Genomic DNA, 42,860 nt, shown 5'->3' on the forward strand with positions numbered 1-42,860 from the left:
CTTGTGTAACCCGTGGTGGTGGTAAAGTATTGGAATTCTTCGACAACCCGAACCATGACATGCTTTTCGTCGGTTAAGTTTAAGGATTAGGCGGTGCAACCGAATATTTTTTCAAGACAGCCGCCATCTTTCCGCTCGTTCATTATTGCGGTCATTACATGCTTGGTGGTGCTGTTCTTTGATTGGCGCATGCCTTATGTAATTCAGCCAGCAAGGGATGTCTTGTACGCTGCATATAATCCAATTTATGCACTTGCAAGTTATCCGGTACTGTCGAGAGAATGGCTGAATCAACAAACTAAATCTGAAACACAACTGCGCCGTGAAAACACTGCAATGCAGGCTGAGCTATTACAGGCTCAGGTCCGCTTGCAGAAGCTGTCTGAATTATCTGCTGAAAATACCCGCTTACGTGGTTTACTCGATACACCATTAATTATTGATGGTCGTATGGAAATTGCGGAAGTGATTGGGACAGATGCCGATCCGCTTCGTCACATTATCATTATCAACCGTGGTGCAATGGATCATCTTAAAGTTGGTCAAACGGTTCTGGATGATAAAGGGATTATGGGGCAAATTATCAATGTATATCCTCATAGTTCACGTGTGATGCTGCTTTCTGACAAAGAGCATTCTCTATCTGTTCGTTTAGAGCGTACAGGTATGCGTGCAATTGTCTCGGGTACTGGTGATTTAGGCCGTTTAAAAATGGAATATGTGCCAACGAGTGCAAATATTCAGGTCGGCGATAAAGTATTAAGTTCAGGCTTAGGTGAGCATTTTCCAGCAGGTTATGCCGTGGGTACGGTGGCTAAAATCCGTCGCCATAATTCAGGTGAGTTTGCTGAAATTGATGTTACACCAGCAGCACAATTAGCAACTGGTCATCATGTTGTTGTACTTTTCTCTGACTCATTAGCGAAGGAGCAACCATATGCCGATCGCTAAGTTGAAACGTGAGAAGCGTAAAGATCCATTATGGGGAATTATTCTCTCTATAATCGTGGGGTCTGTCCTCATGATCTATCCACTATCTTACGACATCTCGGGCTGGCGACCATTGTTCATGCTTATGATCATGTTGTTTTGGGTTGTTTGCCAGCCAACATGGTGTGGGGTGTGGTTCGCATTTGGAATGGGGATTTTTACAGATCTATTGCTTGATGCACCTTTAGGATTAAATGCACTGAGTTTTGTTATTGTCACGTTTATTACCCGATTTTTAATACGCGAACGCCGTATTTTGACTTTTGGTAATTTATGGACAATTGCTACATTGGTGATTATTGCTCACTTAGCGTTTATGTGGGTGACTCAAACGATGGGGGGCATTCATTTTTCGATTGCTCGACATTGGCAACCATTGATGACAAGTATCTTAACCTGGCCTGTTGTCTATTATTGTTTAGCAAAATGGCGCATTTAGTTTTAGCTTCTAGTTCTCCGCGTCGGAGAGAGTTGTTGCAACAACTGGGCTTAAATTTTGAAATCTATAGCCCTGATATTGATGAATCTGTTCATGAAGGTGAGCTGGTTCACCAATATGTAGAGCGGTTAGCGAGAGAAAAAGCCCAAGCTGTATTAAACATTTTTCCAGATTCAGTGATTATTGCAGCAGATACGAGTCTTGGGCTGGATGGTCAGATTATTGGTAAACCTGACTCAAAGCAGCATGCCTTTGACATCTGGAAACAATTATCTGGTCGTTGGCATGATGTATTTTCCGGAATTTGTATTGCAACACAGCAACAAATCTTAAGTCAGGTGGTGCAGACCCAAGTTGAGTTTGCATCTTTAACTACGCAAGATATGGAAGATTACTGGGCCACAGGAGAACCTGTAGGGAAGGCCGGTGCATATGCAATTCAAGGAATTGCTTCACAATATATTCCCAAAATTCAAGGAAGTTATAGTAATGTGGTAGGGCTTCCTTTGTACGAATTTTCACAGTTATTCAAAAGAGTGAAGACATAAGGGGTTGTTGATAATTCTTGATTGAATTGCATTGTCGATGAACAATGGACAAAGCTACATTAACAGTCCCTCTGACTCTTTAATAAAAATTTTATAATGCTTTGAGTTTATGTATGTCAGAAGAACTACTTATTAATGTCACACCTATGGAGTGTCGGGTGGCATTAATCGAAAATGGAACTGTTAATGAGCTGTATGTTGAACGTACAGTTAAACGTGGACTTGTCGGCAATATCTACAAAGGTAAAGTTGTACGTGTGCTTCCGGGTATGCAAGCGGCCTTTGTTGATATCGGTTTATCCAGAACGGCCTTTTTGCATATTAATGATATGGTTTGGCCACGTTCACAGCCAACTCCAAATGTGTTTGAACTACTTCATCCAGGGCAGATTCTTACCGTTCAGGTGATGAAGGATATGCTCGGTACTAAAGGCGCTCGCCTGAGCACAGATCTTTCAATTCCTTCTCGCTATTTAGTTCTTATGCCATATGGTAACCATATTGGTGTTTCTCAGCGCATTGAGTCTGAAGAAGAGCGTGATCGGCTACGTAATATTATTGAGAGCATTCAGGCGGAGCATAATTTACCCGGTAGCGTAATTGTTCGTACTGCTGCTGAAGGGGTAGATGAAGCCGAAATTGCACAAGATATGTGCTACCTCAGTAAGTTATGGGAATATATTCAGCGTAAGCAAGTTGATGTGGCAGTACCTTCCTTAATTTTTGAGGAACTACCGCTACCGCAACGAATTATCCGTGATCTGGCAAGTGAAGAAACCGCAAAGATTTATGTCGATTCGAGAGAGATTCATGGAAAACTGCGTGAGTTTGTAGATGAGTTTGTTCCGAATATGCAAAGTCGCCTGATTCATTACCCGGGTGAGCGTCCATTATTTGATCTTTACAACGTTGAAGAAGATATCCAAAAAGCACTGCAAACACGTGTTGCTTTAAAGTCTGGCGGTTATTTAATGATTGACCAGACTGAGGCGATGACCACAATAGATGTCAATACAGGCTCTTATGTTGGTGGCCGTAGCCTTGAAGACACTGTCTTTAAGACCAATATGGAAGCGACTCAGGTGATTGCGCGTCAGCTTAGACTACGAAATCTAGGCGGCATTATCATTATTGATTTTATTGACATGCAAGAAGCGATTCATCGTGAAGAAGTGATGCGTCAATTTGAAAAAATGCTTGAACGTGATCATGCCAAGACCAAAATCACACAGGTTTCTGAACTTGGTCTGGTAGAAATGACACGTAAACGTACACGTGAATCATTAGAACACTTGTTATGTGAATCGTGTCCAACGTGTCAGGGGCGTGGTTTTGTCAAAACTGCAGAGACAGTGTGTTACGAAATATTTCGAGAGATATTACGCTACACCCGTGCATTTGAGTCTACGAGTGGCTTTACTGTCGTTGCTCATCCATCCGTGATTGACCGATTATTAACAGCAGAAGCACCTGCAGTGGCGGATTTAGAGCATTTTATCAACAGAGTTATTAAATTTCAGGTCGAAAATTTATATACGCAAGAGCAATACGATATCATTTTAAGTTAAAGTTGTAACAAGATATCGCTTAATCCTTGTTACAACTGAAATTTTACTTTCATTCATGAATTTTAAATACTACTTACATACAGTAGCCCTAGACGTTCTCCCTATTAAACGTCTTAGCAAACAATAAGAGGTATAACCCATGAATGTAAGTGAAAACTTAATTAGCAACGGTCTTAAACATGTTTTAGAAAGCACGCCAGTCAATAGCTGCTATATGTTGAATGACCAAGGTAAAGAAGTACCAATCACAACTGCAATGATTCGTTCAGTATGTCATCAGTTACTTAACCAGTGCCGCGCAATTAAAAAATAAGGGGCCATTTTAAAGCCCCTTAATTTTTCCTAACTCGCTGAATGATGTTTCAGCTGTTTCTCTTCAATAATTTCTTCAAACCGTTGAATCTCATCTTCAAGATGCGTTAAAAGGTTTTGCATTTTAGGTAAAGCATTTCGACATGCTGTTAAACCTACTTCAAGCTTATCCAGATAGCTTGTCATTGTAATATTGAGCGCTTGCCCGTCCATGACAATAGAAGCAGGGTAGAGTGCATCTAATTTCGCACCATTCCAATAAAGCGGCTCACGTGGGCCAGGTACATTGGAAATCACTAAATTGAATGCCTGACGCTTAGGAAGCATCCCAGACATAATGTTAAGTCCAGCTGGACCATAAACAACAGCGCTATAGTTTAAAATCTCATTCGCGGTCATGCGGCTAAAGCGTTGCTTTGAATTTTGCATACTACGACGAATAATCTCGAGCCGCTCTAGAGGCTGGTCTTTATGGGTTCCTAAATTTGCCAAAATCATGGTAATACGATTGCTTACGTCAGAGTCATCTGTGCGTAGGGAAGCAGGCACCATGGCAATAAGAGGCTTTTTAGGCAGGCTGTTGTGACTAATCAGATATTCACGTAATGCCCCAGAACACACAGCAAGTACGACGTCATTGATTGTTACACCAAGTACTTTAGAAATTTTTCTAAGACGGCTTAATTCAAAAGATTGGGCTGCAAAGCGACGTGAAGCACTTACACGTTGATTTAAAATCGAAACCGGAGCCTGAAAGGTGGAGACGTAATCAGGATTTTTACCCATTTCTTTAAAAATGGTTTGCGATAATTCCTGCATAACTTTAGGAGTCACCTCAAGCTGTGATTTTATACCCCCTAAAATACTTTTGATCTTACTTGTGCTTGGTTTTGGTACTTTTAAGCGTTTTGTTCTTTTACTTTCCACACACCAAAGTGGAACAACATGTTTTTCTTGTGGTGTTTTTGACAGCGACTTCTCAATTAAGCGCATGCCTGCAACACCATCAACCATGGCATGATGAATCTTAAAGTACATCGCGAAACGATTGCCTTCAATCCCTTCAATAATGTCACACGTCCAAAGTGGTTTTGCACGATCAATTAAAGAGCTGTGCTGTTGGGAAATATAAACCAGTAATTCACGAATCCGGCCAGGATGAGGCAAGGCAATATGGCGAAAATGGTGGTCGATATCGAACTCTTCATCTTCATCCCAAAATAGACCATTTAAACGGTTATTGAAGGGTGGAACAGGAATACTTTTAGATTGGCGTATTTCTTCTACTAAATCGTGAACGAAAGTTTCAGGGGCATTTTCAGGTATTTCAAATAAAAACAATCCGCCAACATGCATCGGTTGTTGTCTTTTTTCTAGTGATAGAAAAATAAAATCAATAGGGTGTAATGGACGCATAACTCGTTGTGCCTCATGCTTTTTTCTAAGAAGCCCTTAACTGAGCTCTTATTAGAATTATAGAACCGTAAATTTAGTATATAGCGTTTATTACAGATTAAATATGACTTTGTGTACGAGATATAACTGTAAAAAAAACCACTGATTCATCAGTGGTTTTTTTATACCGAACTATTTTTTCAAGTTACCTGCATGTAAGCCACATTCTTTTTGTGTTGCTTCTTCCCACCACCAACGGCCTTCACGTTCATGTTGATTTGGAAGTACTGGACGTGTACATGGCTCACAACCAATCGAAACAAAACCACGCTCGTGTAGAGGGTTATATGGAATTTCCATCATGCGGATATAACTCCACACATCGGCGCTAGACCAGTTGGCAAGCGGATTATATTTAATGAGTTGCTTACCCGGACCAGAGAAGCCTGCATCAGCTTGTACCACTGGAATTTCAGTACGTGTACCAGGGCTTTGATCTTTACGCTGACCTGTAATCCAGCCATCTAAGGTCGCTAGTTTCTTACGTAAAGGTTGAACTTTTCGAATGCCACAGCATTCTTGATGTCCATCTTTAAAGAAACTAAATAAGCCTTTTTCATTCACCATGCTTTGCACAGCTTCCGCATCAGGGAAACAAATCTCGATATTAATATTGTAGTGCTTACGAACAGTTTCAATAAATTGATAAGTTTCAGGGTGTAGACGGCCTGTATCAAGACTAAAAACACGGAAAGGTTTACCTAAACGTGAAGCGATATCAATTAAGACTACATCTTCTGCTCCAGAGAACGAAATTGCGATCTCACCTTGTTGGCTTAATGCAAGTTCTAGAATCTCGCGCGGACTTTTAGCTGCATATTCAGCCGCGAGAGCATCAACGATATCAATAGTCGGAATAACGGTCATGGGTGTTCCTGGCAAAAGGCTTGGGCGCATTGAGTTATGAAAAATATTCTAAAGGATAGTGAATAAATTGCTTAGCACTTTAATTTCGATCCTTATGAATAAAATTGATTTGATCAATAACAACGCAAAACTGAAAATCTTAATGGTATGATACAGCAATTTTTAACCAACGTTGGAAGCATTCATGGAAATCGTATGCCTAGATCTTGAGGGAGTTTTAGTTCCTGAAATCTGGATCAATTTCGCAAAAAAAACAGGGATTAAAGAACTAGAAGCAACAACTCGTGATATTCCGGATTATGATGTTTTAATGACTCAGCGTCTGAATATCCTAAAACAACACGGTTTAGGCTTAAAAGACATCCAAGAAGTTATTGCCGAGATGGGGCCTTTACCAGGTGCAAAAGAGTTTGTTGAATGGGTGAGCAATCATTTCCAGCTGGTCATTCTGTCGGATACTTTCTATGAGTTTGCCCATCCTTTAATGAAACAATTAGGCTGGCCAACAATTTTCTGTCATAAATTAGAGACAGATGAAAATGGTATGATTACCGCTTATAAACTTCGCCAGCCTGACCAAAAACGTGAGTCGGTTAAAGCACTACATGGTTTGAATTTCCGTGTGATTGCAGCAGGTGATTCATATAACGATACAACGATGCTTGGTGAAGCCGACCATGGTTTCTTGTTTGATGCGCCTGCAAATGTTATTGCAGAGTTTCCGCAGTTTCCTGCAATCAATGGTTATGATGCATTAAAAGAAGCAATCCGATCAGTTTCACAGCGCAATATTCCTGCTTAAGCAAGGACAAATAGACAATAAAAAAGGCGCTTATAGCGCCTTTTTTATTTAGATTAGTTTTTAAAACTTAGAATTTATAACCAAGTTTTAAACCGTAAGCGATAGCATTGTTATCAGAGAAGTCTGCAACATATTCATCGCTACCTGCTTGCGCGCCTGTTTGAGCTTTGGCATCACCCAACCAGAAGTATTTTACGCCACCAGCGATGAAAGTTTGTGGAGTAGGGCTATATTGAACACCTAAACCTACGTTCCAGTAACCTTCTGTTGGTCCTAATGTTGTTACAGGATTACCTGCACCAGAGTCCCAACCTACAGAAACATTACCAGCCCATTTATCATTAAGCTTACGGCCTACACCAGCGTTCACAGACCATTGGTCATCAGAATATTCAACTAGGTTGAAGCCATTTGGACGCCCAACAAGACCACCTACAGCTTCTGAAACTTTGCCAAATTTATATGGTTGAATTGAGAAATCTTTCCAATTCACCCAGCGTACATTGGCAAACGCAACTGTATCCGCCATGATACCTGTCTGAAAATCAAGGTTAACAGACTGTGGTGTTGTGATTGTAGTTTTACCAGATGAATTAATTGCTTGAAGTTTAGATGCTGGAACGTCTAAACCAGCCAATACTGAAGTAAGACCAGGGAAATTTAATATAGATAAATTTTCATCAATATTTACTTTGTGATCAATTTCAGAACGATAAGTTACAGATGCTCTAAGTGCGATTTCAGGAATCTGATAAGCAGCACCTGCTAACCAACCAGCACCTGTAGTTTCTTTAATACTTGCATCATAACCATTATAAAGACTATAAGCTTGACCTCGTAAACTTACATTACCTTTAACTGTTTGTAATACAGGACCTGCGTAGAAATTGAAGTTTTTAGTTGGTTGATAACCAAATACAAAAGATAAGTTTTGTGTATCAACTTTAACTTTAGTTCCACCAGTACCTAAATAATTATTTGCTGCGTTAATAGCAGCTTGGGTTTTTTGTAGTGCTGTCAGTCCTGCACCTACAGTTGTATTTCCTCCGGCAGCAACTTGTTGTAATGCACCTAAAATCTCTGTTTGAGTTGGTTTTGTAGGGTCACCGCCAGTAACCTTCGTCACCTCTATAAGAGCTGGTGTAAATGCTGATCCAGATGCTTGAACTAACTTCTGAATTGAGCTGGTTGCTAAGTCACCTAATGCCTTTTGACTTAAAATAGTATCACTGCCTGGATTCGAAACGAATACGTTATTACCTGAATATTCTGCATCTGCTCCAAATGGTTGATCGTAGAGTAGACCGAAAGAAAATTGGTCATTAATTTGTAATTTTAATGCAGCACTTGGGAAGTAGTAGTCATTCGCCATATCGCCAATATCACGACGTGTGGCACTAGATCCAGCTTCTTTACCAGCTACATCAGGATCTAGAACAGAAATACCTGCTTCAAAGTAATTACCAGGTTGGAAGAACGCAGACATTGACTGTCCAGAGCGATCTAAAGCTGCTGCAAAAACCCCAGTTGCAGGCAGCGTTGCTAAAATCATTGCAGTGCTCAGATGTTTTAATTTCATTTTTAATCTTTCCTTGAACTTCAAGACATTTTTTTAAAAGTAACAGAGTTAAACCGTTTAAACTGTGTTGCCTTCAGTGCTTTGAATTACAAGTTTCAAAGCATTGATAACTCCATGTAACAAAAATAGCATAATTACACTAAGAGTAAATCTGTTCTATGAACTGCAGAGTACTCACTTTTTATACAAAAAATGGCAATAATGAATGAAATATGAAGGAATATTTTTGTTGTTTAATTAATTTAAATAATTGATATTTATATTTTTTATCTATTATTAAAGTTGCTTGTTTTTATGACATTTTTGTCATAAATCCAAGAAAAATGGTCAAAGATTTTTTTGTAAAAATATGAATTGATTGATTATGAAATGAGTATTAGTCATCATTTTTAATGGATAAGTCTAGTTTCTCTACACATGTATATTATTGATTCAGTTTTATATTGTTATTTATTAGATAAAAATTGAGAGTATTTTCTTTACTATTTGGTCAAATTTTTTGAGGAATTAATTGCTGGATTTAAGCTTGCTTTATTTAAGGGATAACCGAAATAGAAAAGAATTCGGTTATCGCGCCTTTTAGATTTAAAACATAGTATTAGAGGGGATATAACTTTTCATCAAATTCTTCAAGTTTAGGAAATTTTAAGGGTTCAAGTTGGTCAAGGTGAGCGAGATAAGTGACATAGTCCTCAAGAATAGTTTCACGTGCTTCTTGGCTAATGTAAGGTACATGGTAGGCAATGAATGGGGGAAGAACTTCAAAGCCAGTATAAGCCAAAGTACCGCGTTGAATCGGTGATAGATAATGTTCAATTGGTCCGTGAATAGAATTTTCCCCAAACATATGTGTTCTACCACCGAGTGTTAAACAGAGCATTGCTTTTTTACCTGCCATGCCACCATGGTTGTAAAACCGCTTACCCCCATAAAAAAGTCCAGAGACAAATACACGATCAATCCAGCCTTTTAAAATTGCTGGAACAGAAGTCCAATAAAGCGGAAAGTTCAAGATTACTAGATCGGCACGTTTTACTTTGTCAATTTCTACTTGAATATCAGGAGCCAAAAGTTGTTGTTTTGTGGCATTTCGCTGTTCTAATGCATAGTTAAAATAATCAGGTTGATTGAGTTCTAAAAAATCTTCCTTAGAGGCAACAGGATTAAACTGCATTGCATATAAATCGGAAATTTCTACTTGATGGCCCAATTTTTTTAAGGTTTGCTGTGCTGTCGTTTTTAGGGAAGTTGTAAAAGACAGAGGTTCTGGATGAGCATGAACAATCAGGATATTCATAGTGTCTTTACTCTTAAAGAAAAGATTAGTTTTTAGTGGAATGTCGGAGAGTTAAGTCAGTTTGTCTTAAGTGACTATGCCTGAATTTAAAAGCATGGCATAGTTCAAGAACTGACAGTTTTTACCATTTAACGCCACAATTACGCTTTCTAATGGGCCGCTCATGACTCCAGAATTACCCGGAACTTATATTAATTTATTAGCTGACATCGTTAAGCGCAGAGGTATCTCTTGTGAGCAGTTTTTAGAGGGTAGTGGAGTAACACCGGAACAATTAAAAAAACCGTATTGGTATGTTGAGTTTAATACCTTAAATAACTTACTTGAGCATGCGATTCAACTCACTCATGAGCCAGCATTAGCGGGTTATCTGGCGTTGGAAATGAAAGCTTCTTGTTATGGTTCTGTCGGTATGGCAGCCATGGTGTCTGCAAATCTTGGAGAGGCTTTAAAAATACTTGAACAATTTATTGGTTCGCGTTGTGATGCCTTTAAACCCGAGTTAAAGCAAGAGCAAGACGATGTTTACTGGTCTATTCATCAACCATTAAAAAGTTTTCAATTAAGTTCAGATGCGACTATTTTTTTGTTGTTAGGTTTTATTCACATCGCAAAACATCTAACAGGGTTATCTGCTTTAGGTACAGTGCAATTGAATATGCCCGAACCACTAGGTTTTTCAAAAATAAAAGATAAATTAGGGGTAAGTTGTTTATTTGAGCAAAAACATAATATTTGGATTTTTCCAAAAGAATATTTAATGCAGCCTATACTCACGGCTGACCCTATGCTGGCACCTTTGCTGAAAGCCCAGTGTAAAAAAGATATTGATAAATTGAAGTTACGAAGTGGATGGAAAGCAGAAATTAGCCAAGTAATAAAAAAATTATTGATCAATAGTCAGGGGGAAATATTAAAAGTTAAGCAAGTTGCCCAAATGATGAATATGTCAGAACGTAGCCTACAGCGGTATTTGGCAATAGAGAATACAAGTTTCTCAGCATTAGTTGATTTAACTCGAAAGCAATATGCACAAGATCTTTTGCAAAATAGTTCAATGTCAATTGAAGCTGTGGCTTTAAGATTAGGCTATGCCGATACACCCCATTTCACCCGCGCTTTTAAACGCTGGATGGGTGTAACACCGAAGTATTATCAAACTCAATTAAAACTAAAAAATTTAGAGATACGTGAATAATCAAGAAGACCACAAATTTGAAAGTGGTCTTCTAACCCTATTTTAATTCGTTAACTCTTATTTTGATGAAAGTGTATGAATTACTTCAAAATAGCTCGGTGGGGTGGGCACATGCCCACGTTCTCTTAATATTTTGTGCATACGCGGTAATTTAAAATATGGAACAGACGCCATTAAATGATGTTCCATATGGTAATTGACGTGAATAGGAGCTACAAAGCTTCTCGCAATCCAACCTGCACGTGTGGTACGAGTGTTAGTTAAAGCAGTATTGCTGGTTTGCATACCTGCATGTTCTGCCATTGAACGAATTCTTAAAAATAATGGAAATGGTGTCAAATAAGCCAAAGGCCATAACCAATAAAAACGTTGTTGACCACAAGCTTTTAAAACACCATAAAGTACTAGGTTGGTTGCAATAGCGCCTGTACTGTTTTTTGCAATACTCTTTGCATAGTCAACGAAATTTTTATCACTGCGGTCTAACCAGATTTGATCATTGGCTACAGTCCATTTCATGACATCAAGGTCCATCAACACACGGCCTAAGCTAAACTTTAATCCTGTTATACCAGTTAAGTCGCGTAAGAATTTACGAGTAAGAGATTGTTTACTGACAGGAAAGCCTGCAACTAAAGAAAGATCTGGGTCATCTGGTGTAGATGTTTTGGCGTGATGACGAACATGGTGTACACGATATTTTTGTAGGTCGTTCCAGATTGGGCGGGCACATAGCCACTCCCCAACGAAATCATTTATTTTCTTATTTTTGAATAAACTTTTATGGGATGCATCGTGCATTAAAATTGCGAGGCATAACTGACGGCCAGCTAAAACAGCTAGAGCAAGCATACATGCTAATAATTTCCCCCAACTCGGTAAGTAATCCCACATCATAATTAAGCTGGCAAATGTTCCTCCAATAACAGCCCATGTGCTAGTAACGGCCCAAGCGCCATATGCATCTGAAGGTTCTGTAAGCTCTTGTATTTCTTCTCTGCTAAATAGATCGGTAACACTCACCTGTGCATTCATTTTTATTCTCCCAAATTAGAGTTTGGTATCCATATTTTATATTACAAATATAGTCATAAAAATTTAAAAAGTGAAATATTTGTTTGTAAAAAAATAAATCAGATGGCTATAAATTTAATTCCTGTTCATATATTTTTTTCCAAAGTTTTTGGCCAATTGCATCTAGTTGCTGTACATCTTGAGCAAATTGATTACGAGCAGATTCATTTACAAATGGCTCTGGTAATAATGGGTCATTCATGAGTAAGGCAATTGTTTCCCTTCCTAAAAGAAGTGCCTTGACTGCTGCATCGTTTAAAGGGGAGTGAGCATAATTTTCAAGCCAGTGCGTAATATCTCGGCTATACATTTCATAATTTTTTTCGAGTTGTTTGGTATCCCATAAAGAAAAAATTTGCTTAAGCGTTGTTGAGTCGAAATGCTGAATAATACAAATTTTTGCTTCTTTCTCTAGCCCTGCTAAAACAAGCTCATCACAGGTTTTTTCAAAGCTATAAGCTAAATTGTCTGGGCGGATGTAAATACCAGTTTCCAGCTCTTTAAAACCAAATTGACGAAGTGCACGTTCCCGTTTTTTTAGTGCTGTTCGGTCTATGCGGCCTAAGGTTCCTGTAAACACGGCAAGATAATGCTGCTGCCATTCTTTAGTTTGTTTAATTCCATTTTTACGATTGAGAATAACTTTCGCCCAATCTTTTGCAGATGGAGAAAGTTGATAGATTCCGCGTTCTACGCTCTGGATCATACCTTCATTTAACAAGCGTGTTGTCGCAACTCGAATACCATTTTCACTTAAGTTAAAAAGTTTAGCTGCAACCAAAATTTGTTTGATACTGAGCTGAGGATAAGCGGAAGAAAGAAAGAGGTCGATAATAAGATGACGTGCGTTAATTTTGGTATTTTTCATTCAGTCTGAATTTTTGATATGAGTTGTATTTAATTGGAATAATAACATGTTTTTTTAAGGACTTTTTAAGATGATTTTCTAAACTCATCTATTGTAAAAAACTTATCTATAACAAAAGAAAATTTGGCCATTTTTAACCAAGTTTTATCTTTTTACGATAGTTAACCTAAGTTTGTCATTATGATGTGATACATTATCGCACTTTAAATAAACTGCCTTTCACTAGAGGCAATAACCACAAATGCTAGAAATGATCTGATATTGAACACATGTTGAGCTAAATAAAAGGCTAACTGTGGCAATAAAATAAATTTTAGGTCGTTCTAGTGATTAACTAACTTTCTTTGAGCAAGTTATGGAAAATTTTGAAGTTATAAAAGCACTGTTTCTAGGCTTTGTTGAAGGCTTAACTGAATTTTTACCTATTTCGAGTACTGGTCATTTAATTTTATTTGGTCATATTATCGATTTCCATTCAGATGGTGGTCGTGTCTTTGAAGTAGTGATCCAGTTAGGTGCTATTCTGGCAGTGTGTTGGTTATATCGTCAGAAAATCATTAACTTAATCAAAGGTTTTTTTAGTGGTGATGTCGAGTCACGCCATTTTGCCATTAGTGTCTTAATTGCTTTTTTCCCGGCAGTGATTATTGGCGTTTTAGCTGTAGATTTTATTAAAAGTGTTTTATTTAGCCCAATTGTAGTTGCGATTGCTCTGATTGTCGGCGCGCTTATTATTTTCTGGGTTGAATCTAAACAATTTGAACATAAAACAGATGATGCGACCAAGATCACGTTTAAACAGGCGCTTTTAGTAGGTCTGGCTCAATGTGTTGCGATGATTCCTGGAACCTCTCGTTCAGGTGCGACAATTGTAGGCGGGATGTTTGCAGGCTTGTCTCGTAAAGCTGCAACAGAGTTTTCTTTTTTCCTTGCAATGCCAACCATGCTAGGTGCAGCGACATTTGACCTAATTAAAAATGCTGATGTGTTGACTTCAGACAATATGGTTAATATTGGAGTGGGTTTTGTTGCGGCATTTATTGCTGCTTTATTGGTTGTAAAAGCACTCGTACTCTTCGTTGAGCGTCATACATTACGTGTATTTGCGTGGTATCGAATTGTATTAGGTGTAATTATCCTAATTGCTGCTATGTTCTTTAACTTATCTGCTTAATAGTCAGATTAAGGATAAAAACCTAGAGAAATCTAGGTTTTTTTATGCCTAAAAATAGCTTTAACTTGCTTATTTATACAAAGTACTACCAAGAAATACTTTTTCCTTTTAGTTTGATTGATATAGTAAATCTTAAATAGCCCGTAAAAAATAAAGCAATGCAACAGAATGACTTGACGAAAAGTTTGGTAGAGGCTTTTTTGTATTTGGCTCCTCAAGAGGGGTTATATCCCACTCATATTTCAAATATCACCCTGATGAGGGTAGATCATTCCACACAGCCGGTTGCTGTATTGCAAGAGCCTTCCATTGTTTTAGTCATTCAGGGTGTAAAACGAGCTTATATCGGAAAAGATATTTTTAAGTTTCAACAAGGCCAGTGTTTATTTATCTCAATTGCTATTCCTTTTGATTGCGATACGTTGGTTGAGCGTGAACCAATGCTTGCAATTGCGATTAAATTTGAACCTCAAATGATGGCTGAGCTGGCGACTAAAATGGATAAAGAGCAGCGACCACTTATAGAAGATTTTGATAACAAAGAGATAAAACTGAGCTGTGGTTTAAATATTATTGAAATGAACTCGGTTATATCTGATGTTGCTTTACGCTTGTTGAACTTACTTCGTTCCAAGCAAGATACTGCAATCTTAGGAGAGCAGGTGAAACGCGAACTTATTTATCGGGTTTTACAAGCTGGCGGTAGTGATTTTATCCAGAACCTTTCGGCTATTATGAGCCGAAGTGGAGTGATTTATACGATTTGTGAAATTATTCGAAGAGATTATTATCGTAACTTAACGGTTCAGGAGTTGGCTAAACAAGCAGGAATGAGCGTTTCGCTTTTTCATCAAGCTTTTAAGAAAGTTACCAACTATTCTCCATTACAGTACATCAAAATTACTCGGTTACATAAGGCACGTGATCTAATCCTAAATAACCAAATGGGCGTTGCAGAAGCTGCCTATGAGGTAGGATATGTGAGTGCCTCACAGTTTAGTCGAGAGTTTAAGCGGCTGTTTGGAGTTCCACCTAAATTATCAACAAACTAAAGTAAATCAACACGTCTTAAATATAAACCAAACATGGAGCATATCAATGAATCTTCCGACAACCATGAAAATTGTTGAAATTACGGTTCCTGGCGGACCTGAGGTTTTAAAACTTCAAGATTCAAATGTTCCGGTACCTCAAGCTGATGAGGTTTTAATTGAGGTTAAAGCCGCTGGAATTAACCGCCCTGACGTCTTACAGCGTATGGGGTTATATCCAATGCCTAAAGGGGTTACTCAAATCCCTGGACTTGAAGTCGCCGGAATAGTGGTTGCTGTGGGTGAGCAAGTGCAACAGTTTAAAGTCGGGGAAAAGGTTTGTGCTTTAACCAATGGTGGCGGGTATGCAGAATACTGTGCGGTAACTGCAACTCAAGTATTGCCAATACCTGAGAATTTATCATTTACTCAAGCTGCTGCGATTCCAGAAACATTCTTTACGGTTTGGGCAAATCTTTTTGATATTGGCCGTTTAAAGAAAGATGAAACTGCCCTGATTCATGGCGGTGCAAGTGGGATTGGAACCACTGCTTTAGCGATTTGCCATGCTTTAGGGATTAAAACTTTTGCTACGGTTGGTAGTGAAGATAAAGTTGAAGCACTCTCTGACTTAACCACAGCAATTAATTATAAAACCCAAGATTTTGAGCAGGAAATTTTGAACCATACTCAAGAACAAGGTGTTGATGTTATTTTGGACATTGTGGGTGGCTCTTATTTTCAGAAAAACTTAAATCTATTAAAACGTGATGGCCGACTTGTCATTATTGGCTTTATGGGAGGTCGAATTGCAAAAGAATTTGATTTACAAAAACTGATTTTAAAACGCGCAACGATTACAGGCTCAACGATGCGAGCGCGTAATAGCCAAGAAAAAGCACAGATTGCTCAATCTTTACATGAACATGTGTGGCCGTTATTGGAGCAAGGCAAGTGTTTACCACAAATCTATAAAACCTATGCTTTTTCAGATGTACAAAGTGCTCATGCATGTATGGAGCAGGGCGACCATATTGGAAAGATCGTTTTAGAGATGAATGCTTAATCTGATCTGTGACAGTTTAGGTAAATGACATGTTTGCCTAAACTGAAATTTTATAATTATTAATTGTGCCTATTTCTATATAAAAATTGCCAAATTCTATTGGCTTGTTGCACCTGTTTCTTGATCTGAATATACATTTACTAAGAAATAATAACTGTCTTAAAGCTGTTATTTCGCTCTTCAATTCTAAAGGATGGTAACCATGAATACCCCAGCATCAAATGATAAAAATCCAACTCCAGATTTAGCTGAAGATAATGCGTTCTTCCCATCACCATATTCACTGAGTCAATATACTTCTCCTAAAACAGATTACGATGGCACAACCTATCCAACGCCGTATGCGGGCAATAAAAAGGTTTTAATGATTGCAACTGATGAACGCTATATCCAGATGCAAAACGGTAAGTTCTTTTCTACCGGAAACCATCCAGTAGAAATGCTTTTGCCAATGTTCCATTTAGATAATGCCGGATTTGAAATTGATGTTGCGACACTTTCAGGTAATCCAGCCAAACTTGAAATGTGGGCAATGCCAAAGCAAGAACAAGTGGTATTAGATACTTTCCAGAAATATGCAGATAAATTAAAAAATCCGTTAAAACTTGCCGATATTTTAGAAAATGTAGTCGGTGAAAACTCTCCATATGCGGCTGTATTTATTCCGGGTGGGCATGGGGTATTAGCTAAGATTCCGCATAGCCTTGAAGTGAAGAAAGTTCTTAAATGGGCAGTTGAACAAGACAAATTTATTATTACGTTATGTCATGGTCCAGCTTCGTTACTGGCTGCCGCAGTAGATGAACAGCCTGAGAATTATATTTTTAAAGATTATCAAATTTGTGTATTCCCTGATTCGTTAGATAAGGGAGCGAATATTGATATTGGTTACATGCCTGGAGCTTTACCGTGGTTAGTCGGTGAAAACCTTGAAAAGCTCGGCGTGAAGATTTTGAACACTGGCATTACTGGTCAATGTCATCGAGACCGTAAATTGTTAACGGGCGATAGTCCGCTTGCTTCTAATAATTTAGGCAAACTTGCAGCTGAAACATTGCTGGCTGAAGTGAAGGATTAATTCACTAAAAGTGTGCGCCCTGCGGGACTCGAACCCACGTCGGTCGCTTAGGAGGCAACTGCTCTATCCAGTTAAGCTAAGGGCGCATAATTTTCTGATTATAAACAAAAAAGCCATTGCCGAGGCAATGACTTTTTATAGTTTTAAGTACAAGCTGTTAGATTACTGTTCTTTGGCATTGAGTACTTTAAACAAAATAAACATGAGAACGATCCAAATAGGAATCATCATCACTGATTCTTTAAAGCCCTGACTCCACATAATGTAGAGTACTACAGCAATAAAACCTAAAACCAGATAGTTACTAAACGGTGCCCAAAGTGCAGGAAAGTGAGTTTTTTGACCGAGTTTTTTCATTGCTGATTTAAACTTAAGGTGAGTCATACTGATCATCGCCCAGTTCAATACCAGTGCTCCAACAACAATGTACATTAAGTGGCTTAAAGCATCTTCCGGTACAAAGTAATTTAAAAGAACACAGCCAAAAATGAGTAATGCCGATAGCAAAACTGCTGGTACAGGTACACCTTGTTTATTTACTTTCTTGAAAATTTTTGGTGCATTGCCTTGTTGAGCTAAACCGTAAAGCATACGGCTATTTGCAAACATCCCACTGTTATAAACAGAGAGAGCAGCGGTTAAAATAATAAAGTTCAGTAAATGTGCAGCCCAACCAATACCCATTTGACTAAAAATCATAACAAATGGACTTTTATCGAGCCCGCCAAGATCTAATTGGTTCCACGGCACTAATGAAAGTAAGATCGCTAGTGAACCGATATAGAAAATCAAGATACGGAAAACAACTTGGTTAATTGCTTTTGGAATGGTTTTTTTCGGATCTTTTGCTTCTGCCGCGGCCATACCAATCAGTTCAATACCACCAAAGGCGAACATCAAGAAAGCCAACATATAGAAGAGGCCACTAAAGCCATTTGGAAAAAATCCACCATGAGACCAAAGGTTACTAAACGAAATGCTTGAACCTACATCTGCTGTAAATAGCAAATAAAGGCCAAAAACAATCATAGAGATAACCGCAGCAACTTTAATAATAGCGAGCCAGAATTCGGACTCACCATAAAATTTGACGTTTGTTAGGTTAATTGCCGTAATCACGACAAAGAAAAATAAGACAGACGTCCATGCTGGAATATGAGGCCACCAGTAATTAATATATTTGGCTACCGCGGTGAGTTCACTCATCGCAACCAGAACATAGAGCATCCAATAATTCCATCCAGCTAAAAATCCGGGAAATTTCCCCCAGTATTTATACGCAAAATGGCTGAACGATCCTGCAACAGGTTCTTCAACAATCATTTCTCCCAGGTGGCGCATAATTAAAAAAGCAATTAAGCCACCAATGGCATATCCTAAAATAATGGATGGTCCCGCAGATTGAATCACTTGCGCCGAGCCTAAAAATAATCCGGTACCAATTGCTCCACCCATAGCAATTAATTGGATATGTCGATTTTTTAGTCCTCGTTGAAGTGTAGAAGATTCGTTGGTCAAAGGTCTTCACTCACAATGAATAAGTAAATTATTCTAATAGATGGATTTATTTTAGCCTAGACTACAATTGAACAAGGGATGACTGTAAAGTAACCATAAAAAATATTTAAAATCATAAACTTGCTTTTAATCGTGTTAAATTGGTTGAAAAATCTTCCAAAAATATATTTTTTGATAGACTTTTTTTCTTATGATTTTGCTTTATTCGGTCATTGCAGGCATGAATTGAAATTTCCAAAATAAACCCGCGTCAATACGATTGATGTATAAAAGTAGAGTGCTATCTCTTGATCATAAAACGATTTAAGATGAAGCGAATGACTAAACAAGTCTGCTTGTTTTGAGATATAAAAACACAATAGTAAGGATAACAGTTGATATGAGCTTCGTACCGCAAATTAAAATTCCAGCAACTTACATGCGTGGTGGAACCAGTAAAGGTGTATTCTTTAAACTTGATGATTTGCCGGAAAAAGCTCAAGTTGCAGGTCAAGCAAGAGATCAACTCTTGCTACGTGTCATTGGTAGCCCAGACCCTTATGGAAAACAAATTGATGGAATGGGTGGAGCGACTTCGAGTACCAGTAAAACCGTTATTCTCGCCAAAAGTACACGGCCAGATCATGATGTCGACTATTTGTTTGGGCAGGTTTCAATAGATCAAGCTTTTGTAGACTGGAGTGGTAACTGCGGTAATTTGACAGCAGCGGTTGGTTCATTTGCAATTTCAAATGGTTTGGTTGATGCCGATCGTATTCCTGAAAATGGCCTCTGTACTGTTCGAATCTGGCAAAAAAATATTCAAAAAACTATTATTGCGCATGTACCTATCACCAATGGCCAAGTTCAAGAAACCGGAGACTTTGAACTAGATGGGGTAACTTTCCCTGCCGCTGAAGTTCAAATTGAGTTTTTAGACCCTGCCGATGATGGTGAAGAGGGCGGTGATATGTTCCCGACAGGGAATGTTGTTGACCAATTAGATGTTCCAGAAATTGGTAGTTTTCAAGCGACATTTATTAATGCTGGTATTCCAACCATTTTCTTAAATGCAGAAGATTTAGGCTACGAAGGTACTGAATTACAAGATCATATTAATGGTGATGCAGCAGCATTAGCACGTTTTGAAAAAATTCGTGCCTATGGTGCAGTTCAGATGGGCTTAATTAAAGATATTTCAGAAGCAGCCGCACGTCAGCACACACCAAAAATTGCTTTTGTCTCTAAACCAAAAAATTACGCAGCTTCAAGCGGTAAAAACGTTTCAGAGAACGATGTCGACTTACTTGTTCGAGCTTTGTCGATGGGCAAACTTCACCATGCCATGATGGGAACAGCAGCGGTAGCAATTGGTACAGCGGCTGCGATTCCAGGCACTTTAGTCAATTTAGCGGCTGGCGGCGGAGAGCGTGAAGCAGTACGTTTTGGACATCCATCTGGAACATTACGTGTTGGTGCCCAAGCTGAACTTACAAATGGCCAATGGGTAGTGAAAAAAGCCATTATGAGCCGTAGTGCGCGTGTGTTAATGGAAGGTTGGGTACGCATTCCGGGTGACAGTTTCTAAAAGTCATTTAAATGAAAAGCCTCTCTACCCTAGAGAGGCTTTTTTACTTCTGACATCCATAACTCATCACGCACTTTTTACAGTGAATCGTGTATGATGTAGCACATGAATGTTTCATCACATTCAATAAAATTTCTCTACTGATTTTATCGAGGCGACTGTGTCATCACTCTCTCAAGTTAATGCGGATGTTTTAAAACAAGCTCAACAACGTATTCAACAAGATTTATTGACGACACTGGCTGCATTCTCAATTCCCGAACCTTTAAAAAGCGCTGTACACCATGCAGTTATGCTCGGTGGAAAACGTGTGCGCCCGGCTTTGTGTTACGCTACAGCTTCTTTACAAGATAATCCAAATTTTGCGGCTGCTCGCCGTGCTGCGGTTGCTGTTGAACTCATCCATTGTTATTCCTTAGCACATGATGACCTGCCTTGTATGGACAATGATTTGCTTCGCCGTGGTCAGCCAACGTGTCATGTTGCATTTGGTGAAGATACCGCGTTACTTGCGGGTGACATTTTACAATCGATGGCATTTGAAGTTTTAGGGAGCCGTTTGTTTGATGAACAAGGGCAGGGAACCGATGCTGCAATTGTCTTAAAGCAAATTCAAATTTTAGCTACAGCTAGTTCTAAAATGGTTTGTGGACAGGTTTTAGACTTACAAGCCGAAGCTAAGCAAATTTCTCAAGACGAACTAGAGAATATTCACCGTAATAAAACGGGTGCGCTTATTCAGGCTGCTATTATGATGGGGGCAGTGACAATTTTCCCGGGAACTGATCAGGCAATTCCAAAACTACGTCAATACGGACAAGCGATTGGACTGGCTTTTCAGGTCCAAGATGATATTTTGGATATTACGTCGAGCACTGAAACTTTAGGCAAAACCGCTGGTAAAGACGAACAAGTACAAAAATCGACTTATCCTGCTTTAATGGGACTAGAGCAAGCACAGATTTATGCCAAAGAATTGCATGATCAAGCTTTCGAAGCTTTAGCGCATTTCGGTGAAAATGCAAAAGAATTAGTTGAGATTTCACAATTCCTGTTAGCTCGTACTAATTAATAAAAACATAAATCAATCTTCCTACTTCTATTCAGACTTAATGAATACAGGAGAAAAGAATGAATGGTGAACAGCTTCATCAACTCGCAATAGAGGCGGCGCGTAATCTCCCTTTTAGTGAGCAAACTCATCCATTTGGTCCAGAGTATGAAGTTTTTAAAATTTTAGAAAAAATGTTTATGCTGACAGTGGAAGTGTCTGGCGTAAAAATGATTAATGTCAAATGTGACCCTTATAAAAGTCAGGAATATCAGGAACTCTATCCATTTATTATTCCCGGCTATCACATGAATAAAAAACACTGGATTTCGATTAAACCGCATAAAAATTTAACAAGCGATTTTCTCCGAGATTTGATTCGCGACTCTTATGACTTGGTCGTAAAAAAGCTTCCTTTGAAAGATCAGAAAAGATTAAATAACCAATAATATAAAAGAAAAAACGGCGACATGATTGTCGCCGTTTTGATTTCAATGGCTTATTTGAAGCAATTAAATTAATTATGCTTTCCCATAATGCCACGAATTGTATTTAAAACATCGGCAGGTAACACAACAGTTTTGGCATTGCTTGATTTCGCCATATCTTGCATTGCTTTGACGTACTGTTCACCTAACAGGTAAGCAACAGGAATTTCTTTATCACCTACGGCACTTGTTACCATTTCAATCGCTTTTTGAGAAGCTTCTGCTAAAACAACCTGCGCTTCGGCATCACGGCGAGATGCTTCTAAACGACCATCTGCTTCTAAAATTGCAGCTTGTTTCTCACCATCAGCTTTGGTAACTGTAGCACGACGTTGACGTTCAGCAGCGGCTTGAGCTTCCATGGCAGCTTGCATGGTGGAAGATGGCTGAATATCTTGAATTTCTACTGTTTTTAAAGTGATACCCCAATCTGAAATATCATCAGAAATCGCAGCTTTCAGTTTAGCTTTAATGTGATCTCGTGAAGACAGGGCATCATCTAGATCCATTTCACCGACAATTGAACGTAGTGAAGTCTGTACAAGGTTTTGAATGGCCCATGTATAGTTTTCAATACCGTACACCGCTTTTTCAGGTGTAGTCAGATTGATATACGCCACGGCATTCATGAGTAATACAGCATTGTCACGGGTAATGACTTCTTGTGATGGAATATCAAGCACAATATCTTTAGTAGTGACTTTATAGGCCACGTCATCGATATAAGGAATAACGAAGTTAAGCCCCGGATTAAGCGTAGAATGATATTTTCCTAAACGCTGAACAATCCATTTATAACCTTGAGGAACAATACGTACCCCTTTAAAAATGGTAACAGCAACAAAAGCCAAAAAGGCTAAAACAATAATAGTACCAACTGGCATGAAAATAACCTCTCTTTATCTTTAATGTTTATGAAGTGCTGTGGGGCTGAACAATTAAGTCATTACCCGAAATATCAATGACTCGAACCCGATCACCGACCTTAACAGGGGTGGTGCTTCGGCAGTTCCATTCATCGGCCCCTAAAATAGGCATAGGGAAACGAACAATAATTTGGTCATGAGCAAGTTCGGTCTGAATCACCATACCAATTTGCCCAATAGTCGCTTCTCGAGGTAAACCTGCTTTAGTTTTATCAATAGATAAAGGCTTAATAAATTTAAACCAGAGAAGGGTACATAGCACCGATAACACAATCCACAGCACTATTTGAGTAGTAAGGCTGATATCTGGAAATAACCAATAGAAAAAGCAAACCATTATGGCTGCAATACCAAACCAGAGAGCGGCAAAGGCAGGGAGAATCAGCTCAGAAAGAATAAGTAAGATACCCAATACAAACCAGTGCCAAGGTTCTACAACAAACTCCATAGATCTGCTCTTTTATATGTCTTTATGATGGGTAAAAGTGATTTCATATCACTTTTACCACTGTAGCAGATGATGAAGAGTGTGGATAGAAAAAAACCACCTCAATTAAAATTTAGGGCGTGGTGCAGGCTTAAATGCGGCTGGAGATTTTTTGAAATTTGCAATTGCAGTTTCAATTTGGCGAATTTGACCTTGAGCAGCTTTTTCGCCTTCTAAAATAGCTTCATTACTTGATTTTAAATCGAGTGTACCTAAGTGCCCAACTTTAGGCTGAATCACCACGTTAGCTTGCTTTAACTCTTCATTAATACTTTGTTGACCCATAATATTAATGGTTTGATCAAGCAATCCCCACATATTCGCAGGTCGGTTTCCTGCCGGACGTGCAGAAATATCAACTGCAATCACAATATCAGCACCCATATCACGTGCTGTTTTGACCGGAATTGGGCTAACCAATCCGCCATCTACATATTTCTGCTTACCAATGGTTGCAGGTACAAACACATTTGGAATACTGCATGATGCGCGAACAGCTTGTCCTGCATTACCTTTAATAAAGTCTGCTTTTTGGCCATTATCAAGACGAGTTGCTACCGCTGCAAAACGGATTGGGAATTTCTCAATAGGCTTGTTACCCACGTTACGGTTAACATAGTCCTGTAGCTTTTGCCCAAGAATAATACCTTGGCGATTCAGGGTTAAATCGCGAATATCAGACTCTTGCAATTTAAGCGCAAGATTTTGGAGTTGATAAGGCGTTTGTCCACTGGCATAGATACTGCCTACAAAGCTACCGGCACTTGTACCCGTAACAATTTTCGGTTTAATACCATGTGATTCTAAAACCTTGATAACACCAATATGTGAAAATCCTTTTGCTCCACCGCCACCCAATGCAAGTGCGATCACTGGTTCGCGCGCTTTAACTGAAGTGGTCGGTGTTGGTGTTTTGCTGAACTTATCACAGCCAAATAGGGCTAAAGAGATAAATCCGATACTGGCAAATTGAGCAATTTTCATCTTCGAAAAACAATCTATGGCAAGATAAATTAAGATGGCCCATCAGACCAGATTCGTTCAATTTTTGCTAGGTTTTTTTCACAAGATTTTGTAAAGGCTCTGCAAGCCAATTACGATTTTTCGGTGATATTTTTCCTTCATAACGTTCAAAAATCTTGGCGAGATCTTCATCATAATTTCCGCTTGGAGTTAAATAGCCTAAGCAGTGAATAGTCTTACGGTCATAATCAAAAGAAAACATCACAATAGGAATATTGGCTTTTGCAGCAATATGGTAAAAACCACTCTTCATTTTTTTTGCTTTCTTACGTGTGCCTTCTGGCGCCATTCCAATCCAAATCTTGTCATACTGTTGAATAGTCGCAACGACTTGTTCAGTCAGACCATTGGCCGAGTCACGTTTTACAGGAATAACGCCCGCCCAATCTAAAACCCGTTTAAAAGGTGGCTTAAATAAACTGTCTTTACCTAGCACCGTAATTTGAATACCGAGTCCAAAAATGGCAAGAAAACCATACCAGCCATCAATATTGGAGGTGTGGGGAGAAATAATGGCTACAGCTTTAGGAAAGTTGGGAACTTCACCTTCTATAGTCCAGCCTTGTGCCAAAAAGAGTTTTTTAAATAATGCTCGACTTAAAGCATTACCACGTTGGGGAACCTGAGACGGTAGATTAGGGAAATGTTGTTCCATATTTTTAAGTTTTAAATCATCCTTTGTTTTATCTTAATCTTTTGAAATCTGCGCTTCATTGGCAAAATGTAAGACCACGCATGGTATTTCATGTTATTACCGCACAAATAAATAAAAGTAGGTATATATGTTCCGACAGCAAAATCTTTATCTTTTGCTCTTTTCCTTATATTGGGCACAAGGTTTGCCTGTAGGTTTTATGACGCATGCCTTACCTGTCATATTAAGAGCTCAAGGTGTATCTCTTGCCCATATTGGTGGTTTTGGGCTGCTCATGTTGCCTTGGTCAATCAAAATATTTTGGGCGCCGTGGGTAGATCGACATGCTATCTCGCATTTAGGTCACTATCGTAGCTGGATTTTACCTGCTCAGTTTTTGACGGTGGGTGTACTTTGTATTTTATCTTTTTTCCCTATACAAGTTTTAGATCAGCCTCTTTATCTCTTTATATTTTTTATTACGCTGTTATTTATGAACTTAACAGGCGCAACTCAAGATATCGCGACCGATGCTTTAGCGGTCAATTTATTGCAACACGATCAGCAACATTGGGGAAATACTTTTCAAGTTGTAGGTTCACGACTTGGTTTTATTGTGGGCGGGGGAGCCGTGTTATGGTGCCTAGACTGGTTATCATGGCAGCCGACTTTTCTATTATTAGCCGCTTTAGTCTTTATTAATACCTTACCTATTTTACTATTTAAAGAGCCATCTCATACTTCTCATTCACCTCATCAATATAGCCAACCAAGTCTAGTTACAAAGATTAAAGCTTACTTGGGGTACTTCTCTCAAAATAAGGAACTTCGTTCTTGGTTAATCGTCCTTATAACTTTTAAGGTTGCAGATGGTTTAGCCGGGCCATTACTTAAACCTTTAATGGTGGATATGGGTTTAAGTTTTACTCAGATTGGTATTTACATCACCATGCTTGGGGCTGTTGCTGCTTTATTGGGGGCACTTAGTGCTGGCTGGATGTTAAAACATATTTCTAGGTCTACAGCATTAATGGCTTTTTCAATATTAAAAATTATGAGTTTAGGGGGCTATGTGTATTTGGCTTATGCTTATGAACAAAAGGTAAAGATAAATGTATGGCTTATCTATGCCGTAAATGCCCTGGAAGATGCCTTTGCTGCCATGCTACTGGTCGTGATGTTAACTTTGGTTATGCATTACAGTCGAAAAAACTATGCAGGTACCGATTTTACTTTTCAGGTTTCAGTCATGGCGACAGTCAGTGGTGGTCTTTATAGCTTTAGTGGAGTCATTGCAGATGCGTTTGGTTATTTCCATTATTTGATAGCTATTGTCAGTATTGCGGTACTCTTTTTAATTCCTATTTACTTATGGAAAGCTGCCAAAACTGTATAAAAAATAATATTAAGTAGATGAAATAAAGAGACTTAAATATAACTAAGCTGCACTAAAAAATCATACTTATATTTTTAGCCAATCTTTTAAAAATGTATATTTTTGGCTATTTAAATGGCTTATTAATTGTGCCATTTTGTTTGGAAAGCAAAAGGAAGCTGCAAGGAGAGAAGTGGATGCAAATAACAAGAAAAATCATGTGAATCAAATAAGACTGGCAAAAAAATATTCATTTAGATTGGATATTAGCCTAAAGTCTAAAAAAGAATAATGAAATAATGATTTAATCATTCTATAAGATAAGAGAGTTGTGTAGGATTCGTTACAACATGAAGTTAAGGTAAAGGTTCTGTAAACCAAAAAGTAAATGCTGATTCTTTTGGACCGGAATTTTTAATCTTACCCAGCGTTAAAATTGGTTTTGATTGCGGTAATAAAATTAATGCAATCAAATTTGGAGGATGGTTGATTCTTTAGTGCTTAATGGTCACACGAGTCAACTTGGCATGGACAGGCAGCATAAAATATATTTTTAGGAGTCTTTGATGGATCTATTCCTTAATCGTAAATCGTTTGTTGTTAAAAGTTTAGCTATTACAGTAACAGCTTTAATGATGAGTGGGGCAAATGCGGCAACTTCTGATAAAGAGGAAATTCGAAAGCTTCGTCAAGAAGTTGAAGCATTAAAAGCATTAGTTCAAGAACAACGTCAAGTACAGCAACAACAGCAACAAGTACAGCAGCAACAGCAAGTACAGTTAGCTGAAGTAAAAGCGCAACCTCAACCTGTGGCAGCACCTGCTTCTCCATTAGCAGGATTTAAATCTAAAGCTGGCGCTGATGTGAACCTTTATGGTTTTGTTCGTGGCGATGCTAACTATATTATTGAAGGTGCAGATAACGACTTTGGTGATGTAAGTAAGTCAGACGGTAAAACACATGATAAATTACGTGCGACTGCTAAAACAACACGCCTCGGTTTAGATTTTAATACACCTGTTGGAGACGACAAAGTTGGTGGTAAAATCGAAGTCGATTTTGCTGGTTCAACCACAGATTCAAATGGCTCATTGCGTATTCGCCATGCTTATTTAACCTATAACAACTGGTTGTTTGGTCAAACGACTTCAAACTTCTTATCTAACCATGCACCAGAAATGATCGACTTCTCGACAAACATTGGTGGTGGTACTAAACGTGTACCTCAAGTACGCTATAACTACAAACTAGGCCCAACTACACAATTATTTGTTTCTGCTGAAAAAGGTGATAGTACTACTTCGGTAACAGGTGATAGTATTAAGTATAGCCTACCAGCATTAACTGCTAAAATCACTCAAGGCTATGCAGAAGGCAGAGGTTCTGCTTCAGCTCGTGTTCTTGTAGAAAATTATAAATCACAACTTGCTGATGATGATAAAACTGGTTGGGGCGTTGCAGTTGGTACTGACTTTAAAGTGTCTGATCCTTTAAAACTCTTTGCTGACGCATCATATGTTGTGGGTGATAATAGTTACTTGTATGGTAGTAACTCTCCATACGCAGTAGATGGGAATTCTATTGAGCAAAATGAATTTGTAGCAGTACAAGTGGGTGGAACTTATAAGATTTTACCTAACTTACGTTCTACTTTAGCGTATGGTGCTCAGTTCTCTGATGATGGCACTGATTATGCGAGATTAAATGCCTCTGCAAATGAAAAAGTTCAACAAGCATGGATCAACTTTATCTATACGCCAGTTAAACCAATTGATTTAGGCGTTGAGTATGTAAACGGTAAGCGTGATACCTTTGCTGGTAAGTCTTACAAAGATAACCGTGTTGGTTTAATGGCTAAATATAGTTTCTAATAACGATTTTTAGCTAAAAATAGAAAAGACGAGGTTAAACTTAACCTCGTCTTTTTTTATTTGTTAAATTTAAAAAATAATAATGAAATAAGGCCTCTAAATTAGATCATTTTTTATTTAAGTCATTTTTAAGTTTCAATTTCTACATTAAAGCATCATAAAAAGATTGTAGTCACTCACGATGCTGAATTTTTTTTCAATATTAAGAAATAAACAGATTTCTCTGTTTATGTTTAATCTCATTATAGCCATTTGGCTAGGTGCAATTTTAAATATTGGTTTTTATCATCAAGTCCATACTTTAACTCCATATTTTGGAGTAAAGGCTATTTTGTTTTTAGCTGCTACTCTCGTAATTCTTGTTGCTACCTATTATGCGGTTTTACAAATCTTAAATTGGAAATGGACTGCCAAAATCTTTGCAATTTTATTGATATTTATTGGTGGCTTTAGCTCTTATTTTGTAAACACATTGGGTGTCATTATTTCACCCGACCAAATTCAAAATATGGTGCAGACCGATGTTTCGGAAGTTACCGATCTAATCTCTTTACGCTTTGTTTTATGGACAATTTTTTTTGTTATTTTACCCATTTTTTTAATTACTCAAGTTAAATTTAAACAAGAAAAAGTATCACGGTTGTTATTGAAGAAAGTATTTTCACTGGTAGCTTCATTTGCAGTGGTCGGTGTTTTACTTTTTACCTACTATGTCGATTTCGCTGCAATATTTCGTGAACATCGTGATTTAAAAGGGATGATTTCACCGCAAAATAGTATTTCATCGCTTATGTCTTACTATCATAAGAAGGCTCCGAAGAAAAATCTGCCTCTTGTGATATATGGACAAGATGCTCATCAAGTTCAGCGCGTCCAAAAGAACCTCCCTAAGTTAATGATACTTGTTGTGGGTGAAACGGCACGTGCCGAAAGTTTCTCTCTAAATGGGTATGCAAAAAATACGAATCCGGAGCTTTCTAAACAAGATATTTTCAACTTTTCGCAAGTGAGCTCATGCGGTACGGCAACAGCAGTTTCTGTGCCATGTATGTTCTCGGGTATGCCACGTGTAGATTATGATGAGCAATTAGCCAGTCACCGCGAAGGTTTACTAGATATTGCAAAACGTGCGGGTTACCAAGTGACTTGGATTGATAATAACTCGGGTTGTAAAGGTGCATGTGATCGTGTTGAACAATACCAGATTCCAGAAAACTTAAAGAAAAAATGGTGTAAAGATGGCGAATGTTATGATGACATTCTCATTGACAGCTTAAAGCAGTATTTGGCTACTATTGCCAAAGATGATGATCGCCCACGTTTGATTGTTTTGCATCAGGTGGGTAGTCATGGACCTGCATATTACAAGCGTGCGCCTGAGGCATATCAACCCTTTAAACCGACTTGTGATACGAATGCGATACAGGGCTGTTCGCAAACCGAATTGCTAAATAGTTATGATAATACAATCGTATATACAGACCATGTATTAAGCCAAATGATTAATACTCTAAAAGAAATATCAAAATATCAGACAGGTTTATGGTATTTATCTGATCATGGCGAATCAACCGGAGAACATGGTTTATATTTACATGGTTCACCTTATGCAATCGCACCGAGCCAACAAACACATGTACCAATGATTATGTGGTTCTCTGAAAGTTGGAAACAACATAATCTTGCTCAAGTGAATTGTTTAAGCCAACAAACTAAACAAAAGTTAAGTCAGGATAATTTATTCCCAAGTTTGTTAAGTTTGCTGGATGTAAAAACTCAGGTCATCAACCCTCAACTGGACATGTTGCACTCTTGTGCCCATGTAAACTAAAGCGAGCCTAGAACATGACAAAAATCTTGATGATTGAAGATGATTTTATGATTGCAGAATCAACGATCACGTTGCTGCAATATCATCAATTTGAGGTGGAATGGGTCAATAACGGTTTAGATGGTTTGGCTCAATTGGCGAAGACTAAATTTGATCTTATTCTTTTGGATTTAGGATTGCCTATGATGGATGGTATGCAAGTTTTAAAGCAGATCCGTCAAAGAGCAGCAACACCAGTATTAATTATTTCTGCTCGAGATCAATTACAAAACCGTGTCGATGGTTTAAATTTGGGTGCAGATGATTATTTAATTAAACCTTATGAGTTTGATGAGTTGCTTGCCCGTATTCATGCCTTACTACGCCGTAGTGGAGTAGAAGCTCAACTTGCGAGTCAAGATCAATTATTAGAAAGTGGTGATCTGGTTTTAAATGTTGAACAGCATATTGCGACGTTTAAAGGCCAACGCATTGATTTATCAAATCGTGAATGGGCAATCTTAATTCCACTTATGACTCACCCAAATAAAATCTTTTCTAAAGCCAACTTAGAAGATAAGTTATATGATTTTGATAGTGATGTGACCAGTAATACTATTGAAGTATATGTTCACCATTTAAGAGCGAAGCTGGGTAAAGATTTTATCCGAACCATCCGAGGACTGGGCTACCGTTTGGGGCAATCATAATTTAAAATTTCGGGACTTCATAAAAGTGCATTATTCATTAAAAAAACGACTGATTTGGGGCACCTCAATTTTCAGTGTCATCTTAGGTTGTATTTTAATTTTTAGTGCTTATAAGGTTGCACTTCAAGAAGTCGATGAAATTCTAGATACTCAAATGAAGTATTTAGCGGAAAGAACAGCTGAGCACCCTTTAAAAACTGTAAGCAGTAAGTTTGATTTTCATAAAACTTACCACGAAGAAGATCTGTTTATCGATATTTGGGCTTATAAGGATCAGGCCCATTTGTCTCATCATTTACATTTGCTGGTTCCACCTGTTGAGCAAGCGGGATTTTATTCTCATAAAACCGCTCAAGGTATAGTCAGAACTTATGTTTTACCTTTGAAGGATTACCAGATTCAGGTCAGTCAGCAAGAGAGGGTTCGTGAAGCTTTCGCTTGGGAGCTTGCGGGCAGTATGTTTATTCCGTATTTAATTATTTTACCTTTTGCAATATTTGCTTTAGCAGCCATTATTCGTCGTGGTTTAAAACCAATAGATGATTTTAAAAATGAGTTAAAAGAACGCGATTCCGAAGAACTCACCCCAATTGAAGTACATGATTATCCTCAAGAGCTTTTACCTACTATTGACGAAATGAACCGTCTTTTTGAGCGCATTTCTAAAGCGCAAAATGAACAGAAGCAATTTATTGCCGATGCTGCTCATGAATTACGAACACCTGTGACTGCATTGAACTTACAAACCAAGATTTTGCTAAGTCAGTTCCCCGAGCATGAATCATTGCAAAACTTAAGCAAAGGTTTGGCACGTATTCAGCATTTGGTGACTCAGCTTTTAGCATTGGCAAAGCAAGATGTAACTTTAAGTATGGTCGAGCCTACTGGATATTTTCAACTCAATGATGTGGCATTAAATTGTGTGGAGCAGTTGGTCAACTTGGCTATGCAAAAAGAAATCGATTTAGGTTTTGTTAGAAATGAACCCATCGAAATGCATAGTATTGAACCTACTGTACATTCGATTATTTTTAATTTAATTGATAATGCAATTAAGTACACCCCACATCAGGGTGTTATTAATATTTCAGTTTATACCGATCCAGATCACTACGCATGTATTCAAATTGAAGATAGCGGTGCAGGAATAGACCCTGAAAATTACGATAAAGTCCTTAAGCGTTTTTATCGCGTGCATCACCATCTTGAGGTGGGAAGTGGCCTAGGTTTATCTATTGTAGATCGTGCAACTCAAAGGCTTGGTGGGACTTTAACTCTCGATAAGAGCTTAGAGCTTGGCGGTCTTTCTGTATTAGTGAAATTACCTAAAGTCTTACATTTACATGAAACAAGAGCGTGATTACGTAAGCTCTTGTTTCACTTGTTTTTCGAACTCAAAACGATGAATACAAATCGCATAAAATAAAATATTTATTGCCCAAACGACCCAGCCTGTCCATAAGTTATGGCTTAGGAAATGTGCTCCTCGCATCATTTGCGCCCAACCCATCATGAAACCTAATAAAATACCGGATAATAAATAAAAGTAAGCACGTTTAGGTTGTTCAAGACGATAAACAAAATAACCTGTCATTAAAATAAAACCTGCACTTGCATGACCGCCTGGAAAACAATGGCCATGTTTAGCGCTAAAGTCCCAAATATAGCTTCCTAAAGTATTAGGATGAACCATATTCCAAGGGCAGGCGTGAGCAGATTGTGACTTTATTAGGCCAACTATACTGCTACCGAGCATACTGACAAAAAACATATAGCCATATTGCCAGCGATAAGGTTTTAATTTTTTTAATTTAAATGACGCAAGCCATAAACCAAAAAAGATAACATAAACGGCGGTGATGATTTGTTTTACAATTTCATGATTAAGCCTTTCAAGATACCAATTGTCCCGATTGAAAAAATGACCTGTTGAATCAATCCAAGGCTGGATGAGGTACATATCAATTTTCCCACCGACTGGAAATACAAATAGAAGAATAAAAAAACTGAAAAAAAGAAAGAGAATATTAATTTGAAAAAAAAGTTTTTGATTAGTCATTCTGATGCAATATCAATCGACAATAGGTGTGACTAATTACATAAAATTAACCTTAAATTGCTCTTAAACTATACTGGTGAAAGAAGTTCAATTTTCCATAAAAAATAAAAAAGCGACGAATAGTATCGTCGCCTTAAGCACTTTAGAAAGTATTAAAACATACCTTCTTCAGAGTTTGCTGAGATCTTATGAATAGATAAGTCTGCACCACGGAACTCATCTTCTTGAGATAGGCGAATGCCTATGGTCGCTTTAAGGATGCCATAAACAATGAAACCGCCAGCCAGTGCAATAGCAATCGCGAGTGCTGTACCGATGAGCTGAGAGATGAATGATACGCCGCCTAAACCACCTAGCCATTTTTGACCAAAAATACCTACGGCAATACCACCAAATGCACCGCATACACCATGTAGCGGCCAGACACCAAGAACGTCATCAACTTTGAGTTTGTTTTGTGTATAGGTGAATAGATACACGAACATGGCACCCGCTGAACCACCAATTACAAGTGCACTGACTGGATGAACAATGTCAGAACCTGCGCAAATAGCGACTAAACCCGCAAGTGGACCGTTGTGTAAGAAACCAGGGTCATTTTTTCCAATCGCATTTGCTGTAATCGTTCCGCCGACCATTGCCATAAGTGAATTAATCGCAACGAGACCGGAGATTGCATCAACACGCTGAGCACTCATCACGTTAAAGCCAAACCAGCCGACAATTAAAATCCATGAACCAAGCGCCAAAAATGGAATAGAAGAAGGTGGGTGAGCACTTACACGACCATCTTTCTTATAACGGCCAGAACGTGCGCCCAACAAAATGACAGCAGCAAGTGCTATCCAACCGCCCATAGCATGTACTACGACTGAACCGGCAAAATCATGAAAAGCTGCGCCAAAAGTTGTTTCTAACCACTTTTGCAGACCGTAGTTGCCATTCCAGACCATTCCCTCGAAGAACGGATAAACCAGTGCAACCAATGCGAGTGTGGCAATCGCTTGTGAACGCATTTTTGCGCGTTCTGCAATACCGCCAGAAATAATGGCAGGAATGGCCGCAGCAAAAGTGAGTAAAAAGAAGCAACGCATAAGGTTATAACCATGATCATTGGATAAAACCGTACCATCATGAAAGAAGTGCTGACCATACGAAATGTAGTAGCCAACAAAGAAATATGCGATTGCGGAGAGGGCAAAGTCAGTCAGAATTTTACTAAGCGCGTTCACCTGATTTTTGTGGCGAACTGTACCAAGTTCCAAGAATGCAAAACCTGCGTGCATGGCAAGAACCAAAACTGCACCAAGTAATAAGAAAAACAGATCTACATTTTGCATAGCATGCTCGAAAAAAGTGCTAAATTCCATTTTGGAACAAATCTGGGTCTGTAAATTGCACCAAAATAGATTTAAGGAATCTAAAAACCTAAGTTTGTCGAAACAAACTCAATTGCATAAAAGTGAATATGCAATAAGCGCACCAATTTGGATTGAAATAGAGGATTTTGGCGATAAATGGTGCGTTGATTTATTCAAGATAGGGCAATAAGGGCGCTTTTTACGTTACAAGTCATCTAATATGTTGATAAATTGATCTGAAAGAGATCATTATTAAATTTTTAAAAATTATCTATATTTAATTAATGATCAGACCAAACCTCTTGAGCAACTTCAATAAATGCTTTTACGGCTGGACTGATGTGTTTCTTATTTTTTACTGCAAGACCAATAGAACGTTTAAGGTTTGGTTTAAATGGGCGTTTAACTACGTTTGGATAAAGCGAGAGTAGCTCTTTGGTGATCACCATATCAGAGACAATCGAAATCCCTAACTGGTTGTGGACCATACTGACAATACTTAGAATTTGTGAAACATAAAATTTGATATCTGGTTTGACATTAAAATTTTTTAAAATTAATTCGACCTGATGTCGACTACCCGCCATTGTCATAATGAAAGAACAATTTTCTAGCTGTGCTGGATCAATATAGAGTTGTTGGGCGAGCGGGTAACCACTCGGAATTAGGGCCACAAAACGATCTTCAATTAAGGGAAATGTATCAAAACGCTCATCTGGCATAATCAAAAAACCAACTTCGATGCGTCGCTCTAATAACCACTGAGCAACTTCTTTATCTTCACCTTCATCGATATAAATTTCGATTTTAGGGTAGCGTTGCCGAAAGGTTTCTAAAATTTCAGGCAATAGATAAATAGAGGATGAAGCTCCAAAAGAACCAATACGTAATGTGCCTTCATTTAAACCATGAATGGCAGCTACTTCTTTTTCTAAGGTATCGGAAATACTCAACAGCTCTTTTACATGGGTTAATAACTGCTGACCTGTCGTCGTCAGCTCAATATCGCTTTGAGTTCTTGAAATCAGGTTAATGCCCCATTGTTGTTCTAATGATTTAAGCGCATGGGAAACTGCCGACTGTGAAATTCCCAGCTTTTCTGCGGTAGCTGTAAAGCTTTTTAGTTCAGCAATGAGTGCGAAAATTTCAAGCTGGGTAAATGTCATGTTGTACTTATTATGAGTAAAAACTCATTTTATCATGAGTTTTCATTATCTTTAATATATGAGTAAGCCAAGTTAGTTCCCAAACTAGCAAGCCTCAACAAAACTCGAGTAAAGAAATGAATAGTATTGTTTTATCTCTTTTTCCTTTAGTTGCATTAATTGCATCGGGATACTTATTTAAAAAATATCGTTTTTTTAGCGATGAGTTTTGGGCTGGGGCAGAGAAGCTGAATTATTATATTTTATTTCCAGCTTTGCTTTTTAGTACGCTATCGACCGCAAAAATTGATTTACAAAGCTTGAGTACAGCCATTATTGCGATGTTAATTGTGGTTTTAGCAGTGACCGCTTTTTTATACATACTTCGAATGTTTTGGCACATACCACCCGCACGTTTTGGTGTGCATGTACAAAGTATGGTTCGCTTTAATACCTATATTGGTTTGGCTTTAGTCACTTCGCTTTTTAAAAGTGAAGGAATGGCAATTCTGGCAATTTTATTGGCGCTTTGCATTCCGCTTGTGAATGTTATTTCGGTGCTTGCTCTAACCTCTAAAGAACACATGGCAATTAAACCTGTTTTGATTGCTCTTCTTAAAAATCCTTTAATTGCATCGTGTGTAGTCGGGGCAGCAGTCAATGCACTTCATATCCCAATTTGGGAAGGTTTTGCTCAGTTTATTAAGCTTTTTTCAGTGTCGAGTTTGCCACTAGGGTTGTTATGTGTTGGCGCAGCTTTGCAGTTTATGCAAATTAAAAAAGACATTGTGGTGTTGGTAGCAGACACATTTGCTCGACTTTTAGCAGTGCCTGCTTTGGCTTACACGGTCTGCATATGGTTTGGTTTACCAAGTTTACAAACACAAATTTTAGTTATTTTCTTTGCGCTACCGACTGCTTCTGCTTCATATATTTTAACTAAGGTTTTGGGTGGTGATAGTCAGCTTATGGCAGCCGTGATTAGCTTTCAAACTTTATGCGCCGCCGTGACTTTGCCATTAGTGATTTGGTGGATTTCTTAAGATATAAACTTTAGTTAAGTCGTGTTTTATTTTCTAAAAATGAATAGGCTGATTCTGACTTAAAGAATGCTGGCTACCTTCCTCATATAATTATTGCTACACTTTTTTCTTTTTCGGGTGGATGAGTATGTCCTTTGATCTCAAAGTGAGCTTGCAGCAAAGGTCTGAACCATCTGCACAGCAGAAAAAACTGAATCACCTGATTGATAAAATAGAACAGCAAAAAGTTAGCCTGAGCGCTTGGCAAAATGCACAAGCTGAGATTCAACAGCACATACGACAAAAACTGATGCCTGTGTATAGCGATTTGCATGCGGTGCTATTTCAACAGTTAGAGCAACTTTGGAATATATTACATAGCCATGAGTTTTCCAAAGCAGACATACAACAACTGGATGAAAAAATTGCCCAGCTTGCACAAATGTTGAAGCGCTCAAAAATGTTATCTGCTGAACAGGTGGATTTAGTGAAGCAGATCGATAACTTTTATCAGCAACATGCAGCGGAATCGGCAAAAAAGAATAGAAAAGCTCAGTCAATAAAATCTGAATATGAAGAAAGCGTTGATCAAGGTTTAGAGTTAGAAGAAGACTTTGAACGGTATGCGGCTGAGCAACAACAAGCGCGGAAACAAGCTAAACAGCAAAGACAGCAACAAAAACGTGAACAAGCTGAGCAAATGGCAGCCCAGTCACTCAAAACAGTTTATTTAAAAATTGCCGCGATGATTCACCCAGACCGTGAGCAAGATGAAACTAAAAAAGAAGAAAAAACTGAGTTGTTCCAACAAGCAAGTCAGGCCTATGAAAAACAGGACTTGTTTTACTTACTCAAACTCCAGTTACAGCTTGAACAGAATAAAGGGCTAGGCGCTAAAGAGTTATCTGCTGAGCAGTTGCGGTTTTATAAACTGGCTTTGGATGCACAAAGTCAGCAGCTTGAAAGTCAAATTGCTGAGATTTTAGATTCTTTTCAGTTAGCCAAGAATGTGAAAGTAGAGCATGTACATATTAGTGATGTGTATAAAGCTGTAGATGCTGATTGTGCTGAGCTAAAGCAGCAGTTGAAGTGGGAAAAGGAACGTTTAAAGCATATGAAAAAGGTAAGTGGGGTGGAAATGCTGTTGGGGCATGGGGTGCTTTAATCAGTTTCTAGTTTTTATGTGCAGCCATGAGATTACCGATGATTTGATAAGGTATAAATTCTGAAATAGGAAATCGTTGAGATTGGATTTTTTATAAAATATAGTGTGGAAATTATAAAAATTAAAAGATCGGATTTATGAATGAAAAATTTATTCAATTATCAAAAGAACTTAAACATAGACCTATTTTAGAGAAGGCTTTAGGTTATTTTCCTAACTTACCTTTAGTTGCTATCGATTGTGGCTGTGGCGCTGGCAATGAATCTGCTTATCTACTCTCAAAGGGATTTAATGTTCATGCTTTTGATATTTCAATTGATGCGCAAAAAGTCTGTAATGAGCGATTCAAAGATGACTCTAAATTTATTTTCTATCATGAATCTTTTGAAGACTTTAATTTCCCGTCTGCAAGCTTAATTATTGCTTCATCAAGTCTGTTCTTTTGTAACCCAAGTTATTTTTATAGCGTAATTAAACGAATGATAAATGCTCTTTCTGAAGGTGGAATTCTTGTAGTTGATTTATTGGGAATTTATGATGAGTGGGTTATTAGAGAACCTACAAAATTTATAGGATTTACTTATCAAGATATAGCTGATTTATTCTTATGTGATTTTAATCTGCTGTTTCATAAAGAAATTAATGAAAATTTACCTTTATTGGAAGGTTATATAAAAACATGGCATCTTCATATGCTGATTCTACAGAAAAGTGATTTTTAAATATAGAAAACCCAGAACCTGCTTGCACAGATTCTGGGTTCATTTAACTAATTAAATTAAAGCGCAGCAATTTGCTCCATATTCGCTTTAACTTTATCTAACTGCGCAGCAAACTCAGCAAGCTTCGCTTTTTCACCTTCAACAACCGCTGCTGGTGCTTTAGAAACAAAGCCTTCATTTGCAAGTTTATTTGCAATTTGGTCGTGTTGCTTTTGGATTTTATCCAAGTCTTTTTGCAAACGGCCAAGCTCAGCTTTAGGGTCAATTAAGCCTTTCATTGGTACAAATACCGATGCATGACCTACAACACTTGAAGAAGAAAGCGGTGGTTCTTGGTCTTTACCTAAGAACTCAATACTTTCGACTTTAGCCAATGCTTTGAACAATGCTTCAATACGAGTAATTTGTTCACGTTCAGCATCAGAAATGTTTTGAAGTAATACTGGTAATAAACGCGCATTACCTAAGCCCATTTCACCGCGAATGTTACGTACCGCACCAATCAAACCTTGAAGCCATTGCATATCTGCTTCAGCTTGTTCATTGATTTTTGCTTGCTCAGGAATAGGGTATTGAGCAGTCATAATCGTTGGGCCGCCTTGACCAAGCATTGGTGCAAGTGTTTGCCAGATTTCTTCTGTCAAATATGGCATTAATGGATGAGCCAAACGTAATGAAGCTTCCATGACTGCAAGCAATACACGGCGTACTTCAGCTTTACGCTCTTCTGAAACTTCTGCATCGTTTAGAACTGGTTTAGTTAACTCAACGTACCAGTCACAGTACTCATTCCAGATAAAGTCGTAAATCGCTTGGGCAGCAAGGTCTAAACGATATGTTGCAAACGCTTGGTGTACAGCAGCTTCAGCTTTTTGCAGACGGCTGATAATCCATTGTTCTGGAAGTTCCCAAAGATCAGGACGAGCGTCGGTACCAACAGTTTGGCCTTCAACATTCATCAGAACGAAACGAGTTGCGTTCCAGATTTTGTTACAGAAGTTACGGTAACCTTCAACACGTTTTAAGTCGAACTTGATGTCACGACCAGTGTTTGCAAGGGCACAGAACGTGAAACGAACTGCGTCAGTACCGTAAGCATTAATGCCTTCTGGGAATTCTTTACGCGTTGATTTTTCAATCTTCGCAGCATCTTTCGGGTTCATGAGGCCAGTCGTACGTTTTGCGACTAAGCTTTCTAAATCAATACCGTCAATCAAGTCTAATGGGTCAAGAACGTTACCTTTAGACTTCGACATTTTCTGACCTTCACCATCACGTACCAAGCCGTGAACGTAAACCGTCTTAAATGGAATTTGAGATGAACCATCTTCATTTTTCATGAAGTGCATGGTCATCATGATCATACGGGCAACCCAGAAGAAGATAATGTCAAAACCAGTCACCAACACGTCAGTCGGGTGGAAAGTTTTGAGTTCAGGCGTTTGTTCTGGCCAGCCTAGCGTTGAGAATGTCCAAAGTGCAGATGAGAACCATGTATCAAGTACGTCTTCGTCTTGTTTAAGCTCAATATCAGCCGCGATGTTATTTTTCGCGCGAACTTCTTCTTCGCTACGGCCAACATAGATGTTGCCATCAGCATCGTACCAAGCTGGAATACGGTGACCCCACCAAAGCTGACGTGAAATACACCAGTCTTGAATGTCACGCATCCATGCCATGTACATGTTGCTGTACTGCTCTGGAACAAACTTAATACGACCATCTTGAACCGCTTCAATTGCAGGCTCTGCAAGAGGCGCAATTTTTACGTACCATTGGTCAGTTAATAATGGCTCAATAATCACGCCTGAACGGTCACCGCGTGGCGCTTTTAAGTCATACGGTTGGATTTGGTCTAACCAGCCTTCAGCTTCCGCTTGAGCAACTAATTTTTTACGTGCTTCGAAGCGCTCTAAACCAGCGTAGTCTGCAGGTGCAGTAATGGTTTTAGAAATTTGTTCACCAGCTTTGGCAATATATTCAAACTCACCTAAAACTTCGGCGTTTTTGTTGAAGATATTAATGATTGGCAAGCTATTGCGTTTACCTAACTCATAGTCGTTAAAGTCGTGAGCAGGAGTGATTTTTACACAGCCAGTACCGAAGTCTTTTTCAACGTAGTCGTCAGCAACGATTGGAATTAAACGACCAGTAATTGGCAATACAATATTTTTACCAACAAGGTGTGCATAACGCTCATCTTCTGGGTGAACAGCAACAGCAGTATCACCAAGTAAAGTTTCAGGACGAGTCGTTGCAACTACGAGATAGTCTTTGCCATCTTGAGTTTTAACTGATTTATCTTCAAAGAAATATTTAAAGTGCCAAAGTGAGCCTTTTTCTTCTTTGCTTTCTACTTCAAGGTCAGAAAGAGCAGTTTGAAGTTTAGGATCCCAGTTTACAAGGCGCTTACCGCGGTAAATTAAACCGTCTTCGTGCAAACGAACGAAAACTTCTTTCACTGCGTTTGATAAACCTTCATCCATCGTGAAGCGTTCACGTGACCAGTCTACAGACGAACCTAAACGACGAATTTGTTTGGTAATTGTGCCGCCAGATTGCTCTTTCCATTCCCAAACTTTTTCGATGAATTTTTCACGGCCTAAATCGTGACGAGTGATACCTTGTAAGCCAAGTTGACGCTCAACAACCATTTGAGTTGCAATACCAGCATGGTCAGTACCCGGTTGCCACAAAGTGTTTTTACCCATCATACGGTTATAACGGGTGAGGGCATCCATAATGGCATTGTTAAAGCCATGGCCCATGTGCAAACTACCAGTGACGTTTGGTGGTGGAATCATGATACAGAATGATTCACCGTGACCAGAAGGTTTGAAGTAACCTTGTTCTTCCCACGTTTTGTACCACTTCTTTTCGATCTCGGTTGGATCGTAGGTGGTGGCAATATTTTGAGCGGTTTGAGCGTCAGTCATAGTAGCTTAGATCGAATATGCATAAAAAATTGCATCTATTGTAGCAAAAAATTGCCTCGAAATTAATGTGCTGAAAACAGATAAACGGTTTTGTATTTTTTTCAAAAAACGGTAGATTTATGAAGCATGGATCACAATTTAATCGTGTAGCGGCACGGCAGAAAAATTACAAAAGAATTGAAAAGGGATGCGACACATGAGCTACAAAGTTTTTTTAAAGATTTCCGATTCAACCTATACCCAATTTGCTTCAATTCGAGAGAAATTACATGCTGGGGTAAGAGAAAGCCAGTCGAAAGTATTGGGGGATGTTCTTTCTGATTTGTCGTGTGAAATTATTGAGCAAGTTTTCTCTGTATTGTTAAAGGATGAGCAAGACAACTCTACTATGACTCAAAAACAGCGGTATGAGTCCGAGAAAGTTCTTCAGCAAATTTTAGATACTTTCCGAAAATATATGCCTTGGTCAGTCTCTTTTTTCGGTAATGAACGACTTTTACCTTTAGTTGATTATATGACCTCACTCATGAAAGAACGTGAGCAAGAGGTTTATATTACATACCCGATCACACCTCAACTTGTACAACAGGCCCAAACGCTGACGGAACAAATACGTGAGGGCAATATGCAAAGCGTAGAAAAAGCTTTTCAGACCTTAATTCAAATTGTGGATTTAGGTGTAACAAGCCTAGTACGTGAACCTAAAAAACGTTTAAAATTTAATTTGGTTGTCGATAAAACCCTAAATGGGGTCATTAATATGACAACGCATTTGGGCTATAAACGTTTGGAAAAATTGGGGACGCAGGTTGATCAGACCACAGCAACTCACTATATCAACCACTTTTTGGCCTTCATGCATCAAGCAGCATAATTTAAAAAGATAATAGGAAGTTAAAATGGCCAAACTTGATACTTTGCAAAATAAAGTGGTGTGGGTTACGGGAGCATCTTCTGGTTTAGGTAAAGCTTTAGCTGGTGAGTTTGCTTTGCAAGGTGCTCAAGTGATTTTAACTTCGCGTCGCTTTGAAGAGTTAGAAGAAGTTCGCGTTGGTTTACTCCATCCGGATCAGCACTTGTCGGTAGTTGCAGACATTACCAATCAAGAGCAAGTTCAAGAGGCTTATGAGCAGATTTTAAAAGCAAAAGGACGAATTGACTGGCTTATTAATAATGCGGGTTTAAGTCAGCGTGCTCTAATTCAAGACACCACAATGGCAACAGAACGTGCCATTATGGAAGTCGATTATTTCTCACAAGTCGCATTAACCAAAACTGTGTTACCGACCATGCTTAAACAAAAGTCTGGCCGAGTTGTATTCGTGTCGAGTGTAGCAGGGCTTTTAGGTACGCAGTACCGTGCGAGTTATTCGGCTGCTAAAGCTGCTATTCATATGTGGGCCAACAGTTTACGTGCTGAAGTTGCCGATCAGGGTGTTGAAGTTTCGGTTATTTTCCCAGGCTTTGTAAAAACTAATGTTTCGTTTAATGCACTAAATGGTGCAGGGCAACCTCAAGGCCACCAAGATGAAGCAATCGAAAATGGACTAGAGGCCGATGTTTTTGCAGAACAGTCAGTTAAGGCATTAATGCAAGGACAGGAATATATTGTAGTGGGCGGTACTAAAGAAAAATTAGGCGTGA

39 protein-coding genes and 1 tRNA gene are annotated in these 42,860 nt (G+C 38.5%); 24 read left to right on the forward strand and 16 right to left on the reverse strand.

All coding sequences use genetic code 11. The features are described 5' to 3' along the window. Nucleotides 1–93: 93 nt before the first annotated feature. The 5 genes from mreC (at nt 94) to C1642_RS15835 (ending at nt 3,858) form a co-directional block, all read left to right on the forward strand. Nucleotides 94–951, forward strand: a complete 858-nt coding sequence (mreC, locus tag C1642_RS15815; protein ID WP_001182997.1) for a rod shape-determining protein MreC — start codon at nt 94–96, stop codon at nt 949–951. After that, nucleotides 938–1,429 carry a rod shape-determining protein MreD gene (gene mreD / locus C1642_RS15820; protein ID WP_001121008.1) on the forward strand — a complete coding sequence of 164 codons (492 nt, stop codon included), beginning with the start codon at nt 938–940 and terminating at the stop codon, nt 1,427–1,429. Before mreC ends, mreD begins: the two co-directional genes overlap by 14 nt. Further along, nucleotides 1,417–1,977 (forward strand): Maf-like protein, encoded by a 561-nt coding sequence (locus C1642_RS15825; protein ID WP_000940845.1) that lies wholly within the window; start codon nt 1,417–1,419, stop codon nt 1,975–1,977. Before mreD ends, C1642_RS15825 begins: the two co-directional genes overlap by 13 nt. 113 nt (nt 1,978–2,090) lie before the next feature. Then, nucleotides 2,091–3,545: a ribonuclease G gene (gene rng, locus C1642_RS15830; RefSeq protein ID WP_001288187.1), complete on the forward strand. Its 1,455-nt coding sequence runs from the start codon at nt 2,091–2,093 to the stop codon at nt 3,543–3,545. Between the two features lie 139 nt (nt 3,546–3,684). Further along, the gene (locus C1642_RS15835; RefSeq protein WP_001103036.1) at nt 3,685–3,858 is read left to right on the forward strand and encodes a PA1571 family protein; all 174 of its coding nucleotides are present in this window, start codon (nt 3,685–3,687) and stop codon (nt 3,856–3,858) included. Between the two features lie 29 nt (nt 3,859–3,887). Here C1642_RS15835 and C1642_RS15840 read toward each other — a convergent pair whose 3' ends face one another. Continuing rightward, entirely contained in the window at nt 3,888–5,273 is a 1,386-nt protein-coding gene (locus tag C1642_RS15840; RefSeq protein WP_017816444.1) for a WS/DGAT/MGAT family O-acyltransferase, read from the reverse strand. Nucleotides 5,274–5,444: 171 nt separating this feature from the next. After that, the gene (locus C1642_RS15845; RefSeq protein ID WP_000216072.1) at nt 5,445–6,179 is read right to left on the reverse strand and encodes a phosphoadenylyl-sulfate reductase; all 735 of its coding nucleotides are present in this window, start codon (nt 6,177–6,179) and stop codon (nt 5,445–5,447) included. Nucleotides 6,180–6,363: 184 nt separating this feature from the next. Here C1642_RS15845 and thrH point away from each other — a divergent pair, with 184 nt between their 5' ends. Then, nucleotides 6,364–6,981: a bifunctional phosphoserine phosphatase/homoserine phosphotransferase ThrH gene (gene thrH, locus C1642_RS15850; RefSeq protein WP_000406996.1), complete on the forward strand. Its 618-nt coding sequence runs from the start codon at nt 6,364–6,366 to the stop codon at nt 6,979–6,981. Nucleotides 6,982–7,048: 67 nt separating this feature from the next. Here the strand turns inward: thrH and C1642_RS15855 are convergent, their stop codons facing one another. Together C1642_RS15855 and C1642_RS15860 are read right to left on the reverse strand one after the other, a co-directional pair. Continuing rightward, nucleotides 7,049–8,560 (reverse strand): OmpP1/FadL family transporter, encoded by a 1,512-nt coding sequence (locus C1642_RS15855; protein WP_009519746.1) that lies wholly within the window; start codon nt 8,558–8,560, stop codon nt 7,049–7,051. A gap of 598 nt (nt 8,561–9,158) precedes the next feature. Beyond that, the gene (locus C1642_RS15860; RefSeq protein ID WP_103236570.1) at nt 9,159–9,857 is read right to left on the reverse strand and encodes an NAD(P)H-dependent oxidoreductase; all 699 of its coding nucleotides are present in this window, start codon (nt 9,855–9,857) and stop codon (nt 9,159–9,161) included. A gap of 163 nt (nt 9,858–10,020) precedes the next feature. On the opposite strand from C1642_RS15860, the gene C1642_RS15865 reads away from it, so the two are divergent. Then, a complete protein-coding gene (locus tag C1642_RS15865) occupies nt 10,021–11,055 on the forward strand; it encodes an AraC family transcriptional regulator (RefSeq protein WP_103236571.1) in 1,035 nt (344 codons plus the stop codon). A 57-nt stretch (nt 11,056–11,112) separates the two neighbouring features. Here the strand turns inward: C1642_RS15865 and C1642_RS15870 are convergent, their stop codons facing one another. Further along, nucleotides 11,113–12,090, reverse strand: a complete 978-nt coding sequence (locus C1642_RS15870) for a fatty acid desaturase family protein (RefSeq protein WP_103236572.1) — start codon at nt 12,088–12,090, stop codon at nt 11,113–11,115. Between the two features lie 106 nt (nt 12,091–12,196). Beyond that, nucleotides 12,197–12,997, reverse strand: a complete 801-nt coding sequence (locus C1642_RS15875) for a PaaX family transcriptional regulator C-terminal domain-containing protein (protein WP_000799162.1) — start codon at nt 12,995–12,997, stop codon at nt 12,197–12,199. 355 nt (nt 12,998–13,352) lie between these two features. On the opposite strand from C1642_RS15875, the gene C1642_RS15880 reads away from it, so the two are divergent. From C1642_RS15880 to hchA, 4 genes are all read left to right on the forward strand, one after another. Then, nucleotides 13,353–14,171 carry an undecaprenyl-diphosphate phosphatase gene (locus tag C1642_RS15880; RefSeq protein WP_000426931.1) on the forward strand — a complete coding sequence of 273 codons (819 nt, stop codon included), beginning with the start codon at nt 13,353–13,355 and terminating at the stop codon, nt 14,169–14,171. A 158-nt stretch (nt 14,172–14,329) separates the two neighbouring features. Then, the gene (locus C1642_RS15885) at nt 14,330–15,223 is read left to right on the forward strand and encodes an AraC family transcriptional regulator (protein WP_103236573.1); all 894 of its coding nucleotides are present in this window, start codon (nt 14,330–14,332) and stop codon (nt 15,221–15,223) included. 46 nt (nt 15,224–15,269) lie between these two features. Next, entirely contained in the window at nt 15,270–16,268 is a 999-nt protein-coding gene (locus C1642_RS15890) for an NAD(P)H-quinone oxidoreductase (RefSeq protein WP_103236574.1), read from the forward strand. 202 nt (nt 16,269–16,470) lie between these two features. Beyond that, nucleotides 16,471–17,346, forward strand: coding sequence for a glyoxalase III HchA (gene hchA, locus C1642_RS15895; RefSeq protein ID WP_001095768.1), 876 nt, complete (start codon nt 16,471–16,473; stop codon nt 17,344–17,346). Nucleotides 17,347–17,359: 13 nt separating this feature from the next. Here hchA and C1642_RS15900 read toward each other — a convergent pair. Both C1642_RS15900 and C1642_RS15905 read right to left on the reverse strand, forming a co-directional pair. After that, nucleotides 17,360–17,432: transfer RNA gene (locus C1642_RS15900), tRNA-Arg, on the reverse strand. A 76-nt stretch (nt 17,433–17,508) separates the two neighbouring features. Next, on the reverse strand, nt 17,509–18,864 hold the full coding sequence (locus tag C1642_RS15905) for an amino acid permease (protein WP_002016863.1): 1,356 nt from the start codon (nt 18,862–18,864) through the stop codon (nt 17,509–17,511). A 379-nt stretch (nt 18,865–19,243) separates the two neighbouring features. On the opposite strand from C1642_RS15905, the gene prpF reads away from it, so the two are divergent. The 3 genes from prpF to C1642_RS15920 all read left to right on the forward strand — a co-directional run bounded on the left by prpF (nt 19,244) and on the right by C1642_RS15920 (nt 21,931). Continuing rightward, entirely contained in the window at nt 19,244–20,431 is a 1,188-nt protein-coding gene (gene prpF / locus C1642_RS15910; RefSeq protein ID WP_103236575.1) for a 2-methylaconitate cis-trans isomerase PrpF, read from the forward strand. 160 nt (nt 20,432–20,591) lie between these two features. After that, nucleotides 20,592–21,503: a polyprenyl synthetase family protein gene (locus C1642_RS15915; protein ID WP_000097109.1), complete on the forward strand. Its 912-nt coding sequence runs from the start codon at nt 20,592–20,594 to the stop codon at nt 21,501–21,503. 59 nt (nt 21,504–21,562) lie between these two features. Beyond that, the gene (locus C1642_RS15920; RefSeq protein WP_001012948.1) at nt 21,563–21,931 is read left to right on the forward strand and encodes an MmcQ/YjbR family DNA-binding protein; all 369 of its coding nucleotides are present in this window, start codon (nt 21,563–21,565) and stop codon (nt 21,929–21,931) included. A 68-nt stretch (nt 21,932–21,999) separates the two neighbouring features. Here the strand turns inward: C1642_RS15920 and C1642_RS15925 are convergent, their stop codons facing one another. The 4 genes from C1642_RS15925 to C1642_RS15940 all read right to left on the reverse strand — a co-directional run bounded on the left by C1642_RS15925 (nt 22,000) and on the right by C1642_RS15940 (nt 25,061). Further along, the gene (locus C1642_RS15925) at nt 22,000–22,854 is read right to left on the reverse strand and encodes an SPFH domain-containing protein (RefSeq protein ID WP_001143941.1); all 855 of its coding nucleotides are present in this window, start codon (nt 22,852–22,854) and stop codon (nt 22,000–22,002) included. Between the two features lie 28 nt (nt 22,855–22,882). Then, nucleotides 22,883–23,344 (reverse strand): NfeD family protein, encoded by a 462-nt coding sequence (locus C1642_RS15930; protein WP_103236576.1) that lies wholly within the window; start codon nt 23,342–23,344, stop codon nt 22,883–22,885. 105 nt (nt 23,345–23,449) lie between these two features. Continuing rightward, the gene (locus C1642_RS15935) at nt 23,450–24,367 is read right to left on the reverse strand and encodes a patatin-like phospholipase family protein (protein WP_000684973.1); all 918 of its coding nucleotides are present in this window, start codon (nt 24,365–24,367) and stop codon (nt 23,450–23,452) included. A 67-nt stretch (nt 24,368–24,434) separates the two neighbouring features. Further along, entirely contained in the window at nt 24,435–25,061 is a 627-nt protein-coding gene (locus tag C1642_RS15940; protein ID WP_000434847.1) for a lysophospholipid acyltransferase family protein, read from the reverse strand. Between the two features lie 127 nt (nt 25,062–25,188). Between C1642_RS15940 and C1642_RS15945 the strand changes: the two genes are divergently transcribed. From C1642_RS15945 to C1642_RS15965, 5 genes are all read left to right on the forward strand, one after another. After that, on the forward strand, nt 25,189–26,436 hold the full coding sequence (locus tag C1642_RS15945; protein ID WP_103236577.1) for an MFS transporter: 1,248 nt from the start codon (nt 25,189–25,191) through the stop codon (nt 26,434–26,436). Between the two features lie 545 nt (nt 26,437–26,981). Next, nucleotides 26,982–28,286, forward strand: coding sequence for a DcaP family trimeric outer membrane transporter (locus C1642_RS15950; protein ID WP_000362908.1), 1,305 nt, complete (start codon nt 26,982–26,984; stop codon nt 28,284–28,286). Between the two features lie 181 nt (nt 28,287–28,467). Further along, nucleotides 28,468–30,117 (forward strand): phosphoethanolamine transferase, encoded by a 1,650-nt coding sequence (locus tag C1642_RS15955; protein WP_103236578.1) that lies wholly within the window; start codon nt 28,468–28,470, stop codon nt 30,115–30,117. Nucleotides 30,118–30,131: 14 nt separating this feature from the next. Beyond that, complete coding sequence (locus C1642_RS15960; protein WP_000161505.1) at nt 30,132–30,806, forward strand: response regulator transcription factor; 675 nt, start codon at nt 30,132–30,134, stop codon at nt 30,804–30,806. A 25-nt stretch (nt 30,807–30,831) separates the two neighbouring features. Next, on the forward strand, nt 30,832–32,166 hold the full coding sequence (locus tag C1642_RS15965) for a two-component system sensor histidine kinase PmrB (protein WP_000559381.1): 1,335 nt from the start codon (nt 30,832–30,834) through the stop codon (nt 32,164–32,166). On the opposite strand, the gene C1642_RS15970 is transcribed toward C1642_RS15965, so the two are convergent. From C1642_RS15970 to C1642_RS15985, 3 genes are all read right to left on the reverse strand, one after another. Then, nucleotides 32,167–32,865 (reverse strand): phosphatase PAP2 family protein, encoded by a 699-nt coding sequence (locus C1642_RS15970; protein WP_103236579.1) that lies wholly within the window; start codon nt 32,863–32,865, stop codon nt 32,167–32,169. It lies immediately after the preceding gene. A 152-nt stretch (nt 32,866–33,017) separates the two neighbouring features. Continuing rightward, complete coding sequence (locus tag C1642_RS15975) at nt 33,018–34,205, reverse strand: ammonium transporter (protein WP_103236590.1); 1,188 nt, start codon at nt 34,203–34,205, stop codon at nt 33,018–33,020. Nucleotides 34,206–34,507: 302 nt separating this feature from the next. Then, the gene (locus C1642_RS15985; RefSeq protein WP_103236580.1) at nt 34,508–35,392 is read right to left on the reverse strand and encodes a LysR family transcriptional regulator; all 885 of its coding nucleotides are present in this window, start codon (nt 35,390–35,392) and stop codon (nt 34,508–34,510) included. Nucleotides 35,393–35,508: 116 nt separating this feature from the next. Here C1642_RS15985 and C1642_RS15990 point away from each other — a divergent pair, with 116 nt between their 5' ends. From C1642_RS15990 to C1642_RS16000, 3 genes are all read left to right on the forward strand, one after another. Further along, on the forward strand, nt 35,509–36,414 hold the full coding sequence (locus C1642_RS15990) for an AEC family transporter (protein ID WP_103236581.1): 906 nt from the start codon (nt 35,509–35,511) through the stop codon (nt 36,412–36,414). A gap of 127 nt (nt 36,415–36,541) precedes the next feature. Beyond that, nucleotides 36,542–37,558 (forward strand): molecular chaperone DnaJ, encoded by a 1,017-nt coding sequence (locus tag C1642_RS15995; RefSeq protein ID WP_103236582.1) that lies wholly within the window; start codon nt 36,542–36,544, stop codon nt 37,556–37,558. A gap of 137 nt (nt 37,559–37,695) precedes the next feature. Next, nucleotides 37,696–38,280 carry a methyltransferase domain-containing protein gene (locus tag C1642_RS16000; RefSeq protein ID WP_004746063.1) on the forward strand — a complete coding sequence of 195 codons (585 nt, stop codon included), beginning with the start codon at nt 37,696–37,698 and terminating at the stop codon, nt 38,278–38,280. Nucleotides 38,281–38,336: 56 nt separating this feature from the next. Here the strand turns inward: C1642_RS16000 and C1642_RS16005 are convergent, their stop codons facing one another. Continuing rightward, nucleotides 38,337–41,216 carry a valine--tRNA ligase gene (locus tag C1642_RS16005; protein ID WP_103236583.1) on the reverse strand — a complete coding sequence of 960 codons (2,880 nt, stop codon included), beginning with the start codon at nt 41,214–41,216 and terminating at the stop codon, nt 38,337–38,339. A gap of 196 nt (nt 41,217–41,412) precedes the next feature. Between C1642_RS16005 and C1642_RS16010 the strand changes: the two genes are divergently transcribed. Together C1642_RS16010 and C1642_RS16015 are read left to right on the forward strand one after the other, a co-directional pair. Continuing rightward, complete coding sequence (locus tag C1642_RS16010; RefSeq protein WP_000120765.1) at nt 41,413–42,090, forward strand: hypothetical protein; 678 nt, start codon at nt 41,413–41,415, stop codon at nt 42,088–42,090. Between the two features lie 25 nt (nt 42,091–42,115). Continuing rightward, nucleotides 42,116–42,860: SDR family NAD(P)-dependent oxidoreductase (locus C1642_RS16015; protein WP_103236584.1), on the forward strand; the 745-nt coding region annotated here is incomplete at its 3' end.

The organism is Acinetobacter sp. AKBS16, assembly GCF_002899995.1.
Lineage (GTDB): Bacteria > Pseudomonadota > Gammaproteobacteria > Pseudomonadales > Moraxellaceae > Acinetobacter > Acinetobacter baumannii.

Coding starts and splice junctions, on each gene's coding strand:
- C1642_RS15935 (WP_000684973.1), bottom strand. CDS start 24,367: ATGAAAATTGCTCAATTTGCCAGTATCGGATTTATCTCTTTAGCCCTA.
- C1642_RS15920 (WP_001012948.1), top strand. CDS start 21,563: ATGAATGGTGAACAGCTTCATCAACTCGCAATAGAGGCGGCGCGTAAT.
- C1642_RS15955 (WP_103236578.1), top strand. CDS start 28,468: ATGCTGAATTTTTTTTCAATATTAAGAAATAAACAGATTTCTCTGTTT.
- C1642_RS16000 (WP_004746063.1), top strand. CDS start 37,696: ATGAATGAAAAATTTATTCAATTATCAAAAGAACTTAAACATAGACCT.
- C1642_RS15890 (WP_103236574.1), top strand. CDS start 15,270: ATGAATCTTCCGACAACCATGAAAATTGTTGAAATTACGGTTCCTGGC.
- thrH (WP_000406996.1), top strand. CDS start 6,364: ATGGAAATCGTATGCCTAGATCTTGAGGGAGTTTTAGTTCCTGAAATC.
- C1642_RS15940 (WP_000434847.1), bottom strand. CDS start 25,061: ATGGAACAACATTTCCCTAATCTACCGTCTCAGGTTCCCCAACGTGGT.
- C1642_RS15825 (WP_000940845.1), top strand. CDS start 1,417: ATGGCGCATTTAGTTTTAGCTTCTAGTTCTCCGCGTCGGAGAGAGTTG.
- hchA (WP_001095768.1), top strand. CDS start 16,471: ATGAATACCCCAGCATCAAATGATAAAAATCCAACTCCAGATTTAGCT.
- prpF (WP_103236575.1), top strand. CDS start 19,244: ATGAGCTTCGTACCGCAAATTAAAATTCCAGCAACTTACATGCGTGGT.
- C1642_RS15870 (WP_103236572.1), bottom strand. CDS start 12,090: ATGAATGCACAGGTGAGTGTTACCGATCTATTTAGCAGAGAAGAAATA.
- C1642_RS15855 (WP_009519746.1), bottom strand. CDS start 8,560: ATGAAATTAAAACATCTGAGCACTGCAATGATTTTAGCAACGCTGCCT.
- C1642_RS15950 (WP_000362908.1), top strand. CDS start 26,982: ATGGATCTATTCCTTAATCGTAAATCGTTTGTTGTTAAAAGTTTAGCT.
- C1642_RS15845 (WP_000216072.1), bottom strand. CDS start 6,179: ATGACCGTTATTCCGACTATTGATATCGTTGATGCTCTCGCGGCTGAA.
- mreD (WP_001121008.1), top strand. CDS start 938: ATGCCGATCGCTAAGTTGAAACGTGAGAAGCGTAAAGATCCATTATGG.
- C1642_RS15975 (WP_103236590.1), bottom strand. CDS start 34,205: ATGCAAAATGTAGATCTGTTTTTCTTATTACTTGGTGCAGTTTTGGTT.
- C1642_RS16010 (WP_000120765.1), top strand. CDS start 41,413: ATGAGCTACAAAGTTTTTTTAAAGATTTCCGATTCAACCTATACCCAA.
- C1642_RS15885 (WP_103236573.1), top strand. CDS start 14,330: ATGCAACAGAATGACTTGACGAAAAGTTTGGTAGAGGCTTTTTTGTAT.
- C1642_RS15875 (WP_000799162.1), bottom strand. CDS start 12,997: ATGAAAAATACCAAAATTAACGCACGTCATCTTATTATCGACCTCTTT.
- C1642_RS15945 (WP_103236577.1), top strand. CDS start 25,189: ATGTTCCGACAGCAAAATCTTTATCTTTTGCTCTTTTCCTTATATTGG.
- C1642_RS15995 (WP_103236582.1), top strand. CDS start 36,542: ATGTCCTTTGATCTCAAAGTGAGCTTGCAGCAAAGGTCTGAACCATCT.
- C1642_RS15960 (WP_000161505.1), top strand. CDS start 30,132: ATGACAAAAATCTTGATGATTGAAGATGATTTTATGATTGCAGAATCA.
- rng (WP_001288187.1), top strand. CDS start 2,091: ATGTCAGAAGAACTACTTATTAATGTCACACCTATGGAGTGTCGGGTG.
- C1642_RS15990 (WP_103236581.1), top strand. CDS start 35,509: ATGAATAGTATTGTTTTATCTCTTTTTCCTTTAGTTGCATTAATTGCA.
- C1642_RS15880 (WP_000426931.1), top strand. CDS start 13,353: ATGGAAAATTTTGAAGTTATAAAAGCACTGTTTCTAGGCTTTGTTGAA.
- C1642_RS15930 (WP_103236576.1), bottom strand. CDS start 23,344: ATGGAGTTTGTTGTAGAACCTTGGCACTGGTTTGTATTGGGTATCTTA.
- C1642_RS15835 (WP_001103036.1), top strand. CDS start 3,685: ATGAATGTAAGTGAAAACTTAATTAGCAACGGTCTTAAACATGTTTTA.
- C1642_RS15985 (WP_103236580.1), bottom strand. CDS start 35,392: ATGACATTTACCCAGCTTGAAATTTTCGCACTCATTGCTGAACTAAAA.
- C1642_RS15860 (WP_103236570.1), bottom strand. CDS start 9,857: ATGAATATCCTGATTGTTCATGCTCATCCAGAACCTCTGTCTTTTACA.
- C1642_RS15865 (WP_103236571.1), top strand. CDS start 10,021: ATGACTCCAGAATTACCCGGAACTTATATTAATTTATTAGCTGACATC.
- C1642_RS15970 (WP_103236579.1), bottom strand. CDS start 32,865: ATGACTAATCAAAAACTTTTTTTTCAAATTAATATTCTCTTTCTTTTT.
- C1642_RS15840 (WP_017816444.1), bottom strand. CDS start 5,273: ATGCGTCCATTACACCCTATTGATTTTATTTTTCTATCACTAGAAAAA.
- C1642_RS15925 (WP_001143941.1), bottom strand. CDS start 22,854: ATGCCAGTTGGTACTATTATTGTTTTAGCCTTTTTGGCTTTTGTTGCT.
- C1642_RS16005 (WP_103236583.1), bottom strand. CDS start 41,216: ATGACTGACGCTCAAACCGCTCAAAATATTGCCACCACCTACGATCCA.